Below are 57455 nucleotides of genomic sequence, written 5' to 3'. Positions count from 1 at the left end.
CGCCGCCAGTGGAGTGGCCGCGGCAGCGCTGGTCCTGCCTGGACCCGCGGCGCTGCCGGGGACGGGCTATGGCCGGATCCTGCTCGCCAAGACCGCGCTGCTGATTGTCCTCTTGGGGCTGGGCTGGCGGGCTCGCGCGAACTGGGTCGGAGCAGCACGCGCGCACCAGCACGAGGCCAGCAGGTCGTTGCGCCGATCGGTAATCGAGGCAGTCGTCATGGCTGTGGCCCTTGGAATCGCGGCGGCCCTCGCGGCCACACCGGTCCCCTTGATGGGCGATATGCCGTGAATCGCCGGCGTGAGGTGCTGCCTTGGCATCGCTGGACTGTTGCTGGCTGTTATCGTCGAGTTACCAGGCTCCACCTGGCCGGACCGGCGTGCCTTGGCCGCGCGGAAACCGGTCCAGCATTTCCGGGACGATGTAAGGACAGTTCATGGCATCAGCATCGCAAGGCTCGCGGCGCGTCACGGCGGTCGTGCTCGTGGGGCTCGGGACGCTCCTGCTCGTCACTGCCTTGCTGCTGCCGCTGTATGCCGTGCCAAAGCTGAAGAAGACACCGCTCGATCTGGAGATCACCACGATCTCGGAGGGAACGGCGTCGATCCTGAACTCGGCCCGGTTCCTCGGTGGCGATCCCGATGCCGTCGAGTCGGACGTCCCCGTGCGCGCGCAGCGCCACACGACGGTGGAGGAGCCGTCGGGCGAGGAACTCGTGACCCTGCAAGCTGGCTTCACCTTGTCGCGCACGGACGAGCAGGGAGCGCGTGGCTTGCTCAACGCCACCATCGACCGGGTGACTATCGACCGGGTCACCGCTATGCCCGTGGATGATCCGCCGGCGTCGTTGCAGGTCACCCGCGAGGGCCCGCCGATGGAACTGCCCCGTGATGGGCTGCAGTACAAGTTCCCGTTCGACGTGCAGCAGCAGTCCTACCCCTATTTCGACCTGACGGCACGCCAGACTTTCGATATCGACTTCGTCGAGGAAACGACCATCAATGGTCTCGATGTCTTCCATTTCCGGCACGAGATCGAGCCCGTGGATCTTTACCGCGCCACCCGCGATGCTTCCAATAGGCTCGGATTGCCCCGGTCCGCCTGGGGGCTCGCGGAAGAGGGCAGCGAGGGCGCCGACGAGGTCGTGTTCATGAACCGCTACTACACGAACATCCGGGACATCTTCGTCGAGCCCGTCACCGGCACGATCGTCGACGGGCAGGAGCAATTGCGCCAATACTACGGCACAGCCCCCGACGACCAGGCCCTCACGGTCCTGAGCTACGACGCCGAGCTCAATGACGCAACAGTGGAGAACCGCGTCGCCGACGCCTCCGCCAACAAGGACCTCGTGCAGCTCAAGACCGGGCCCCTGCCGTTGCCCTGGCTGCTCGGCGGGGCCGGGATCATCGCGCTGGTCGCGGGGATCGTGCTAGGAGTGCGGTCGGGCCGCGAGCCGGAACGCGCCGACGAGAACCTAGAGGATGGCAGTGAGCATGGCACTGACGATGGCACCGGGGAGCATGACGATGACTGGAATTCTCCCAGCCAATACTGATCGGCCAATCACGCATTGATCACGCGCTGGCGCCGGAATATCGCCGATCTGCTGGTACGGCGACGCTGAATACGCGATAGAGTCGAGTCACACCGGTACCCAACACAATGACGGACTGTACAACAGTCCCGTGAAGGAGCGACGCATGGCAGACCCCGAGAACACCACCAACAAGATCGCAGGCGCAGCGAAGGAAGCCACCGGATCCGTCGCCGGTGATGCTTCGCTCAAGGCAGAGGGCCAGACCCAGCAGGCTGCGGCGAACGCCAAGGAATCCGTGAAGAGCGCTGCCGAGGTCGCGCGCGCCAAGGCCAACGATGCTGCCGCACGAGCCAACGAGGTGTCCTCCTCGGTGAAGGAGAAGACTGGCGAGGCCGTCACCAGTGGCCGTGCTGCTGCTGCCGAAGCACGCACCTCGGTCGAGGACAAGGTGGCTGACCTGCGGCGCGCCACGTTCGATTCGCTCTCCGAGCTCGATGAGGCCGACACCCGCAAGGCAGGGGCCGCTGCCGCTGCCGTCGTTGCTGCGATCGTGCTGTTCTTCCTGGTGCGGGCGATCCGCAATCGCTGATCCACGCACTGCTGGCAGGCCACGTGCCCGCCCGGTGAACTGAACGACAATGGCCCCCTCCGCCTTGGCGGAGGGGGCCATTGTCCTGCTAGGGCGGGACTACCCGGCAGGCTCGCGCCGGTCCAGGAGGCCTGGCTCTAGCGTCCCGGGATGAACTTCATCGCCTTGACGCCGTAGGGCAGCGCCTGCGAGAAGTACTTCGAGTCCAGCCAGCTCGGGCCGCCGAGATCCAGGATGCGCTGGACGGCGACGGTCTGCGGCTCGGTGTACTTGAGCAGCCCCTCGGGTCCGTGGCGCCGTCCCATGCCCGAGACGCCCATGCCACCCATCGGTGCGCCCAGGCTGCCCCAGGCGGGGCCATAGCCCTCGTTGACGTTCGCGGTGCCGGAGTTGATGCGCTCCGCGATCTTCTCCCCCTCGCTATCGCTCGACGCCCACACGCTCGCATTCAGCCCGTACTCGGTGTCGTTGGCCATCTCGATGGCTTCCTCGACGTCCTTGACGGAATAGATCGAGACAAGCGGTCCGAAGGTCTCTGTGCGATACACATCCATCTCCGGGGTGACGCCCGCGAGCACCGTCGGCTCGAAGAACAGAGGTCCGAGATCCGGACGAGCCTTGCCACCAGCAACGACCGTCGCGCCCTTCGCGACCGCATCGTCCACGTGTGCCTGCACGTTCTGCACCTGGGACTCCGAGATCAGGCTGCCCATCGCCGAACTGATGGTGTAGTCATTGCTGAGCTCGAGGTTGCGGACCTTCTCGCCGAACGTCTTGACGAAGTCATCCGCCACGGCCTCCTCGACATAGATGCGCTCGATCGAGATGCACAACTGGCCCGAGTTGGAGAAGCACGCGCGCAGCGCCGCCTCGGTGACGTGGTTGATGTTCGCGCCCTTGGTCACGATCATCGGGTTCTTGCCACCCAGCTCGGCGGAGAATCCGATCAACCGGCGACCGCACTGCTCCGCGAGGAGACGGCCGGTGGCCGTGGAACCGGTGAACATGATGTAGTCCGTGGTCTCGACCAGCGCGGTGCCCACCACCGAGCCGGGCCCCGGGACGACCGCGAACAGGTCCTTGGGCAGGCCGGCCTCGTAGAGCAGCTCAGCGACGCCGAGCGCGCAGTAGGGGGTCTGGCTATCCGGCTTGATCACGACGGCGTTGCCAGCGATGATCGCCGGGATCGCGTCCGAGACGGCGAGAGTCATCGGATAGTTCCACGGCGTGATCATCCCCACCACGCCCTTGGGGCGATAGTTGACGGACGTCTTCGTCAATGCGGGGAAGAGTCCCTGAACGCTCTTCTTCTGGAGCAGCTTGGTGGCATTGCGCGCGTAGTAGCGAGCGGTCATCGCGATATCGAGGACCTCCTCGAGGGCCGCGGCGCGTGACTTGCCGGTCTCGGCCTGGGCGAGATCGAGCAGCGTGTCGCGACGGCTGAGCACGAGGTCGTGGTAGCGGTGGAAGATCTTGACCCGCTCGGCGACCGGGACCTTGGCCCATTCCTTCTGCGCGGCGCGGGCACGCTCGACGGCAGCGACAGCATCCTCGGCCGTGCCGACCGGGATCGTCGCGAGCTCGCGACCGGTGAACGTCTCGGTCACCGTACGGGTCTCCCGGTTGGCAGCATCGGGAATCGCCACGAGCTTCGCGAGGCGCGCGAAAGTCTCGGCTGACGGAGCAGGCATCTACTTTCTCCTTGGGTCGGAGATGGATTTGTCGGATCAACTCCAGGTTACTCCGCCCATGTCCGGAATCGGACCCCGCACGGCGCGCTCGACGCGATACGCACCGCTGCGCTGTACTACCGTTGAGGGAATAGTCCTGCCCCAACCGCGAAGGGATGCTCTTGTGAGCAGTGTGGAATTCTCCTCGACCGCCGATCTCGCCGATGAGATCGGCCCCGGCATTCGCAGCTGCGATACCCAGTTCATCCAGTTCGGTGGCCGCACGAAGTTCTCCGGCCCCGTGTCCACCGTCAAGTGCTTCCAGGACAACGCCCTGCTGAAGTCCGTGCTCGGCGAGCCGGGCAACGGTGGCGTTCTGGTGATCGATGGCGATGCGAGCGTGCATACCGCTCTCGTCGGCGATGTGATCGCGGAGCTAGGCCGTGGCAATGGCTGGGCGGGGATCATCATCAACGGCGCGGTCCGCGATTCGGCCATGCTGCGCACCATGGAGATCGGCGTCAAGGCGCTGGGCACGAACCCGCGGAAGTCCACCAAGACCAACGAGGGCGACCGGGATGTGCCGGTCACGATCGGTGGAGTGACCTTCAATCCGGGCGACGTGGTCTACAGCGACGACGATGGCGTGGTCGTCGTGACGCCGTGACACGCCATCATCACGGGCGGCGGGATCATCGCGGGCGGCGGGCACGGTTCGTCTCCCCTCCCCCGGGCGACCACCCTGCCCCTGTGGGCGACCCGGGAATCGTCACGCCGATGGCGCGGCCCACCGCGCGGGAGCGGATCGGCTACGCGTTCGGCCGTGTCCTTCCCCCTCATCTGCATGACTGGGTCGAGCATGACCTCACCGGCCCGGGGGCGACCCGCCGCTACCTCATCCGTGGCCTCCTGCCACTGCTCCCGCTGCTCGCGCTGTTCCTGCTCGTTCCAGGACCGCTATGGGTGATCGGCGCGATGATGATGCTGCTGCTCATCCCGTACGTCTACTTCCTCATCGCCTTGACCTACGTCTACCGGCGGCATCGCTTGATCAGCCATGACCTCGATCCCGGCCTGATGTCACGGCGGGAGCAGGAGCGCAAGGACAGGGAACGCGCCGACTACGAGCGTCGCTTCGGCCACTAGGCCAGGCGGATGCCTAGACTCGTGCTGTGACCAAGTCGGAGAGCCCGGACGCCATCAACGCGGGCCGGCAGCGCCAGGACCGGATCTATCGCGACGGGGTGAGCGGTCGCATGCCAGCCGTGCCGACCGATCCCGCGGGCCTCGAGGAAGCGGCGATGGCGGTCTTGCCGGACAAGGCAGCCGCATACCTGGCCGGGGGCGCGGGCTCCGAGGCCACGATGCGCGCAAATCGATCTGCTTTCGATCGGTGGGCGATCGTGCCGCGGGTGCTGCGCGACGTCTCGGAACGGGATCTCACGGTCGAGCTTTTCGGCAGGAAGCTCCCGGCACCCATCGCGCTCGCGCCGATCGGGGTGCTCGAGCTCGCCCACGAGGAAGCGGACCTTGCCGTGGCCCGCGCCGCCGCCGAGGCCGGTGTGCCCTTCATCTTCTCGAACCAGGCGTCGGTGCCGATGGAGGACTGTGCTGCCGCGATGGGCAGCGCGCCGCGCTGGTTCCAGCTGTACTGGAGCACCGAGGACGAGCTCGTGCACAGCTTCATCCGCCGCGCCGAGGATTGCGGAGCCGAGGCACTGGTCATCACGCTCGACACAACGATGCTGGGGTGGCGCCCCCGCGATCTGAACTGGGGATCGCTGCCCTTCAGCCAGGGCCAGGGAATCGCCCAGTACACCAGCGATCCCGTGTTCGCCCGGATCGTGCGCAACCGCATCCTCAACGAGCCCGTGGGCAAGCCAGACGTGCGGCTCACCCGCGACACCGTGCGCACGCTCGTCAGCATGACGCAGCACTATCCGGGACGGTTCCTGCCGAACCTGCTCTCGGCGCAGCCCCGCGCAGCGGTGGAGACGTTCCTGCGCATCTACTCCCGGCCGTCGCTGACATGGGATGACATCGCCGCGGCGCGGGAGCTGACGCGCCTGCCGATCGTGCTCAAAGGCATCCTCCACCCCGACGATGCGCGCCGTGCCGCTGACCTTGGCGTCGATGGCGTCGTAGTAAGCAACCACGGTGGCCGACAGATCGATGGCGGGATCGCGAGCCTCGACGCCTTGCCCGCGGTGAAGGCCGCAGCGGGAGACATGCGGGTCATGCTTGATAGCGGCGTGCGCACTGGCGCGGACATCCTCAAGGCGATCGCGCTCGGCGCCGACCTCGTGCTCATCGGTCGGCCATACGCCTGGGGCCTCGCCCTCGCCGGCAGCGATGGTGTTTCGGAGGTGATCGGAAACCTGCGGGCCGAGCTTGACCTGACCATGGGGCTGAGCGGCCTGCGGAGCATCAGCGAGATCACCCCCGAGGCTCTCTTTCCCCAGGCGTAGACACGCGAGCCGCTCGCTCCTCGGCCGCGAGCTCCCCGGCCGCAAGCTCCTCGGCCGCAAACGCGATAGAACCCGCGGCCGAACCCGTGTTTTTTCTATCGCGTTTGACGGTTTCCCGTGCTTTTGCCAGTGCGAGGGGCAGCGGAGGCTGACGCCGGCGCCGGCGCAGCGCCGCGGCACCCCAAGCGGCATGAACCAGCGAGGGCCCCGGGCATGATGTGCCCGGGGCCCTCTTTGTGCTGGAGATGTCAGCGCATCGGCATGGTGGTCGTCTTGACCGGTGCAGGGAGCGCGGTGCTGCCCTCGAGGTACTGGTCGACCGCGGAGGCGCAGGCTCGTCCTTCGGCGATGGCCCAGACGATGAGTGACTGGCCGCGGCCCATGTCGCCGGCGACGAACACGCCGGGAACAGTGGAGCCCCAGTTGGAGTCGCGGGACACATTGCCACGATCGGTGTAGTCGACGCCGAGCTTGTCGAGCAGACCCTCCTTCTCGGGACCGACGAAGCCCATCGCGAGGAAGACGAGGTCAGCCTCGAGCTCGAAGTCGCTGTCCTCGACCTTCTGGAAGCGACCGTCGACCATCTTCACCTCGTGCGCGCGCAGGCCGGTGAGCTTGCCGTCCTTGCCGAGGAACTCCTCGGTGTTGACGGAGTAGACGCGCTCGCCACCTTCCTCGTGCGCCGAGGAGACCCGGTAGATCATCGGGTAGGTCGGCCATGGGTTCGCGTCGGGACGCTCCTCCGGTGGCCGCGGCATGATCTCGAACTGGTGCACGATCTCGGCGCCCTGGCGGAGCGAGGTGCCGAGGCAGTCGGCACCGGTATCGCCACCACCGATGATGACGACCTTCTTGCCCTTCGCGGAGATCGTGGGCTCGTCGATGTCACCGAACTGCACGCGGTTGGAGATGGGGAGGTACTCCATCGCCTGGTAGACGCCTTCGTTCTCGCGCCCCGGGATGGGGAGGTCGCGCCACTGTGTGGCGCCTCCGGCGAGAACGACCGCGTCGAAGTCGCTATGCAGCTGCTCGACGGGCAGGTCCACGCCGACATTGACCCCGGTGCGGAAGATGGTGCCCTCGGCCTCCATCTGGGCGATGCGCCGGTCGATGTGGCGCTTCTCCATCTTGAACTCGGGGATGCCGTAGCGGAGCAGGCCACCGATGCGGTCAGCGCGCTCGTACACCGTCACCGCATGCCCCGCACGGGTGAGCTGCTGCGCCGCCGCGAGGCCAGCCGGCCCGGAGCCGACCACAGCGACATACTTGCCAGTGGTGTGGCGCGGATGAACCGGCTCGACCCAGCCCTGCTCGAAAGCGTGGTCGATGATCTCGACCTCGACCTGCTTGATGGTGACCGCTGGCTCGTTGATGCCGAGCACGCAGGCTGCCTCGCAGGGCGCGGGGCACAGGCGCCCGGTGAACTCCGGGAAGTTGTTGGTGGCGTGAAGCCGATCGATCGCTTCCTTCCACCGGTCCTTGTACACGAGGTCGTTCCACTCGGGAATGATGTTCCCGAGCGGGCAGCCCTCGTGGCAGAACGGGATGCCGCAGTCCATGCAGCGGCCGGCCTGTGTCTGCAGGAGGTTCTTGTCGAATGGCTCGTATACCTCATGCCAGTCCAGCAAGCGAAGCGCGACTGGCCGCCGGACGGGAAGTTCCCGGCCGTGCTTGAGGAAGCCTCTTGGATCACCCACGAGCGGCCTCCATGATTGCTTCGTTCACGTCGTGTCCCATCCTCTTGGCGGTCTCGATTGCCTGAAGGACCTTCTTGTAGTCGCGCGGCATCACCTTGACGAAGTGGGTGATCTCATGCGACCAGTTTTTCAGGATTCCCTCGGCAACCGTGGAGCCGGTGTATTCGTGGTGCCGCTCGATGGTGTCGTACAGCCACTTGTTGTCATCGGCGTCGAGATCCTCGACATCGACCATCTCGCGGTTGACGTCGTCCTCGAACACCTTGTTCGGGTTGTAGACGTAGGCGACGCCGCCGGACATGCCTGCTCCGAAGTTGCGCCCGGTCTTGCCGAGGATGACGGCATGGCCGCCGGTCATGTACTCGCAGGCGTGATCGCCGACGCCCTCGACAACAGCGGTGGCGCCGGAGTTACGGACGCAGAAGCGCTCGCCAACGATGCCACGCAGGAAAACCTCGCCCTTGGTGGCGCCGTAGAGGATGACGTTGCCGCCGATGATGTTCTCCTCGGCGACGAAGTCGCTGGGAGCCTGCGCGCTGGGCCGCACGATGATCTTGCCGCCCGACAAGCCCTTGCCGATGTAGTCGTTGGAGTCACCGTTCAGCTTCAGCGTGATGCCCTTGGGCACGTAGGCGCCGAAGCTGTTTCCGGCCGATCCGGTGAGGGTGATCGAGATGGTGTCGTCGGGCAGGCCCTCGCCGCCGTACCGCTTGGTGACCTCGTGGCCGAGCATCGTGCCCACGGTCCGGTTGACGTTGGTGATCTTGGTGTCGATCGTGACCGGAGTACCGTCCTCCAGCGCAGCCTTCGCCTGCTCGATCAGGGTGTTGTCGAGCGCCTTGTCGAGGCCATGATCCTGGACCTGGGTCTGGCGCAGGGCCTGGCCCTCGAAGAACGACTCGGCCTGCACGAGGATCGGGCTGAGGTCGAGCTTGTTGGCCTTCCAGTGGTCGATCGCTTGGGTGAGATCGAGCATCTGGACCTGGCCGACGGCCTCGTCGATGCTGCGGAACCCGAGCGCGGCGAGGTACTCGCGCACCTCCTCGGCGATGTAGCGGAAGAAGTTCTCGACGAACTCGGCCTTGCCGATGAACTTCTTGCGCAGGGCCGGGTTCTGGGTCGCGATGCCCACCGGGCAGGTGTCGAGGTGGCAGACACGCATCATGATGCAGCCGGACACAACGAGCGGAGCGGTGGCGAAGCCATACTCCTCGGCACCGAGGAGGGCGGCGATGATGACATCGCGGCCGGTCTTCATCTGGCCATCGACCTGGACGACGATGCGGTCGCGCAGGCCGTTCATGATCAGGGTCTGCTGGGTCTCGGCGAGGCCGAGCTCCCAGGGCGCCCCGGCATGCTTGAGGGAGGTCAGCGGCGAGGCGCCGGTGCCACCATCATGGCCGGAGATGAGCACGACATCGGCGTGCGCCTTGGAGACGCCGGCGGCGATGGTGCCCACACCGATCTCCGAGACGAGCTTGACGTGGATGCGAGCGCCAGGGTTGGCGTTCTTCAGATCGTGGATGAGCTGCGCGAGATCCTCGATCGAGTAGATGTCGTGGTGCGGGGGCGGCGAGATCAGTCCCACGCCCGGGGTGGAGTGGCGCACCTCGGCGACCCAGGGGTACACCTTGTGGCCGGGCAGCTGCCCGCCCTCTCCTGGCTTGGCGCCCTGGGCCATCTTGATCTGGATGTCGGTGCAGTTGGTCAGGTAGTGCGAGGTGACGCCGAAGCGGCCCGAGGCTACCTGCTTGATCGCCGAGCGGCGCCAGTCGCCGTTCTCGTCCGGGGTGAAGCGACTGACATCCTCGCCGCCCTCGCCGGAGTTGGAGCGGCCACCGAGGCGGTTCATGGCGATGGCCAGGGTCTCGTGAGCCTCGGCCGAGATGGAGCCGTAGCTCATGGCACCGGTGTTGAACCTCTTGACGATTTCCTCGACGGACTCGACCTCGTCGATCGGGACCGGCTCGCGGACGCCCTCGCGCATCTTGAACAGGCCACGCAGCGAGGCGAGCCGCGCGCTCTGGTCGTCAATGAGGTTGGTGTACTCCTTGAAGACCTTGTACTGGCCGGTCCGCGTGGCGTGCTGGAGCTTGAACACCGTTTCCGGGTTGAACAGGTGGTACTCGCCCTCGCGGCGCCACTGGTACTCGCCGCCGATCTCGAGCTCGCGGTGCGCGCGCTCCTCGGGCCGGTCGAGGTAGGCCATGGCGTGACGACGGCGCACGCTCTCGGCGATCTCGTCGAGCCCGATTCCCTCGATGGCGCACTTGGTGCCGGTGAAGTACTCGTCGAGAAGCTCCTGCGACATGCCGATGCAGTCAAAGAGCTGCGCGCCGGTGTAGGACGACAGCGTGGAGATGCCCATCTTGGACATGACCTTCAGCACGCCCTTGCCCGCGGCCTTCATGTAGTTCTTCACCGCGGACTCGAAGTCGAAGCCATTGAGCTGGCGGCGCTCGACAAGATCCTCGATGGTCTCGAAGGCCATGTACGGGTTGATCGCGGCTGCGCCATAGCCGATGAGCAGCGCCATGTGGTGCACCTCGCGGGCGTCACCGGTCTCGACGATCAGGCCGATCTTGGTGCGGGTCTTCTCCCGGACGAGGTGGTGGTGGATCGCCGAGGTCATCAGCAGCGCCGGGATGGGCGCGTAGTACTCGTTGGAGTTGCGATCCGACAGCACGATGATGCGCGCGCCGCCCTCGATGGCGTCGGATGCCTGCCGACGCATCTCCGCGAGCGCCTTGCGCAGCCCCTCGCCACCCTCGGAGACCTTGAACAAGCCAGAGATCACCACGGAGCGGAACTCGGGCAGGTTGCCGTCATCGTTGGCGTGGATGAGCTTGGCGAGATCATCGTTGTCGAGGATCGGCTGCGGCAGCAGGATGTGCCGGCAGGATGCCTCTGTGGGGTTGAGCACGTCGCCCTCGGGTCCGATGGTCCCGCCGAGGCTGGTGACGAGCTCCTCGCGGATCGCGTCGAGCGGCGGGTTGGTGACCTGGGCGAACAGTTGCTGGAAGTAGTCGTAGATCAACCGTGGCCGCGCCGAGAGAACGGCGATCGGAGTGTCGGTCCCCATGGAGCCGATGGCTTCGGCGCCGGTGCGCGCCATCGGCGAGAGGAGGATGTTCACTTCCTCCTGGGTGTACCCGAAGACACGCTGGCGCAGGAGCACCCGCTTGTGCGGCATGTGCACGTGCACCCGCTTGGGGAGCTTGTCGAGCGGCAGCAGGCCCTTGTCCAGCCATTCCTGGTAGGGCTGCAGCGCGGCCAGCTCGGACTTGATCTCGTCGTCGCTGACGATGCGACCCTCGTTGGTGTCGACGAGGAACATGCGGCCCGGCTGCAGGCGCATGCGCTTGACCACCTTGGCGGGGTCGATGTCGAGGACTCCGACCTCCGAGGCCATGACGACGAGGCCGTCGTCGGTGACCCAGATCCGGGAGGGGCGCAGGCCATTGCGGTCGAGCACCGCGCCCACGAGCGAGCCATCGGTGAAGCACACCGATGCCGGGCCGTCCCAGGGCTCCATGAGCGTGGAGTGGTATTGGTAGAACGCGCGGCGCGCGGGATCCATGGTCTCGTGGCGCTCCCACGCCTCGGGGATCATCATCAGCACGGCGTGCGGCAGTTCCCGTCCACCGAGGTGCAGCAGCTCGAGCACCTCGTCGAAGCGGGCAGTATCGGAGGCGCCACGAGTGGCGACGGGAAAGATCTTCTCGAGGGCGCCCTCGCCGAAGATGTCGGTCTTGATGAGCGCCTCGCGGGCACGCATCCAGTTCTCGTTGCCGTTGACGGTGTTGATCTCACCGTTGTGGGCGACGAGCCGGAACGGATGCGCGAGCGGCCACGAGGGGAACGTGTTCGTGGAGAAGCGGGAGTGCACGATGCCGAGCGCGCTCTCGACGCGATCATCCTGCAGATCGAGGTAGAGCTCCTTGAGCTGCGGGGTGGTGAGCATGCCCTTGTAGACGATGGTGCGCGGGGACAGGCTCGGGAAGTACACCGTCTCCTGGCCGGGGCCGTCCTCGCCGGGCCCCTCCTGGCCGAGCTCGTGCTCGGCGCGCTTGCGCAGCACGTACACGCGGCGCTCGAGATCGAGGCCGCTGAGGGAAGCGTCAGGGGAGCTGATGAACGGCTGCCAGAAGGATGGCATGGCGTCGCGCGCCATCCTGCCAAGGCCGGAGGCGTCCACGGGGACCTCGCGCCAGCCCAGGATCTCCAGGCCCTCGCTGGTGGCGAGCTTCTCGAACGCGGTGCGTGCCTTCTTGGCGGCCCAAGCGCCCTGCGGGAAGAACCCGACACCAGTGGCGTAGGCACCTTCCTCGGGCAGCGTGAAGTCAACTACCTCGCGGTAGAACCTGTCGGGAACCTGGATGAGGATGCCCGCTCCGTCGCCACTGTTGGGCTCGGAGCCAGCGGCACCGCGATGCTCGAGGTTGAGCAGGGCGGTGATCGCCTTGTCGACGATGTCGCGGCTGCGCCGACCGTGCATGTCGACGACGAACGCCACACCACACGAGTCGTGCTCATGAGCGGGGTCATATAGGCCGTTCCGGCCGGGCATCTTCTTCATAGGTCGCTTTCGCGGCTGGGATGACGGTCAATGTCTCGCGGTGCAGGATCCGGTGGGACCAAGTACCCGAGTGGGACGGACGCTCACACTACGGCGATTGTGGACCGAAGGCGTCAGGTGGCGATGATCCGCAGCCTGTGCTTGCGCGCTCGTCCGTCGAACTGGTTGCTCCGTTGCGCTCAGCTCAAGCCTCCACGATAGGGCAGGGGGCTATGGTCAGGGCAAGTTAGGTTAACTTAATTACTCGCCTGACCTGTGCATATTCGGATCTTGATCGGTTATGCTATGAGATGCGGCACAGGCAATCCGTGTCGCGGGCTCGCGCCATCCCACCGCTGTCCAGTATGCCGGAACCAGGGAGCATCGCACCACCCGCCCCGGGCATTCGCTGCCACACCACCTGGATGGCCAATCCCCGGGGCCGTGCCCCCGCATGGCGGCAGAACGCTAAACGGGGCACAAATAGATATTGGCCGCAGCGATGAGAATCAACTGCGGCCAACGATGTGGGCGAGGGGGGACTTGAACCCCCACGTCCTTTCGGACACTGGCACCTGAAGCCAGCGCGTCTGCCTATTCCGCCACTCGCCCGAGCGACCGCAACACAGTAGCACGATTCAACCCCAAAGGATAAACAGCAGATCACGATAGGGATTCCCTGTGTCACGGCTCGGCCAAGACCTGCATTCGCCGCCACGAGAAGCGGCTATTTCCCCCTACGATGTCAGCAGCACATGACTATGTCGCCGGGCACCCTCCCGTGCCTCCCGCACGACCTCGCCAGGGCCTCCCGGCCCGACGCGCCACCCTGACCACCACCGCCTCGAGAGGAGATCCGACGTGGGCATGCTCGACCGCTTCGAACGTCGGCTCGAGGAGGCAGTGGGTGATGCCTTCGCCCGGCTCTTCCGCAGCGCGGTCGTGCCGCAGGAGATTGAGGCGGCGCTGCGCCGGGCAGCCGAGGAAGGTGTCTCCCGGCTCGAGGGCGGCTACCTTCTTGCCCCCAACAGCTTCACCGTCACTATCGGCGCCTCGGACCATGAGCGGCTCATCGCGGACCGGGAGCTCACCGAGCGCGTCTTCGCCCGCCACCTCGGCGAGTTCATCACCGAGCAGGGATGGCAGACGTGCGCCGGCGTCCGGGTACGGTTCAGCCCTTCCGAGGAGATGCACACTGGGCAGTTCCGCGCAGCGGGCCACACGGACCCCGATATCGATTCGCCCGAGGCGCACGGCTCGGTATGGCCCATGCCAGCAGCACCAGAACCTACCCACGATGAGCAAGAACCAGGAGGGGAATCGATGTCACCCCAGAGCGACGTCATGCGCGGCCTCGGCCGCCATCTGTTCGGCACGCGGCGTGGCCGCCCGCACGAGGACACGGGCGTTCCCTCGTCCTATCGGCGGGTGCCCGACCAGGCCGCGAGCGAGATGTATCCCTCGGCACCCGGGAACGGGGCTTCCGGCTTCGACGACTCGGAGTACGACGACGCCGACTTCGCCGAGGAAACCTACTTCGACCAGACCGCTATCGCCCAGCCGCCACGCTCCCGGACGTCCTGGTCGCCCAGGACGCTGACCGCGGTGCTCGAGCTCAGCGATGGCAGCGGACGGAGCCTCACCCTGCGCCCCGGCGCCACGGTGATCGGCCGCGGCCAGGAAGCACAATTCCGCGTGCCCGACACGGGCGTCTCCCGGCGGCATGCGGAGATCCGCTGGGATGGCCAGCTCGCGCTCGTCTCGGACCTGCGCTCGACGAACGGGACCACTGTCAACGGATCCCCCATCACCGTGTGGCAGCTCGCCGATGGGGATGTGATCCGGGTGGGCCATTCCGAGATCATCGTGCGAATCGGGTGAGCCGCACGCGAGCGGGAGCCAGGTACCGTGTACGGCGAGCGTCCGGCCACGGATACCACCCATCCGCGCTACCGGTCGCCGGTAGAGTGTGCGGCATCGGCCCACCATGCGGGGACCGCGACGTCATGAGAGGAGGTGCGCGCTGATGCAGGGTCTCATCCTGCAGCTGACCCGGGCCGGCTTCCTCCTCCTTCTCGTGCTGTTCGTGCTAGCCGTGCTGCGGGTGCTGCGCACCGACATCTATGCGGAGTCAGGCCTGCGCGCGCCACGCCGCGACCGGGCGGGCGGCCGCTCCCTCGGCATGCGGGGGCTCGGCAGGACCGCCCGCACCCTTGTGGTGACGCAGGGGGCGCTCGCGGGAACACGCATCGCGCTGGATACCGCTCCGATCCTCATTGGTCGCGCGGATGATTCCACCCTGGTCCTCACCGATGACTATGCCTCGAACCGGCACGCGCGAATATCACCGCGCGGGAGCGACTGGTACCTCGAGGATCTCGGGTCTACCAACGGGACATTTCTCGACCGGGACAAAGTCACTACTGCTGTACGCGTTCCACTCAGGACGCCCATCCGCGTGGGCAAGACCGTAATCGAGCTGAGATCGTGACACTCGTTCTGAGATACGCCGCGCGAAGCGACCGCGGCCTGGTGCGCACCAATAATGAGGACTCGGTCTACGCCGGCGCCCGGTTGCTCGCGCTCGCCGACGGAATGGGCGGGCATGCCGCCGGTGAGATCGCCTCCCAGCTCGTTGTCTCCACCCTCTCGCACCTCGATGATGACGAGCCGGGAGGAAACCTCCTCGGAAAGCTCGAGGAAGCCACCTATGCCGGCAACCGGATCATTGCCGAGCAGGTCGAGGAGGAGCCCGCGCTCGAGGGCATGGGCACCACCCTCACCGCGATCCTGTTCGGCGGCTCGAAGCTCGGCCTCGTTCACGTCGGGGACTCGCGCGCCTACCTGATGCGCGACGGAACGCTGACGCAGATCACCCGCGACGATACCTACGTGCAGTCGCTCGTCGATGCCGGGAAGATCAGTGCCGAGGAAGCCCACAACCATCCCCAGCGCTCCTTGATCATGCGAGCCCTGACGGGCAACGATGTGGAACTCACCCTCACTGTGCGCGAGGTCCGCGTGGGCGACCGGTACATGCTGTGCTCCGATGGCCTGTCCGACGTGGTCAGCGACGAGACTATCGCCAACACGCTCAGCGAGGGCGACCATGACAAGGCAGCCGATCGACTGATCGAGCTCGCCCTGCGCAGTGGCGGCCCCGACAATGTCACCGTCATCGTCGCGGACGTCCTGGACGTCGATTTCGGGCAGAGCCGGCCCATCCTCGCGGGCGCGGTCTCGGGCAAGGTCGAGGACACCCCCCTGCCCAACACATCCGCGGGCCGCGCCGCAGCGATGCGACCGCCACGGGTGCAACCGAGCCGTCCGGTATCCACGGCCAGCACTTCCGCCGCTCCCGCCTCCCGGCGCCCGCGACGGCTCTGGACCTGGATCGCTATCGCGGCGGTCGTCGTGCTGCTCGTCACCAGCGCGCTCATCGCACGGACCGTCATCCGATCGAACTACTACGTTGGCGAGTCCGACGGGCAGATCGCGATCCTCCGTGGCCTCACCGGTTCGTTCCTCGGCGTGCCGCTGCAATCCGCGGACAGCGTCGGATGCGTGGCAGCCGGTGGCGCCGTGACGACCATCGATGCTGATAGCACCGCCGATAGCGCCGAATGCACGATCCTCGCCGTCGAGGACCTCGTGCCATCCGCTCGCGAGCAGGTCCGCCTCGGGCTTCCCGTCGGGTCGCGCGAGGACGCGGAGGAGCAGCTCATGCAACTGCTCACCAACGAGCTCCTGCCCGTGTGCGAGCCACTGGCGCCCGAGGCTTCCGACGCGGAACCGGAGGAGGCGAGCACCCCCGCGCTGCGGCAGCTGCAGATCCCCGGATCGACATGCCGGACAGGTCCATCATGAGCGTGCGCTACCCAGCACCCGCCCCTGGCGTCCCGCCGGAGGAAACATCCTCGCGGCTCGGCCGCACTGCGAGGAACGCCGAGCTCGGCCTGCTCGTCCTCGCTGCGGCTATCGTCGCCGTCGCGTTCGTACTGGTGATGGCCTCCAAGGAACAAGCACTCACGTCGGACTTCGCGAAGTATGGAATCGCCTACCTCGTGCTCGTCGCCATCGCGCACCTCGCTGTTCGCCTGTTCGTGCCCTTCGCTGATCCCGTGATCCTGCCTATCGTCGCGCTGCTCAATGGCCTGGGGCTCGTGCTCATTCACCGGCTCGATCTCGCGGACGAGGAGCTCGCTCGCACCGCCGGGCGCGCCATCCCCGCCCCGGACGCCGCCAAGCAGATCCTGTGGACCACGGTGAGCATCGCCGTGTTCATCACCGTGCTGTTCCTCCTGCGCGATCACCGCAGGCTCGCCCGCTACTCCTACACCGTCGGGCTCGCCGGGCTGGTGTTCCTGGCGCTCCCGGCCTTCCTGCCAGCAAGCGTCTCCGAGGTCAACGGGGCGAAGATCTGGATCCGCCTGCCCTTCATCAGCATCCAGCCCGCTGAGTTCTCCAAGATCCTTATCATCATCTTCATCTGCGGCCTGCTCGTCGCCAAGCGCGAGCTCTTCACTTCCGCGGGCAAGCATGTGCTGGGCATGGACTTCCCGCGCATGCGCGATCTAGCGCCCGTCCTTGCCGCCGCGGGCATCGCGCTCGCCATCCTCGTTTTCCAGACCGACCTAGGCATGTCGCTGCTGCTCTACTCCACCGTGCTCGTCCTGATGTACGTGGCGACCGCACGAGTCGGCTGGGTCGTCATTGGAGCGTCGATCTTCATGGTCGGCGCCACCGCCGCGTACTTCCTGTTCGGCCATGTCCGCATCCGGGTCAGCACCTGGCTCGACCCGTTCGATGACTACTACGGCACCGGGTACCAGATCTCGAACTCGCTGTTCGGCCTCGCGACCGGCGGAATCGGCGGCACCGGGCTCGGCAGCGGCAGGCCCAACGATGTGCCGTTCGCCAAGACCGATTTCATCATCTCCGCCATCGGCGAGGAGCTCGGACTGTTCGGGCTGACCATTGTCCTGCTGCTGTACTTGATCATCATGGTGCGTGGCGTGCGGACCGCGGTGGCGGTGCGCGATAGCTTCGGCAAGCTGCTCGCCGCAGGGCTGTCATTCATCCTGACGATCCAGGTCTTCGTCGTGGTCGGTGGCGTCACCAAGCTGATCCCCCTGACCGGCCTGACCACTCCGTTCCTGTCCTATGGTGGCTCCTCGCTGCTCGCGAACTACATCCTGGTGGCGATCCTGCTGCTGATCTCCCATGAGGCCCGGTCGCCCCACGATCCGAATCCGCGACGGACCCCGCCACCACCGATCTCGGATGCCCCGACCGCGATGGTGAGGCGCCCATGAACACTCCGCTGCGACGCGTCGCGATCGCGATGATGGCGATGATCGTCATCCTCATCGGCAACTCCGCGTACGTGCAGGTAATCCGTGCCGGAGAGCTGCGCTCCAACCCGCTGAACACCCGGGTCCTGCTCGACGAGTTCTCCCGCCACCGCGGCCAGATCTCGGCGGCCGGGCAGGTCCTGGCGTCCTCCGTGCCGACCGATACGCGCTTCCGCTACCAGCGCACGTATCCAGTCGATCCGGCCTACCCCAACAGCGCTGCGGCGTACGCGCCGATCACCGGTTTCTACTCGCTCAATCACAGCACCAGCGGGCTCGAGAACACCGAGGACGACATCCTCAACGGCTCCGATGATCGATTCTTCGCCAGGCGCCTCGTGGACATGATCACCGGGCGCGACCCACGTGGTGGCAACGTCGTGACGACGATCGATCCCTACGTCCAGCAGGTCGCCTACAACGAGCTCGCGCGCCGCGGCTACACCGGCTCGGTCGTGGCGATCGAGCCCGCGACCGGTGAGATCCTGGCAATGGCGAGCACGCCGTCCTACGACCCCAACCGCATCGCGGACCATGATCCGGCGGTGAGCAACGCCGCCTGGGACGAATTGTCACAGGATCCGGACCAGCCGATGCTCAACCGGGCCACCCAGAGCACCTATCCCCCGGGCTCGACGTTCAAGGTCATCACCACCGCGGCCGCGCTCGCGAATGGCGTGACACCAAGCGACACGTTCACCGCCGCGCCCCAGTACACGTTGCCGGGAACCACCACCACCCTGGAGAACTATGGTGGCTCCCGCTGTGGTGGCGGGGAAACCACGACGCTGCTCAACGCCTTCCGGTTGTCGTGCAACACGGCGTTCGTCCAGATGGGAATCGAGACCGGTGCCGAGGCGCTCCGTGATACCGCGCGCGCCTTTGGCATCGATAGCGGCCAGTGGAATGTCCCGCTCCCCGTCGCCGAGTCAACGGTCGGCGAGATCGCCGATGACGCGGCTCTCGGCCAGAGCAGCATCGGGCAGCGCGACGTGGCGCTCACCCCGTTGCAGAACGCGGTCATCGCCGCGACCATCGCCAATGATGGGACGCGCATGGAGCCACACCTGATCCACCAGTTGCAGGGACCAAACCTGTCGGTGCTGTCGTCCAGCGAGCCGCAGGCCGTCGAGCAGGCGATCCCGTCGAGCGTCGCGCAGACGCTCACCGAACTCATGATCGCCTCCGAGCAATCCACGAGCGGCAGCGGCGGCGTGCAGATCGCCTCGAAGACTGGCACTGCCGAGCATGGCGCGGACCCCTCGAACACTGCTCCCCACACGTGGTACATCGCGTTCGCTCCGGCACAGGCGCCACGGGTTGCCGTCGCGGTGATCGTGGAGGATGGTGGGAACGGATCGCTCTCGGCCACCGGTGGCTCGGTCGCGGCGCCAATCGGCCGTGCAGTCATCCAGGCCGCGCTGCAGGGGGGATAGCCGTGGTCTTGCACAGTGGCAGCATCATCGCCGACCGCTTCCGCCTGCAGCGATTCATCGCCAGCGGCGGCATGGGCGAGGTCTGGGAGGCACGCGATACCCGGCTCGACCGTCGCGTGGCCGTGAAGATCCTCAAGCCGGAACTGTCCTCCAGCGACGAGTTCCTCGCCCGGTTCCGCACCGAGGCACGGACCACCGCGCAACTGCATCACTCGAGCATCGCGAGCATCTTCGACTACGGCGAATCCACTGACGACGCCACGGGAGCGCCCCTGGCCTACCTCGTGATGGAATTCGTCAACGGGGAACCCTTGAACAAGGTCCTCTCGCGCATGGGCAACATCCCCCTGCCGCTAGCCCTCGACATGCTCGAGCAGACCGGTCGCGCGCTGCAAGTCGCCCACGATGCCGGGCTGGTCCACCGGGACGTCAAGCCCGGGAACATCCTGATCACCCCCGACGGCCAGGTCAAGATCACCGACTTTGGCATTGCCAAGGCCGTCGATGCCGCGCCCATCACCCGCACCGGGCATGTCATGGGCACAGCCCAGTACATCTCGCCGGAGCAAGCACAAGGGCAGCCAGCCACCGCGGCCAGCGATGTCTACTCGCTCGGCATCGTCGGCTACGAGGCGCTCACCGGCACGCGGCCCTTCACCGGCGAGGGTGCCCTCACCGTGGCGATGAAGCACATCCACGAGACTCCCCCGCCACTGCCCACGGACATCCCGCCCGAAGCACGCGTGGTGATCGAGGCAGCGCTCGCGAAGGACCCACGAGCCCGGTACCCCGATGGCGGATCGTTCGCGAAAGCCGTCGCCGCGGCACGCGCGGGCCGTGCTCCCGACGATCCGCGGCACGCGATCAGCGGGGACCTTCCCGTCGCCGCGCCCGCCGCGCACCGCCAGGCCGATGCGACAAGGATCATGGCCGCGCCCACCACCCGGCATGGCATCGCGGGCGGCGCGCCCATGACAGCCGCGCGCCAGGCCCCGTACTACGCGGCTCCCCGCGACGACGGCATGTCGAACAGCCAGAAGGCCCTCGCCTGGGGTGCTGCCGCGATGTTCATCCTCGTCGGCATCACCGCCGCGATCATGATGATCAGCGACATGCTCGATAGCCGCGTGCCCCCGCCAGCCCCGGTGCAGCCGACGCTCATCGAGCCGGAACCCACCGCGCCAGTGACCAGCGAGGCCCCGACCACCGAGCAGACGACCGAGCCGGAGCCGACGACGGAGGAAACGACTACCGAGCCGGAGACCAGCGAACCGAGCGAACCGAGCCAGCCGACGACCGAGCCAGAGCCAGGCACGGATCCTAGCGAGCCGACTGGAGATCCGACGCCATGATTGCTCCCCAGGAGTTGTCTGGCCGGTACGTGCTTGGCGAGACGATCGGCTTCGGCGGCATGTCCGAGGTGCATCGCGCGCGCGACCTGAGGCTCCAGCGTGATGTCGCGGTCAAGGTACTCCGGCAGGATCTCGCCCGCGACCCCACTTTCTACCTGCGCTTCCGGCGCGAGGCCCACAACGCAGCGGCGCTGAACAATCCCACCATCGTGGCGGTGTATGACACCGGGATCGCCGAGACCGATACCGGCCCGCTGCCCTACATCGTCATGGAGTACGTCGAGGGCGACACGCTGCGCGACATCCTCCACAACGAGGGCCCGATCCCTGCCGAGCGGGCGATGTCGATCACTGCGGATGTGTGCACCGCTCTCGAGTTCAGCCATGCCAGCGGCATCATCCATCGCGATGTGAAGCCCGCCAACATCATGGTGACCGGTGAGGGCGCGGTGAAGGTGATGGATTTTGGCATCTCCCGCACCATCGCTGATACCACGAACTCGGTCACCCAGACCGCGACCGTGATCGGTACCGCTCAGTACTTGTCGCCCGAGCAGGCACAGGGGCACAAGGTCGATGCTCGCTCGGATGTGTACTCGCTCGGCTGCGTGTTCTACGAGATCCTCACCGGGCAGCCCCCCTTCACTGGCGATAGCCCGGTCGCCGTCGCGTACCAGCAGGTGAAGGAGGATCCGATCCCGCCGTCGCGCATCGAGCCAACGGTGCCGCGCGTGCTGGACTCGATCGTGCTCAAGGCGATGAGCAAGAACCCCGCGAACCGGTACCAGACGGCTGCGGAGATGCGCGAGGACATCGTCGTGGCCCTCGGCGGGCAGAAGCCGAGCGCGCCCACCATCCTCACTGACGACGAGCTGACCACCATCATCGGAGCGCCCGAGGAGCGGCATCACGACGACGAGCCCGCGGTGCCACGTCGGCGAGGCCGCCCGCTGCGGTGGATCGCTGTGCTCGTGCTGCTGCTCATGCTGGGCTCGGCGGCGGCCCTATCCGTGTTCTCGGATCGTGAGCCGGTCGACGAGCTGGTCACTGTGCCCTCGGTGGTCAGCCAGTCCTCGGCGGAGGCGCAGCGCCAGCTGCGCGAGCTGGGCTTCGACATCTACATCGAGCCGCGATCCGATGCCACGGTGCCGGAGGGCGATGTGGTCGGCACCTCCCCCGAATCGGGAGCGCGGGTCGATCCGGGCAGCACCGTGGCGCTCTACGTGTCGAGCGGGCCTGGCCGTGTCGCTGTGCCCGACCTCGGCGGCCGCACCGTCGATGAGGCGCGCGAGCTGCTCGATGAGGCAGGGCTCGAGCTAGCCTCCACCGTGGAGGAGGCTAGCTCGACGCTCGAGGAGCGCGACCTCATCGTGCAGCAGAACCCGTCATCGGGAGTGAGCGTCACCGTCGGCACCACTGTGCGCGTGGCCGTGGGGACCGGGCCCGCCCTGATCCGGATTCCGGATGTGACCGGTCAGGAGATCGCGGTCGCGGAAGCGAACCTGAGCGCCTCGGGATTCGGGGTGCGCCGCGAGGATGTGGATTCCACGGAACCGGTCAACACCGTGGTCGGCCAGACACCACCGGGCGGGACGCAGGCCACGGCGGGCACGGATATCGCGCTGCGCGTATCCAACGGCGCGCGCATGGTGATGCCCAACCTCGTCGGGCTCCGGCCCCCCGACGCGCTGCAGACGCTGCGCTCGCTCGGCTGGTCCGGCAGCAATCTCCGCGAGTCCCGGCAACCAACCCTCAACCCTGCTGAAGTGGGGCGCATCATCTCGCAGCAGTTGCCCGCCGGCACCGAGATCGGTCGGCAGGACGCGATCGCGGTCGACGTCGGCGAGCTGGGCATCCCCCGCTAGCGCGGCTCGAGCGCCACTCCCAGCGCCGCTGACATCTCGTCCTCCAGCCGACTGATGATGGACTCCTCGGGGCGCTGCCCGCACATCTCCATCCAGTTGGCGAGCATGCGATGCCCGCCCTGGGTGAGCACGGATTCCGGATGGAACTGCACGCCATGGATCGGCAGCTCCCGGTGCTGCATCGCCATGATGATCCCGCTATCGGTGTGGCCGGTCGCCTCGAGCACCGGAGGCAGGCTGCTCGGCCGCACCGACAACGAGTGATAGCGCGTGGCGGTGAACGGATCAGGAAGGCCGGCGAGCACGCCGCGGGAATCATGGTGCACGATCGAGGTCTTGCCGTGCAGGAGCTCCGGGGCACGCTCCACGATGCCACCGAAGGCGGCCCCGATGGCCTGGTGCCCGAGGCAAACACCAAGCAGCGGCGTTCCTTCCTCGGCAGCGACCTCGACGAAAGGCATGGTGGCACCGGCGCGCTGCGGCGTGCCCGGCCCCGGGCTGAGCAGGATCCCATCGTAGTCGCGGGCATGCTCGCGCAGGAGCTCGCGGCTGCCGAAGCGGGGGTCATCATTGCGCCAGACATCCGCGTCGGCTCCGAGCTGCCCGAGGTACTGGACAAGGTTGAACACGAAGCTGTCATAGTTGTCGACGACGAGGATCCGCATGGATCCAGGTTAGCCCCTGGCGATCACTCCAGTGGTGTCGCGTGCCGGAGCCTCGGCGCATCGTCGGCGGCCACCACAGCGATCTCCTCATGCTCGACCACCTCGAAGCCAAGGCCATAGCGCGCCGCGTACTGCTGGTACAGGCGCACGCCGGGAGCGTCGTCGAGCTCATCGACGAGGTCATCCGGGGGGCCTATCGCGGTGATCACGTAGGGCGGGCTGTAGGCGCGGCCGTGCAGCAGCAAGGTATTGCCGATGCAGCGGGGCGCGCTGAGCGTAGTGATGCGCTGGTCCTGCACCTGGAGGGCGCGGGCGCCCCCGGCCCACAGCGCATTCATGACGCTCTGCAGGTCCTGCTGGTGCACGACGAGGTCATCCGGGGCCGCCCCGCTCGGATAGTTGCCCTGCTGGTCGCGGGAGGCGTCCGTGAGCGTGACAGTCACGCCTTCCCCCTCGAGCGGGCCCCGGTCGCTCGCTGCTACGAGGCCGGAGAGCGATTCGAGGGTCGTGGCGACACGGTCGTCGGTCGATCCGATGGTGGCCTGGCGGCCAGCTATCTCGGCGGCAAGGCTCGCGGCGCGCTGGCCACTCTCGGCGCTGCTGCTCTCGGCCGCTCGCACCAGGCTGGACAACCGGGACGGCCCCGTGTCCCGTGTCTCCTCCCCCAGGGAGGACTGATGCGTGACGGCGAGCATGAGGCCCGCGAGGAGGCACACCAGGGGGACGCCCCAGCGCCACGGAACACTCTGGTGGAGTTCTCGGGTGCGGGTGCCGCGCATGGTGTCCCTCGGGGGCTAGATGGTTGGCGGGTCGTTGACTGCCTGTTCGATGATGCTGCGGGAGGTAAAGCTAGGTTAGCGTGTAGGGGAAGCACGCGGCAGTGGCCGCGGAGGCGCTATGGGCCGGTCCGGACGCGGAGTGGTCGAGGAAACCGAGAGGCGAGGTTGGAATGCCGAAGTCACGTGTTCGCAAGCACCACGGGGGCACTGGTTCCCCGGCGGGCGGTCCGTCGGGCTCGGTCAGCCGTACTCCAGTGAAGGTGAAAGGCCCTTCGAGCACGTGGTATGTGGTCCTCATGCTGGGGTTCATGCTGGCCGGACTGGTGTGGCTGGTGGTGTACTACCTCGCTGGGCCGCAGATCGCGTGGCTCGATGGGCTCGGCGCGTGGAACTTCCTGATCGGCTTCGGGTTGTGGATCGTCGGGCTGCTGATGACGCTGCGCTGGCGATGACCGGCACGGGCGCGCCACGAAGAGCTCGGGATGAGCCAGATCACATGCGTATCATTTTCCCCACCTGTGGATAAGTTGTGTGGATAACATGCCTGGTCATCGCCACGAACCGGTGATTGCCCGTTGGTCCGCCGCGCCAGGCACGGTCATCGCGCTCGCCGTGGGCACCGTGGTTCTCGTGCTCGCCGCGTTCCTGGCCCGGCGTGACCCGGTCGCGGTCGTCCTCGCCTGCCTGGCCGCGGCCGTGCTGCTCGGCACCACCGCATGGCTCGCCCGTTCCGCGATCGTGCTGGCCGAGGCCGATGGGCAGCCGCAGCTGCACGTACGTGGACTGCTCCGCACGGCTCACAAGCTCCACGCCGAGGATGTCGTGGCGGTCACCGTGCAGCGGCGGCACCGCTCGCGCAGTTCCTGGTTGCTCGGTATCGAGCCCCGCCATCCCGCGGACCGGCTCATCCTGCGAGGCCGTTGGGAGCTTGACGAGGACCCCCGTCGCGTGGCCGAGCAGCTCTGGATCCACGGCTTCCCACGCTGAACCGTCGGTTCAGGGCTGCTCTTCTCAGGCACCCAGGATGATCGAGCGCAGCTCCACGACCCGGATCAGCACGGCCACCATGAGCGTGGCAGCCAGCGCCGCGAGCGCGATGAGCCCCATGCGACGCCCCGGCGCTTTTCCCTGCCCGGGACGCGCGAGCAGCATCGGCACGTAGAGCAGCATGGCCGCCGCTACCGCGCCCGCCACGAGCCCGCCAAGATGACCCCACAGCGAGATCCCCGGGATCGTGATGCTGATGACCACATTGATGCCGATGATCACGAAGATGCCGGTCGCGTTCTGGCGCAGGCGCAGCAGGATCACCGCCATCGCGCCGAACAAGCCATACACGGCCCCCGACGCGCCCACAGTGGCGGCCAGGACGTTCTCGAGCCACATCACCGACACGGAGCCACCGAGCAGCGACACCGCATACACAGCGAGATACCGGCCGCGGCCGAGCACGGCCTCCACCTCGCGGCCCACGATGTAGAGGACGAACATGTTCACGAGCAGGTGCAACGGGCCGTAGTGCAGGAACCCCGATCCGATGAGGCGCTCGTACTCCCCCACCGCGACATAGAACGGCACCAGCGCCCATGCTTCGAAGAGCGCCGAGGCGCGGAAGTTCGAGACCAGGCTCGCCGACTGCGCGGCCGTCAGCAGGTACACCAGCGTGTTGAGCGCGATGAGCGACAGCGTGACCACTGGTCGGCCGGTCATCGTGCGCAGCGGAGCCCCGGCGACATTGCGAGCGGGCCGAATGGTGCGCGCGCCCTCGGAAACGCAGGAAACGCACTGGTAGCCCACTGCCGCCTCGCGCAGGCACTCGGGGCAGTAGGGCCGGCCGCACCGGTTGCAGCGCAGGCCAGTGGGACGATCCGGGTGGCGGGTGCACCCCGGCAACGAAGGCTGCTCGGGGGGCACCCCGCCAGGATGGGACATGCGGGCGCGGCCTACTGCTCGTCGATGGTGATGCTGGAGATCACCACATCGTCGACGGGACGGTCGGAGCGGTCCGTGCGCGTGTTGGCGATGGAATCGACCACCGCGCGGCTATCAGCGTCCACGACCTCGCCGAAGATGGTGTGGCGCATGTTCAGGTGCGGCGTGCGGGTGACCGTGATGAAGAACTGCGAGCCATTCGTGCCGGGCCCGGCGTTGGCCATGGCGAGGAGGTACGGGCGATCAAAGCTGAGCTCGGGGTGGAACTCGTCGCCGAACTGGTAGCCGGGGCCGCCCCGGCCCGTGCCGGTGGGGTCGCCGCCCTGGATCATGAAGCCGTCGATGATGCGGTGGAAGATGGAGCCGTCGTAGAACGGGCCCTCGGAGCCTCCCGATGCGTTCTCGCGCGAGTAGTGGGCGGTACCAGTGGCGAGGCCAACGAAGTTCACGACCGTCTTCGGGGCATGATTGCCAAACAGGGAGATCTTGATGTCGCCGTGGTTGGTGTGGAGCGTGGCAACGGCGGTCTGCTGAGGTGAGTTCACGCTCCCATGGTGCCATCCCTGGACCCGTGGCGGGCGATGGACCCGTGAGGTATCCACGAACCGTGCCCGCGCACTAGGGTTGGAGCAACGGATCCCGGTAGGGCTCCGCGAACACTGTCCTCGATCCCAAGGAGGGTCCATGGCTGCCGCCAAGAAGTCGCGCAACCGGGTGTTGTTCCAGGCCATCGCAGGTACGGCCATCCTCGCTGGCGTTGCCAGCGGTGTACGGATGTTCATGGCGCGTGGCGAGATGGTCGACGAGCCGGCCGCCCGGCCTCCGCGGATCGCCGACTACGACGACGCGGGGTTCCCCGGGGCGGTGTCGTGAAATGACACGGATCATGCCGCGGTTCCCGCTCGAGGAGATCGATCTCGGGTTCTTTGATACTGCTCCCGTGCAAGCCTCCTTCACCACCGACATCCCCGTCGACATCGATGAGATGTGGGCCGCTCTCAACGGCGACGCGCCCCTGTCCTGGTGCACGCTCGTCAAGGACGGCGCGTATCTCACCGAGCGACCATTCGGCCTCGGCACGCGACGCCGCATCACCCTCATGCCGGGGCTCGTCACGGTCGAGGAACGCTACTTCCACTGGGAGGAGGAGCCCGGCAAGCGCTATGAGAACGCTTTCTCCGTGGTTTCCTCCACGGCCCCTGGGCTGCGCAAGTTCGGCGAGTACACCAGGCTCGAGGCCATCCCGTCCGGGACGCGCTTCACGTGGCGCTTCGCGATCGAGGGGCAACTGCTGCTCGCTCCGGGCCTCAAGCTGGCCGGGCCAGCTCTCAAGGCCGCGTTCGGCTCGCTCGTCAAGGACACCGAGAAGTACTTCCGCCGCTAGCCAGCTCCTGCCCCAGCTAGCTGCGGAGGACCTGATCGAGCGCCACCCGGATCCGCCGGGGCCGCGGGTCATCGAGCATGGCGACACCGAGCTGGTTCATCACATAGCCGAAGCCGATACCGGCGGTGGGGTCGGCGTAGCCGAACGAGCCCCCGATCCCGGTCGTCCCGAACGCGCGGCCGTCGCCATCTCCTGCGCCGGGATGACGCCCGAACGGGAACGTCGGGTGCGGCTTGCGGAAGCCCAGGTGGTACCGGCTCGGTACGTTCAGCACCAGGTCATGATCGGGTACTGCCCCTGGCTCCGATGGCGAGGCCAGCCTGGCCCGCAGTTCGTCAGAGATCATCTCGCTGCTCCCCGGTGTTGCTGCGTCGGAGTACAGCGCCGCGATCGCGCGGGCCGTGGCGACCGCGTTCGAGGACGGCATCTCCGGGGCGATGAAGCTCTCGCGGCTCGCGTGCTGCGGCAGGCCGACGCGCGGGTTCGACAATGCCTCGACCGAGATGCGCTGCTGCTTGAGCGCCGTGTGCCGCGCGATATCGAGCACCATGCGCCACGGAATGTCGCGCGCGTTGTCCACCAGGACCCCACGGGTCGCGGCCCGGAGCAGCGCGAGCTCGTCCGCGCCGACGGTGCGCTCGCCGGAGGCTCCCGCGCCATTGACCGCGGTTCCGATGCTCACCTGCAGGCCACGCGGCCCCGCGATCTCCTCGGCAAGGTACTGCCCGATCGTGCGCTGCCGAGGATCGGCCCGGCGGAATAGCTCGTTGAGGTAGAAGCCCAGCGACACCGGATGGTAGCCGTGGGCCGTGCCCGGCTCCCACCGTGGCTGCTCCGCCGCGAGGATCCCCGCGAGCGCGTCGAGATCATGCAGGTCCGCAGTGCGCAAGGGGGTACTGATCACGGGTAGCCCAGCCTGGTGATCAAGAAGCTGCCGGACCGTCACTGCTTCCTTGCCATGCTGGCCGAACTCGGGCCACCAGTCCGTCACCGCGGAGTCATAGTCAAGGATCCCGCGGCTGACCGCGCTGGCGATCACGAGCGCGGTGATGCCCTTGGTGGTCGAGAACACCGGGGCGCGCGTATCCCGCTGCCAGGGCAGCCCGCGGCCAAGATCCCGGTAGCCCGCCCACACATCCACGACGGGCTTGCCATGCTGGTAAATAGCCAGCGCCGCGCCGATCTCGTGGTGATGGGTGAAGTTCCGGGTGAATGCCTCAACGACAGGAGCGAACCGCTCATCGGCATGCCCGTGGACGCTGAGTTCCTCGCCTGTTCTGCTCGACAACACGTCAACACGCTACCGCGCCGCGCCAGGCGTACCGGCCATTCGCTGCGCGCACCGGGGCTAGTTCAGGTACGAGTCCCCGATATTGGGCGTGTAGATCGTGCGCGCGATCACCCAGGGCGCGGCGAAGGCCTCGCTGAGGAAGCTCACGATCGCGGGCGAGACCATGCGGACGTTGCCGCGAAGCGTGGTGGGCGACCCCATCTCGTGCAGCTGGGTATCGGGGATGTCCGCGGCGAGGCGGTCGGAGTCCGCCGACGAATGAGAGGGGTCCCGCCGTGATCTCAGGACAAGGACGGGCACCGATATGCGGCTCCGCTCCCGGCGGGGTGGCGCGATGCGGCCCAGCATGAGGCCCTGCATCATCGCTGCCTGCTCGGTCCGCGAGGCGGACAGGAAATCCCACCACAACCGGGTCGCTAGCGACTCGGCAGGGAGGAGGCCCGCGAAGCGCCGTGCCAGCCAGAAGAAGGCGTGGCCGCGCGCGAGGACCTCGTGAGCGATGGTCAGCATTGGTGCGAGGCGCAGCGCGCCACGATCAAGCAGGGGGGCTTCCACTATCACCCCGACGGTGCGGTTCGGCTCGAGAACGGCCGCCTCGAGCGCGGCGCTCGCTCCGATGGAGGTTCCGCCAAACACAGCGACCTCGCCGCCGATCGCATCGAGCAGGCCGACCATCCTGCGGCCGAGCGCCTCCGCGCTGTAGTCCTCCGGATCGCCCGGTCCACGCTTGGCGGCCAGCACGTTGTTGACGCACACGACGTGGAAGCCCCGGCGCGCGAGCTCCTGCGCGAGCGGCTCATGCATGCGCCGGGAGAGCATCAGGGAGGGCGCGAGGATGACCAGGCGGCCCCCTGCGCCGAACTCGGTGATGCCCACGCGTTTTCCGTCGATGACGACATAGCCCTCGCGGCGCCGCGCATGACTGCGCTGCACCGGGCTTGCCAACTGAGGCATTCGTTCCGCGCTCACCGGACCTCACCCCCTTGCTCGGACGGACGTGGCACGCACGATGATCACACCGCTCACGGTCACGCTGTAGCTGCTCAGCTCGATCCCCGCGCGCATTCCGTTCACGAGGCAAGCACTTCCGTGATCCGCATCACATTACCGCACGGGGTGATCCAGCCTGCCGGAATGCAGCATACCGCCGCGGGCAGGCATCCGGTCATCATGGCTGTCCACGCTTGGGAATGAGGCTGCTTGCAGGGAAGATTCCGTGACATCCGCGTGAAGTTCCGCGCCAGCGGGCGTGTCCGGTTACCGCGCGGGCAGGCAACCGGGCATCATAGCGGGCATGACCGATCAAGCAACGACGTCCACTCGGCCACGATGGTCAGCAGCCGAGGCAGCTCGACGCTGCAACGTGGGGCGTGCCACGATCCAGCGCGCGCTAGACGGTGGCAAGCTGCCCGGAGCGGTCAAGACCGAGGACGGCTGGCAGATCCCCCTCGAGGACCTGCTCGCCGCGGGGTTCAAGCCAGACCGCCCGGCGCCGCCCGAGGATGCCCCTGGCAAGGCCGAGGCCGTGCGCGGCCTGGAGAAGGCCGAGGTCCCCGAGCTGTCGAAGCTCGAGGGCCGCGTCAAGGAGCTCGAGACCGAGCTCCTCTCGATCAAGACCCGGGCAGAGAGCGAGGCGGCCCTGCGCGCGGCCGCGGAAACCCTTGCCCAGGAGCGACTCGACCGGGTCTCCGACCTGCGGACCGCGCTACGCATGCTTGAGGCGGCCAAGCCGGCGAGCGCCACGTCCACCAGCGAGACAACCAGCACGTCCACCTCGTCCGTGGCAGCAGCGCAGCACCGCCGCCGTCCCCCACGGCGCCGGACCCTCCGCGAATGGTGGGACGATCGGCGCCACGAGCCCCTCGCCGAGAACGGCACCACGAATGCCGGAATCGTGATCGAGGACCAGTCCTGAGCCTTCTCGTCCCGCATACATTGTGAGCCAACGCACTCCATTGCTCGATCCGCCCCTGCGCGATCGGCTCGCGAGCCGGCTACACTCTGCTTCAGAAGCTGGGAACGGACTGGCAGTCCTCCCGGCTCGCGTCGTAGACGGCTTCCTCTCTCCCCCCTGCCCCGCGAGCACGCGGAATCCCAGCGGGTCGAAGATTCTTCATACGGCGAACGGATGCGCCTAGTTGGCGTGTTCGCCAATAGCACCCTGCCCGCCCCTGCGGCTAGCCATCGAATGATGGTGGCCGTGGCCTGGAGCGAGGCCGGGGCCCGATGCCGGAAAGGCACCATGAGCACTACCACATTCACTGATCTTGGCGTGCCCGCGAACATTTGCAAGGCGCTGGCCACCGACGGCAAGACCTCTGCGTTCCCGATCCAGATCGATACGCTCACCGATTCGCTCGGCGGGCGCGACATCCTCGGGCGCGGCCGCACGGGGTCCGGCAAGACCCTCGCGTTTGCTATCCCCCTGGTCGCACGGATCGCCGATGCGCCCCAGATCCGCCCCTCCATGCCGCGCGGCCTGGTGCTCGCCCCCACTCGCGAGCTCGCCACGCAGATCGCCGCCGTCATCACTCCGCTCGCCGCCGCCAGCGGCATGCGGGTCACCACCGTCTTCGGTGGCGTTCCGCAGTCCAAGCAGGTCAACGCACTGAAGCGCGGCGCGCACATCGTCGTCGCATGCCCGGGCCGGCTCGAGGACCTCATGAAGCAACGCCTCATCTCGCTCGACGAGGTCAAGGTCACCGTCCTCGACGAGGCTGATCACATGGCCGACCTCGGGTTCCTGCCTGGCGTGCGCCGGATCCTCTCCGCCACCCCTCGCAACGGGCAGCGGTTGTTCTTCTCGGCCACTCTCGACAATGGCATCGACAGCCTCGCCAAGCAGTTCCTCAATAGCCCCATGATGCACTCCGTCGACGAGGAGCACTCCCCCGTCGCCGCGATGACGCACCACATCTTCGAGGTTGATAACGCGAGCTCCAAGCGCGACCTCATCTCCGAGCTCGCCAGTGGCACCGGCAGGCGAATCCTGTTCATGCGCACCAAGCATCATGCGAAGCGACTGGCGCGCCAGCTGAGCGAGAACGGCATCCCCGCGGTCGATCTCCACGGCAACCTCTCCCAGGCCCAGCGCGACCGGAACCTCGCTGCGTTCGGCAAGGGCAACGTTCGGGTCCTCGTGGCCACGGATGTCGCGGCGCGCGGCGTCCACGTCGACGATGTCGAGCTTGTCGTCCATGTTGATCCGCCGGTCGAGCACAAGGCCTACCTGCACCGGTCAGGCCGTACCGCTCGCGCCGGCAAGCAGGGCGATGTCGTGACCATCGTGCTGCCCGAGCAGCGCTCGGACCTTCGCAAGCTGCTCCGCAAGGCGGAGATCGCAGCCAAGCCGATCCGTGTCACCCCCGGTGATGCGTCGGTCAACGCGCTCGTCGGTGACAAGGCGGCCATCGTACCGATGGTGATCCGCACCGAGCCAGAGCGCGCTCCGCGCCAGGCCCACGGCCGACCGAGCCATGGCCCCGCGCGCCAGGGTGGCTCCGGCCGTGGCGGAGCGGGCCGTGGCAGGTCCGCCAGCACCGCGCATAGCCATGGCGGCAACCCCCGCCGTGGCGGATCCGGGCACCGGAGCCCGGTCGGTGCTGCTCCGCGGCGCGACAGCCGCTAGCCAGCAGCTATGAGCTAGGGCTCGAGGATGGATGGCCGCGATTCGTGGCCTCCATCCTCGAGCTGTTTTTTCATGCGCTTGAGCGAGCTCTCGATGTTGCGGGCGTTGAAGTCCGCGAACGAGCGCTGGCCCGTGAGCATGGGATCAACGATGCGGCACAGGGAATCGGGCCACGCTCGACGATCATCCGTCCAGGTCTCGGTGATCCGCGTGCCGCCATCGGTGGGCTCGAGCTCGAAGTCCCAGGTCGCTACCGGAACCCTGAGCAATGGCAGCCCCACTCCCCAGCGGCGGACCTTGAAACGGAATCGTTTACCCGGAACGGCATGGGTGACGGTGCATCGGGTGATCCAGCGAAATGGTCCCCGCTTGTTCGTGCCGTCGAACTCATCGCCCTCGCGCAACGATCCCTGGGCACTTTCCCGCAAGCTCGCGCCCGTGTTCTCCGGGCTCCACTCCCCTGTTCGCGTGGGGTCGCTGATCAGTGAGTATGCCTGCTCTGGCGCGACCTTGACAGTGGTGGATCGAGAGACGGACCATTGGCGGCTTTGTTCCATGCGTCCAGCATGGCAGGGGATGGTTTCACGTGAAACCGCAGGGACCTGCTAGCGGGCTGGCCTGCCTCGCGGGCGAGCCGCTGAGATCGCGCGGAGGCTCGGCCTCAACAGCTCGACCAGTCGTTCGGGGGTTGCCGACCGGAGCGGTTCCACCCCGATCACGTAGCGGCCAAAGATGATGCCGATGACGATCGTGATGGTGACGCCCGCGCGCTCGGTCGCCTCAGTGCCGCCAAAATATTCAACGAGCCGACTAACAAGCTCCCTCTCGATGTACTCCCGGAAGGCTTGCAGCACTTCAGGATGCTGCATGCCCGTCGCGACGAGCTGCATCAGCGAACGTTGCACGTCGGGTGCCTCCCAGGCGCGGACGACCAACGCCGCGAGCCGCTCGGGAGCTGTGGCGGGGTCGCCTTCGAGGGCCTTCTCCAGCACCAGCGAAGGACCAAGCGAGAGCGCCATCGAGCGAGCGAACAGCTCCTTCTTCGACCCGAAGTGGTAGGCGATCAAGGCGGGATCGCAGCCGGCTTGCCCCGCGATCATGCGTAGTGTCGCGCCGTTGTACCCACGCGCCGCGAACAGGTCACGAGCTGCTGACAGGAGCCGGTCCCGGCCATCGTCGGCACCGGCCCGGGGCCGCCCCCGCGATTTATTCATCACTGTTGAGCCTAGCAGTGGGCCTCGGTCAGGCTTCTGGTAACCGGCACGGACCAGAGGAGGCATTGTGAGTGAAACGCAGGCGGCGGTAGAAGCGACAGGGGTGACCGTGGAGTTCGCTCGCGGTCGCAAGCAGCCCCCATTCCGCGCATTGGATGGTGTCGACCTCGATGCGCGTCCCGGCGACGTGACGTGCTTGCTCGGGCCCAACGGATCCGGCAAGACGACGTTGATGAACGTCCTGACCGGCCTGCTCGCACCAAGCGCTGGCCACTTGCGTGTGCTGGGCCTCGACCCCGCGACCCAGCGGCGCGAGCTCCTGCGCCGGATCGCACTAGTGCCACAAGAGACTTCGCTGTACCCGGAGCTGACCGCGCGCGAGAACCTCGCGTTCCACGCCAGCTACTACGGGATGCCCGCTCGCGAGCAGCGCGCGCGCATCGACGAGACGCTCGAGCTCGTGCAGCTCGGCAGCCGCGCCAGCGATCGGGCCGGCACCTTCTCCGGCGGCATGCAGCGCAGGCTCGCGCTCGGCAAGGCACTGATGATGAAGCCCGAGCTCCTCCTGCTCGACGAGCCCACGCTCGGTGTGGACGTGCAGTCCCGCGAGGCCATCTGGACACGCATCGAGGAGGTGGCGCACGAGGGACGCGCGGTCCTGCTGACCACGAACTACATGGAGGAGGCTCAGCGGCTCGGTGATCACATCACGATCATCGACCGGGGCGCGAACGTCGTCCGGGGCAGCCTCGCCGAGCTGACCGCGCAGGTCCCGAAGACCAAGCGGGCCGAGGTGCCACCGGTCAGCCTGCAGGACGTCTTCCTGCACTTCACCGGCAGCGGACTACGGAACTGAGGCGCCCATCATGAATGCGGCACTAGCTCTTGCCAGGAAAGACCTGCTCGTCACGCGCCGCGCACCGCTTCTCGCTGTCATCAGCATCCTTGTGCCGGTCGCGTTCACCTTTCTCTACGCCATCGTCATCCATGTCTCGACCACCGCCACGATCGCTGTCGCCGATGAGGACGGCACGCCGCGCTCGGCAGAGTTCATCCAGGTAATGGAAGAGATGCGCAACAGCGACGGCAACTACTACGAGATCCTCACCACCGACCCTGGCCAGGCCAGTGAGATGTACCGCGACAGTGACGTCGGCGCGATGCTGACGATCCCCGAGGGGTTCGCGCGAGCCGTGGAGGCTGGCGATAGCCCGGCCGTGACGCTATCGCTGATCAACATCGACGCGGACGGCACGAAGAACCAGCACCTGCGCATCGAGGAAGCACTCCGGCAGTTCCAGCAAGAGCTGCCCACCACTCCCCCGGACCGCCTGAGCATCACCGAGACGACAGTGCTCGATCACGACATCCCCGTGACGCTCTACCTCGGCTCAGCGTTGATCATCTTCGCCGCGCTCTACGCCGGCATCGTCAATATCGGTGTCGGTATCGCCAGGGAATGGGAGGAACGCACCGCCAAGGGCCTCGTGCTCTCGCCGACTAGTCGGCTCTCGCTCATCGCGGGCAAGTGGGCCGCCGGGGCGGTGACATCGCTGGTCACGTTAGCGGTGACGCTGGCCGGAATCGGCTGGGTGCTGGACTACCCGTTGGCGCAACTCGGCTGGAGATCCGCGGGCGTGCTCGCCATCGTCTGGATATACGGTGCCGCCCTCGGCACGCTCCTCGGGGTCGCGCTGCGGAGATCGCTGCCCCTTGTCCCGATAGCCGTCATCATCGCTGTCGCGCATTTCCTCGTCAGCGGGTACGAGTCCTATATCCGTGGATTCGCGCACGGCGGAATCGTCGAACCTCTCTGGGCGGCGACCCAGTGGATTCCGCTCGCACCACTATTCGACATCCTTCGCTTCGAGGTTGCCTCGCTCCCCCAGCCCGAGAACGCGGCGCTCGGCGTCGCCGGAAGCCTTCTCATCGCGGCCGTGGTCGTCTCCCTGGCCGCGTGGCGCCTGACCCGAGCACTCCGCTTCACCCAAGGACAGTGATGATGACTTCCCTTCGCGCGCTCACCGCCATGATCACCCGTAACCTGCGCATCGCCCTGCGCCGGCCCGAGCTGCTCGTGCAGACGATGGCAGTCCCCGTCGTTGTCGTCGCGCTCGCTTCCGTCATCTTCGGAGCAAGCAACTCGTGGCCGATCGCCGTCCTCGACCAGGCTCAAAGCTCGGAATCCCGCCAGTTCGCCCAGGCCATCGCCGATACCCAGGGCCCGACCGGCCCCTACTTCGACATCATCGAGACCGACTCGACCGCAGCAGCCGAACAACTCCAGGACGGCAGGTTGCACCTGGCGATCACGATCCCTGCCGACTTCGATGACACCAGGGCCGTTGAGATCGCGACCTACAACATCAATACGGATGCCATGAAGAACGTCCGGCTGCGCGTGTCCACCACCGCGAACCTCTACGACACCGCTACCAACGCGGACCAGATCGTCGCGCTCATCGACAAGGAGAGGGCCGAGGATGTGCCACGCACGGCATTCATGGGTGGATCAGCCATCATCCTCGCCCTGCTCCTGGGCGCTGCATTGATCTCGGCGAACCTCTACGCCGTGGATAGCGAGCACCGTACGGAGAAGGAGATCGCGCTCACTCCCCTGGGGAGCTACATCGCGGGACTGGGCGCGGCCGCGGCGGGGTGGCTACTCGCCTTCGTGGCCGCGGTCCCCACAGTGCTGGTGGCGCTCGCCTTCGGTACACGGGCTGGGCCGGACGAGATACTGCGGACGGCGATGATCGTCCTGCCCTCCCTCGCCGCTGCGGCCGGAGCGGGCGTGCTGATCGCGGTGGGCCTGCGAACCCATCGCGTGATCCAGCCGACGCTGATCCTGCTGGCGCTCGGTAGCTACTTCGCGAGCGGTGGATTCATCTCGGTATCGGCTCTGCCACCGCTCGCTCGAGGCATCAACACCTGGTGGCCGCCGTCATATGTCTTCGAGTGGTCGAATCCGCTGCTGCATGGCTTCGAGAGCCGGCCGGCCCTCGCTGCGGTCGCTTCGGTGTCGGCGGCGGCGGTGCTCGGGCTGGCGCTCGCGGCGATCGCCGCACAGCGGGCAAGCAGGCGCAATGTCGCGCATGGCCAGTGAGAGTGGCGCCGTGAGCTAGAACTGGAACGCTGGAACAAGAAAAAATCCCGAGCCCTTGCCAACAGTTCGTTGGTCAAGGGCTCGGGCGTTGTTCGTGTGGTGGAGCCAAGGGGAATCGAACCCCTAACCCCCGCCTTGCAAAGGCGGTGCTCTACCAATTGAGCTATGGCCCCGGAGATCTAGCATCTGTGAGGTTTCATTCCAGATTGTGCCACACCTCGGCTGGGTAGCCGGAGTCACGGGTCTCGAGATGCCGCTTGGCTGCGACCCCGAGAGCGATTCCCAATCCGGCTGCGGCAAGGATCTTCAGCAACTTCATGCTGGACGACCTTACCGGAGTGGGCCTAGGAGGACTTGAACCTCCGACCTCTTCCTTATCAGGGAAGCGCTCTAACCGCCTGAGCTATAGGCCCGTGAACCGAGAAGCGACATTACCCTACCAATGAGTCTTGGTGCAAAACAGCAGGTAGCGGCGTTCTCGGTAGCATACTAGTCGCGATCGGCCAGCGTCACTTCCACCCCGCCCACGAGATCGGCGGTGAGGTTGTAGATGAACGACGCGAGCGTGAGCAACGCGGTGAGCAGGATCATATTGATGAACCCGATCGCCGCGGCCCATCCGAAGATCTGGCTCGCGCTGATGATCTCCCCGGTCGCACCTTCATTGAGCATGTCCGTGAACGCGCTGTTCAGCCGCTCCCACACGTTCATGAAGTCCAGCACGAGGTAGAGCATCCCCACCGCCGTCATCCAGACGAGGAAGAGCACGAGCGAGATGATCGACGACAGCTTCAACGTGGACCAGGGATCGATCTCCCGGATCTGCACGCTGGCCCGCAGACCTGCTTGTGCCTGCTTCGCCGTCATAGTGACCGGCGACCGGCGCGTGGGCGGCGCCGGGGTAGTTCCCGCCTTCTTGGCCGGATCGGGACTCGCCGTTTTATTCGCCGTCCCGGCGCTTCCTGCATCGGGGCTCTTGCCTGAGGCTGCCACCTAGGACTCCTCTGTCTTGGTCTCGATCTCTTCTGGCTCGTCCGCGTACCGGGCGATGGCTAGGAGGCTCTCGCCTTCTCCGAGGTTCATCAGCCGCACGCCCTTGGTCTGGCGGCCGGCCTTGCGCACCTGGCTCGCCGCGGTACGAATGACTCCTCCACCGGAGGTTATCGCATACAGCTCGTCCTTCATGTCCACGATCACCGCGCCCACCAGATTGCCGCGGCGAGGATCGTACTGAAGGGTCAGAACACCCTTGCCGCCGCGGTTCTGCACGGCGTACTCGGCGAGCGGGGTCCGCTTCGCGTATCCACCGGAAGTCCCGACCAGCAGGAACATGTCGTCCTGCACGACGTTGAGCGAAAGCAGCTCATCCTCGGAATTGAACCGCATCCCCTGCACGCCGGAGGTCGCCCGGCCCATGGGTCGCAGCGCGTCGTTGGTAGCGGAGAACCTGATTGCCTGGCCCAGCTTGGACACGAGGATCAGGTCTTCCTCGGCGGAGCACAGCACCGCGCCCACGAGCTCGTCGCTCTCGCGCAGGTTGACCGCGACAATGCCTCCACTGCGGTTGGAATCGAAATCCTCCAGGCGGGACTTCTTGACCAAACCGTTCCGGGTCGCGAGCACGAGGTACGGGGCATCCTGGTAGCCCTTGATCGCGATGACCTGGGCGATCTTCTCGCCCGGCTGGAACGCGAGGAGGTTGGCAACGTGCTGGCCCCGGGCTGTCCTGCTCATCTCGGGAAGCTCATAGGCCTTGACCCGGTAGACGCGGCCGAGGTTGGTGAAGAACAGGATCCAGTCATGGGTCGAGGTGACGAAGAAGTGGCGGACCATGTCGTCCTGCTTCAGGTCCGCTCCCTTGACCCCCTTGCCGCCGCGCCGCTGGCTCCGGTAGAGATCGGTCTTGGTGCGCTTGGCGTACCCGGTCTCGGTGATGGTGACCACGACGAACTCGCGAGCGATGAGGTCCTCGTCGGATACATCCCCGCTACCGGCGATGATCTTGGTTCGTCGCTCGTCGCCGAACTTCTCGACGACCTCAGCGAGCTCATCCTTGACGATCTGCCGCTGCCGATCGGGCCGCGCGAGAATGTCCTTGAGGTCCGCGATCTCGATCTCGATCTCGGCGAGCTCGTCGACGATCTTCTGCCGCTCGAGAGCAGCTAGGCGCCGGAGCTGCATGGCGAGGATCGCATCGGCCTGGATCTCGTCGACGTCGAGGAGATCCATCAGCCCCTCGCGGGCGATGTCCACGGTCGGCGAGCGCCGGATGAGAGCAATCACCTCGTCAAGGGCATCGAGCGCCTTGACCAGGCCACGCAGGATGTGCGCGCGCTCCTCGGCCTTCTGGAGCAGGTACTCGGTCCTGCGCCGGATGACGATGATCTGGTGGTCGACATAGAAGCGCACCATCTGGTCGAGACGGAGGGTGCGGGGCACGCCGTCGACGATGGAGAGCATGTTCGCGCCGAAGCTGGTCTGCAGCTGGGTGTGCTTGTAGAGGTTGTTGAGCACCACCTTGGCCACCGCGTCCCGCTTGACGGTGACAACGATGCGAAGGCCGACGCGGTCGGATGACTCGTCGTGGATGTCCGCTACTCCACCGATCCTGCCGTCCCTGACCTGGTCGGCGATCCCGTTGATGAAGTTGTCCGTGTTGACCTGGTAGGGCAGCTCGGTGATGACGATGGTGGTGCGGCCGCGGTTGTCCTCCTCGATCTCGGTGACACCGCGCATCTTGATCGAGCCCCGGCCCGTTGTATAGGCATCGTGGATGCCCTGGGTCCCGACGATCAATCCCGAGGTGGGGAAATCAGGGCCCTTGATGCGTTCCATGACCGCTTCGAGGGTGGCTTCCTCGTCCGCCTCATAGTTGTCGAGGCACCAGACGATGGCCTCCGCCACCTCGCGGAGGTTGTGCGGCGGGATGTTGGTAGCCATGCCGACCGCGATGCCGCCCGAGCCGTTCATGAGCAGGTTGGGCACCCGAGCGGGCAGGACGACGGGCTCCTGCGACTTGCCGTCGTAGTTCGGGATGAAATCGACTGTGTTCTTCTCGATGTCCCGGAGCATCTCCATCGCGAGCGGCGTGAGCTTGCACTCGGTGTAGCGCATCGCGGCAGCACCATCGTTGCCGCGGCTGCCAAAGTTGCCCTGGCCATCGACCAGCGGATAGCGCATCGACCAGGGCTGCGCCATGCGGACCAGCGTGTCGTAGATCGCCGAGTCGCCGTGGGGGTGGAAGTTTCCCATCGTGTCCGACACCGGCCGGGCGGACTTCACGTAGCTTCGCTCGGGGCGATAGCCGTTGTCGTGCATGGCATAGAGGATGCGGCGATGCACGGGCTTGAGCCCATCCCGGACCTCGGGTAGCGCGCGTCCCACGATCACGCTCATCGCGTAGTCGATATAGCTGCGCTGCATTTCCTGCTGAATATCAACAGGCTCGATGCGATCGCCGGCGCCACCCTCGGGCGGCAACGTGGTGTCCGTCATCAGATCCTTCTTCGTTTCCGTGCACTAGGTGGCAGCCGATGTTCGGCCTGGCACCCGGCCTATGGTGTCTTACCCTATCGATGCGTTCCGCGCGATCACGGGAGGCGCTGCGGCCTCATCGCGCTAGACGTCAAGGAACCGGACATCCTTCGCGTTGCGCGTGATGAAGCTACGCCTGGCGGCGACATCCTCGCCCATGAGGATCGAGAACAGCTCGTCGGCTGCCGCCGCGTCGTCGAGGGTGACCTGGCGCAGGACCCGCACCGAAGGATCCATCGTGGTTTCCCACAGCTCCTTTGGGTTCATCTCGCCAAGGCCCTTGTAGCGTTGGATGCCGTCATCCTTGTTGATCTTCTTGCCCGCCGCGAGCCCGGCCTCGAGCAATCCATCGCGCTCCCGGTCGGAGTAGGCGAAATCAGGCTCGGTGCGCTGCCACTTCAGCTTGTACAGCGGTGGCTGCGCGAGATACACGTGCCCATGCTCGACGAGGGGCCGCATGAACCGGAAGAGCAAGGTGAGCAGCAACGTCGCGATGTGCTGCCCATCGACGTCGGCATCGGCCATCAGAACGATCTTGTGGTAGCGCAGCTTCGCGATGTCGAACTCATCGTGGATGCCCGTGCCGAATGCCGTGATGATCGACTGGACCTCATTGTTCTTGAGGACCCTGTCGATGCGGGCCTTCTCCACATTGATGATCTTGCCGCGGATCGGCAGGATCGCCTGGTACATGGAGTCGCGACCCGACTTCGCTGACCCACCGGCCGAGTCGCCCTCCACGATGTAGATCTCGGACTTCGCGGGCTCCTTCGAGCGACAGTCCGCGAGCTTTCCGGGCAGGCCACCGAGATCAGTGGCGCTCTTGCGCCGAACGAGCTCGCGAGCCTTGCGTGCCGCCATGCGGGCCTGGGCGGAGGAGACCGCCTTGCTGACGATGATCTTGGACTCGGCCGGGTTCGACTCGAACCAATGCGCCAGGTGCTCGTTGCAGGTCTTCTGGACGAACGACCGGACCTCGGTATTGCCCAGCTTCGTCTTGGTCTGGCCCTCGAACTGTGGCTCCCCGACCTTCACGCTGACGATGGCGGCAAGCCCCTCGCGGATATCGTCTCCGGTGAGGTTGCCTTCCTTCTCCTTCAGGAGCTTCTTATCGCGCGCGTACCTGTTGACCACTCCGGTCAGCGCGGCACGGAAGCCTTCCTCGTGAGTACCGCCCTCGTGGGTATTGATCGTATTGGCGAAGGTGTGGACGGACTCCGAGTACCCGTTGTTCCACTGCATCGCTATCTCGAGCTCATGACCCGAGCCCTGCGCGCTGAATCCGACAACACTGTTGTGCATCGGCTGCTTCGTGCGGTTGAGGTGCTTGACGAAATCCTCGAGGCCACCGGGATAGTGGTAGACGCGCTTCTTGACCTTGTGCTCGACAGCGGGCTTGCTAGCGTCGTCCTCGTGGTGCCGGACCGGCTCCGCGGTGTCGCTGACAACCTCGTCAACGACCTCCGCGTCGGTGACCCTCTCGTCCGCGAGGCTGATCGTGAGCCCCTTGTTGAGGAAAGCCATCTCCTGCAGCCGCCGGGAGACGGTCTCGAAGTTGTACTCCGTGGTCTCGAAGATCCCAGGATCAGCCCAGAACGTCACAACCGTGCCCCGGCGGTCGGTGGGCTCCCCCTTCACCAGCTCGCCGGGCACCGAGTAGTTGTACTGCTGGGTCCAGTGATACCCGTCCCTGTCGATCTCGACCTCGACCCGCGTCGACAGTGCGTTGACCACCGAGATGCCCACGCCGTGAAGTCCGCCGGACACCGCGTAGGAGTCCGAATCAAACTTTCCGCCGGCATGCAGCTGCGTCATGACGACCTCTACGGTGGGCCGCCCCATCGCATGCATCTGAACAGGAATGCCACGGCCATCGTCACGCACCTCGACCCCACCGTCCGCGAGCAGGCGCACGCTCACCTCGCTGGCGTAGCCTGCCATCGCCTCATCGACGGAGTTATCGACAACCTCCCAGATCAGATGATGCAGGCCGCGCTCACCGGTCGAGCCGATGTACATGCCTGGGCGCTTGCGAACGGCCTCGAGGCCTTCGAGCACCGTGATCGAGGAAGCGTCGTAGTTTCCCTCTGTGCCGGGTGTCTTTCCTGATTTTTGAGCAGCCACGGTCAGGTAGCTCTCCTTCTACAGAGTCAGCACCGTCCCGCAAGCGGGCCGGTCGGGGAATAGCGGGTGGTCAGTCCTTCATCTTAGTCGCCGCCAGGGCGTTGTTGCTGCATCGTGGCCCGGCGCGGTGCGGTGCGGGCCGTCTAGCCAAACGTGTCCCGTGGGCCGCGGCCACGCACATGCCTGTTTCCCTTGCGCCAGTCCGCGACTTTCGGCCCATGGATCCGCAACGTTGTCACCACGCCATGACCAACTGATGCCGCGATCCGCGCCAGCACCTGCGACTGCATGTACCGAAGCTGTGTGGCCCATGCCGTGGAGACCGTCTCGATACTGAGCAAGCCCGCCTCCAGGCGCACGGGAGTCGCATGCTCGGCGATATCGGGGCCGACGATCCGCTCCCAGTGACTGATCACCGAGCCGCCCGAGATCTGCCCCGACCATCCACGCTGCTTCGCGATCTGGTTCGCCAGGGAACCGAGCGCCTGGGGGTCGCGAGAGTCCGGCTTCGGAGAGGACCACCCGCCTCTGCGCACTGGGCGAGCGGAGCGGGCCGGGATGGGGCGCACAGGGGCAGGAGGGCCCTCAGGCTGGGCAGTGCGCCCGCGCACCCGGGCCAGCGCCTTGCCCACCATGTCCATGCCCGTGGATGGAACCTCGCGGTCACTACCAGTGCCGTTGGCTGGCATCTGCTACACCCCCTCGCTCTCTGCGCGCCCTGGCGATCGAATGATCTCTGACACTCGCTGGCCCAGGCTATCGGGCAGGTCGGACAATATTGCCTGCACTCCAACAAGGCGCCCGCTGAGGGCCTCGGGAACATCCTCCCGCACCGCGGCGGTGACGAGCACCTGCTCGCTGTCGAGCGCGATCGCAACGAGGGCCTCGCGCCGTTTTCGATCTAGCTCGGCAAAGACATCGTCGAGCAGCAGGATGGGCTCCCAGCCCTCATCGCGGAGGAGCGCGAGCGAAGCGAGCCGGAGGGCCAGCGCGGTGGACCAGCTCTCGCCATGGCTGGCGAATCCCTTCACAGGCTGATCGCCCAGCATCAGGTCGAGATCATCGCGATGCGGTCCAACAAGGCAAACGCCCCGCTCGATCTCCTTATCGCGTATTGCCGGCAATTGCTCGAGGAACTTATTCTCGAGCGATTCCACGGAAACCGGCGAAGCATCCTCGGGAACATCGGCGAGGGAGCAGCGGTACTGCATTCGCGCCGGCCTGGAATCCGGTGCAATGCCGGCATAGGCGCGCGTGAAGAAGGGATCGAGCCGCTTCACCATGCGGAAACGCTCCTGGAGATATTCCGCGCCGGCTCTGGCGAGGTGCCTATCCCAGGTCTCCAGCGTCATTGCGGCCGCATCGTCGATTTTTCGCGCCCGCACGGTATGGCTGATCGACTTCAGCAGTGCTGAGCGCTGCCGGACCACTTTCTCGTAATCCGATCGCACTACGGAGTATCTCGGTCTGACCGCGACCATGAGTTCATCAATGTATCGTCGGCGCTCCGCGGGGTCACCCTTGACAATTGCAAGGTCCTCGGGCGCGAACATCACAGTATGAACAATTCCAAGCGTCTCCGAGGGCCGGCGCGCCGGCGAACGGTTGATCCAGGCCTTATTGGTCTTTCCCGGACGCAATCCAATATCAATCGCGAGCTCGCGGCCGGCATTGACGGCAATTCCGGAGATATGAGCCTCGTTTGTTCCCTGCCGGACCAGTGCCTGATCGGTGGACGCACGATGTGATCCAAGAATCGAGAGATAGCGCACGGCCTCCAGGATATTGGTCTTCCCTTGGCCGTTCCTCCCGACGAAGACCGTGCATCCCGGGGTGAGAGCGATATCAAGCTCGCGCCAGGACCTGAAGTCTCGCAGAGCGAGCTGGCGGAGGAACACGATGCCTAGCCAGGCAGCCGGACGGGCATCAGCAGATAGGTGTATTCACTATCGATGGCTGGAAATGCATTGCCGTCTGGCTCCGGGAGGACAACGTCAGCCGGCGCGGGTTGCAATACTGCCGGCCGGCTTGGCAGCGTGAATCCGAATATGACCTTGTCGGTATGGAGGGCATTAAGGCCGTCGATCAGGTAGCCAGGGTTGAACGCGATAACGAGTGGTTCCCCACTGAAATCCGCGTTCAAGGATTCTTCGGCCTGGCCGGCATCATCGCCGCCGGCTGTTATTTGAAGGCCTTCCTGAGAAAAATCCATTCGTACTTGCGCCCCACGCTCCGCGAGGAGCGCGACACGCTTGATCGCCTCGATCAATGGTGCGACCTCAAGTGCTGCTACTGCTGTATGGCTCTTTGGAAGCAGTTGCCGGAACTTGGGGAACTCGGCGTCAAGAAGTCGTGACGTGGTGCGCCGGCTTGAGCTTGTGACGCCAAGTATTCCTTCCGTTCCGAGCGTCGAGCCGGCACCAAGCGCGATCTTGACAACGGAGTTTTGTGCCCCGCCAATAGTTTTGCCGGCCTCGGATAGGGTTTTGGCCGGCACAAGAACCGCTGCATGGGGCTCAGTGTCCTCGGGAGCCCAGTCAATTCTACGGACTGCGAGGCGAAATCGATCGGTTGCTGCAAGAACGACAACCTGCTCGTCGATCTCCATGCGGATTCCCGTAAGCATTGGCAAGGTATCGTCCTTGCCGGCTGCGACCGCGACCTGGGAGATGGCTTCGGTGAATACATCACCACCGACGGAACCCGTGACCTGGGGAATTGCCGGCAACTGTGGGTAATCCTCGACTGGCATGGTGGGAAGGCTGAATCGGGCGTTCCCGCATACGATTCGCATCTTGGTGCCATCTAGCGCGACATCCACTGGGCGCGCCGGAAGTGACTTGGTGATATCCGCGAGCAGTCTTCCCGAGACAAGCACCCGCCCTGGATTCCCGACTTCCGCAGCGATGGTGATTTGTGCCGAGGTCTCGTAGTCGAACCCCGAGATCACTAGTCCCGCATCGGATGCCTCGAGAAGAACTCCACCAAGGACTGGAACCGCGGGACGACCAGGCAGGTTGCGCGCTACCCAGGTGACCCCATCGGCGAAATCGTCGCGCAGGACGCGGAAGGTGAGGTTGCCAGGTTCCATGGTGCGGACGTGTCCTCTCGACGCCCCGGCTGGTGCTCGGGTGTGGGGGTGGTCTCGGCGGTGCTCCATCACCCTAGTGCATCGAGCGGGCGGAGCGTGACGGAGTCGATGTGCGCGCCGTGGTGCCTTCGCGAGTGACCGTTCTCGAGCTCTAGCAGAGGCTCCGGGCGCCAGGTTTTGCACACTGCCTACTTTTATCTTTTTCTTCTAGTAAAAAACTAGTAGTAGTAATAGGTCCTGTGGATTGTGTGGATAAGGTGCCGGCTGCGCTGGTCAGCCATCGTTTCTGGATGGGGACAAGGGTGTGAATAGATGGGGGCCTAGATGTGGACGAATGTGTACAACTTCGTGGCCTGTGGGTAACCAGCCAAGTTGTGCACAGCTTATCCACAGCTTATCCCCAAGTTGTGCACAAGGGTCGAGCGGTGTTATCCACAGGTTGTCCACAAGATCCGACCTCCTGTGGACAACCTGTGGAGGCATGCTCAACCGGTTGGCAGTGTCGAGGCCTAGATCTTCGACCGCTGCCGGATCCGGGCCGTGAGCTCCTGGACCTGCTCGTAGACGCTGCGATTGCTATTCATGCCCGAGCGGACCTTCCGGTCGGCATGCATCACGGTCGTATGGTCGCGGCCGAATGCCTGGCCGATCTTGGGCAGTGAAAGGTCGGTCAGCTCCCGGCAGAGGTACATCGCGATCTGGCGGGCCTGCGCGACCGCCCGGGTGCGTCCTGGCCCGCACATCTCGTCCATCGTGATGCCGAAGTACTCGGCGACCGTGGTCATGATCGTGGCCGCGGTGATCTCCAGGCTGCGTGAATCAGGCGCGAGATCCCGCAGGACGATCTCCGCGAGGCGCAGGTCGATCAGTTGCTGGTTGAGCGAGGCGTAGGCAGTGACCCGGATCAGCGCCCCCTCGAGCTCGCGGATGTTGCGCTCGACCCGGCTAGCGATGAACGCGAGCACGTCGTCCGGGACCCGCAGCCGGTCCATCTGCGCCTTCTTGCTCAGGATAGCGATGCGGGTCTCGAGCTCCGGCGGCTGGACATCGGTGATCAGGCCCCACTCGAATCGGGTGCGCAGCCTCTCCTCGAGAGTGGCGAGCTGCTTGGGCGGACGATCGGATGAGATGAGGATCTGCTTGTTGGCGTTGTGCAGCGTATTGAACGTATGGAAGAACTCCTCCTGGATCCCCTCCTTGTTCTCGATGAACTGGATGTCATCGATGAGGAGGAGATCAACATCCCGATAGCGCCGCTTGAACGCAACCCGGCGGTCGTCCCTCAAGCTGTTGATGAAATCGTTCGTGAATTCCTCCGTGGACACATACTTGACGCGCATTCCAGGAAAGAGCTTCTGCGCGTAATGCCCAGTGGCGTGCAGGAGGTGAGTTTTACCCAGGCCTGACTCGCCCCAGACGAACAGGGGGTTGTAGGCCCTGGCCGGTGCCTCGGCGATCGCCACCGCCGCGGCGTGCGCGAACCGGTTGGACGCGCCGATGACAAAGGTGTCGAAGGTGTACTTCGGGTTCAGGCTCGATCGTGGCGATACTGGGCGGGGCGGCCTTGGCCCACCTGTCGTGTATGCAGCGGACCACGCGGACTCCTCGTGCCCGAACCCGCCGGGCTCGTCGCGGAGCGTGGAATCCTCCCGCTGCAGGAACGTCTCGCCGGACATCGGTGGCTCGTCGTCAACGTCTCCCAGCGCATATTCCGGCTCCGGCGCTGCCGAGCGCGGTGCTTCCTCGTCGCTCTCGTCCAGGGTCTCGGTCAAGGCGGCTGGGTCGACGCTGGTCGCATCGATGCGGACAGCCAGCTCGATCGGCTCCCCCAGGTGCCGGCTCAGCGTCTCGGTGATGATGTGCCGCAGGTTGCTCTCGATCGCCTTCTTGGCGAATGCGGTCGGTGCGGCGAGCAGCGCGAATCCATTGGAGATGTCCAGCGGTTTCACCAGCGGCAGGAGCGCGCGATCCTTCCTGCCGAGCATCGTGGGCCGGGCGCCGGGGCCGGTGCCCTCGATGAGCTCCTCGACCACGCTCATCCAGATCTCGGTGAGGTTCCGTGGATCATCCACCACGCTCAAGTCCTTCCGCTGCTCGTCCTGCACGATGGTCCTCAGGTGATGCGCACAAGGCATGCAGACCTGGGGTACCGCGGAGCACATTGCATGATCCGAGAGTGAGAACTAGCTGATCAGAGTGGTGCTTGCGCGCGATACCGATTTATCCACACAATTATCCACAGGTGTGGAGAACTGCGTGGAAGCCACGACGGTACACCGTCGGGGACGTTTCGCCGGCCAAGCCTGGCTGCCGAGCAGCACCAGGAGAGCCTCATGATCAACTTGTGGGCGCGGAAGAAGCGCTGAGTGACGCTAGCAAGCCATCGGGGCGCGTTGCAACGTTTTGGACAAGGTCGCAGGTCAGGTGACCCAGGTCACGCTCGGGAGCTAGGATCGCGGGAGATGTCGAGCAGGCCGGGCGGAGGCGCTCCACCCTGGTTTGACCACGCTCGCGAACCTGAGTAGTCTCGTGCAGTCACCAATGAATGCACGGCATTCGCATCCACGCAGGGGTGCGTCGATTATCTGAGGAGTGTTGACCGTGGCGAAGGGCAAGCGGACTTTCCAGCCTAACAATCGCCGCCGGGCGCGTGTTCACGGCTTTCGGCTCCGTATGCGCACCCGTGCCGGACGGAGCATCATCTCCGCTCGTCGTAGCAAGGGTCGCAGCGAGCTTTCCGCCTAGCAGCAACGCGCAGGGCGGGTTGATCAAGAGTGCTGCCCCAGCGGTATCGTCTTCGCAATTCCCACGACTTCTCGGTTGTGGTGCGTCGCGGTATCAAAGCCAAGCAGCGTGACCTCGTTCTCTACGTTCACCCCCGCGAGAGTGAGACGACCATGATTCATGGTCCTCGTGTGGGATTGATCGTCAGCAAGTCCGTGGGAAATGCTGTGGGCAGGCATCGCGTGTCGCGCATGTTGCGGCACGCTTTTCTCTTTGAATCCACGAATTTTGATCTCGACGCCGACATCGTCATCCGGGCCCTGCCCAGTGCCGGCTCAGCCACTACGGTCGCCCTCGCCGACCAGGTTCGCGCGGGGATCGCGATGACGAGCCGCCGAGGAAACAAGCGATGACCAGCGGAATAGGCACTAGCTTGCGAGCGATGCCGGCGCGGGTAGTGCTGGTGCTGGTCAATTTCTACCGGACCTGGATCTCGCCCTATCGGCTGCCGACCTGCCGCTTCACGCCCACGTGCAGCGAGTACGCGACGGAGGCGGTGCAGGAGCACGGCGCGGCCAAGGGTGTGGCTCTCGCACTGATCAGGCTGGCCAAGTGCGGGCCATGGCACCCCGGCGGCTGGGATCCGGTGCCGGAACGTCGGCATCGGCATGACGTAGCGTGCGAGAATGCTTCGACGGCGAGTGACAATGTGAACAGGAGTTCGTAGAGCAGTGCTCAACTTCATCTACTACCCGGTCTCTGGAATCTTGTGGTTCTGGCACAAGGTCTTCGGGCTTCTGCCGTTCCTCGGGCCAGATCACGGCGTTACCTGGGCACTGTCCGTAGTATTCCTCGTCTTTACCATCCGTGCGCTGCTCTACAAGCCATTCGTCAAGCAGGTCCGCACGACCCGGAAGATGCAAGAGCTGCAGCCGCAGATCAAGGCATTGCGCAAGAAGTACTCCAAAGACCGGCAGCGCATGGCGCTCGAGATGCAGAAGCTGCAGCGCGAGCATGGGTTCAACCCCCTGCTTGGCTGCCTACCGATCTTCGCGCAGGTCCCGGTCTTCATTGGCCTCTACCACGTGCTGATGTCCTTCAATAGGACGGGTGGCATCGGTCCGGGACGTCTCAGCATGACGCCTGAGCAGAACGTCAACGAGCCCAACTATGTGTTCAGTGTTCAAGACGTCCAGTCGTTCCTCGATGCTCGCCTGTTTGGCGCTCCCCTCTCGGCCGCGATCGCTCACGCGGAGGAGCTGTACCTGGCCTTCGATGTGCCAGAGTTGCAGAACGGCATTCCTAGCCGGACCGCTGTCGCTCTGATATCGGTTCCGCTGATGATCATCGCTTCGATCGCGACGCATCTGAATGCCCGGCATTCCATCTCGCGCCAGACCGCAGAGGTCGCGGACCAGCCACAAACGGCCGTGATGAACCGTCTTGCCCTCTATATCTTCCCCTTCGGCGTGCTTGTTGGTGGCCCGTTCCTACCGGTCGCAGTCCTGCTGTACTGGGTGAGCAACAACGCCTGGACACTCTTCCAGCAGAAGGTCGTCTATACCCAGATCGACAAGGAGGAAGAGGCCAAGCGGCTCGAGGCCATCGAGCGCCGCGACAGCTACGCTCCTCGTCCAGGGGCCCGGCCCGCTGTGGACAAGCGCTCCGGGACACCTCAGGAGCAGCCAGGCAACAGCCCGGAAGCCGGGGGCACCCCCGCTCCCCCGCGCGTCACCTCTCCCCAGCCGGGGGCCCGCCCAGCACGGCGGAACCCCAAGGCAAAGAAGCGGAAGCAGCGGCGACGCTGAAGGCTCCCTCGATGACTTTTTCGCTGTCCAATTGCTAGGAGAGTATTCACGTGACCGTGGCCAATCCGACTGGTAACCAGTCGACTGACGATCTCGAAGAGCGCCTCGTCGAAGAGGGCGAGCATGCTGCCGACTATCTGGAGCAACTGCTCGACATCCTCGACTATGACGGGGATATTGATCTTGATGTAGAGGGTGATCGCGCGATCGTGGCTATCGATGGTGGCGACGATCTCAATAAGCTCGTGGGCAAGCACGGCGAGGTCCTAGACGCGTTGCAGGAGCTGACGCGTCTTGCGGTCCAGCAATCCACGGGCTCCCGCAGCCGCCTCATGCTCGACATCGCGAGCTGGCGCGCCGGCCGGCGCAGTGAGCTAGCAGCGCTCGGCAGCAAGGTAGGCCAGCGCGTCAAGAACACCGGCGTGTCCGAGGCCTTGAGGCCCATGACGCCGTTCGAGCGAAAGATCGTTCACGATGCTGTCGCTGAGGTCGAGGGTGTGCATAGCGAGAGCGAGGGCCAGGAGCCCAACCGTCACGTCGTGGTACTCCCCGACTGAGGGATTGCTCCGCGGTCGACCCGATATCGTTCCTGAAAGCAGCGGGAGCGCAGGCCTATAGCCCCGGCTATTGTTTCGTCACATGACGCTACGGTGGTCGGGGCTTGGTGCTTTCTGCTCCGGGGTCAATTCTGGAACATTCGATCTGTTGCCCCGGCTCTCGCAGTGTCGTCCGTCAGCGCCCCAGCGTGTTTGTCATACTGGTGACTAGCCCTGGCGCGCCCCGTGAGTGCCGCTTCGTGGCAAGCCTTGCCCAATCCCTGAAGAACTGGATGTTTCACGTGAAACAAGTCCCGGATGAATTCCGCGACGCTGTTGAATCACTGTTCGCCGCTCGCTTGCCCCTGGCGCAGCAATACCATGATTTTCTTGCAGGACCCGGAGTGGAGCGCGGCGTCATCGGACCGCGCGAGGTCGACAGGCTCTGGGAGCGCCACATTCTCAACAGCGCTGCCATCGAGGCCGCGATCGAGCAATCGGCGAGCGTGGTGGATGTGGGAAGCGGTGGCGGGTTGCCAGGGATCCCCCTTGCCATCGCGCGCCCGGATCTTACAGTGACCCTCGTCGAGCCGATGATGAGGCGGACTGACTTCCTGGAAGAGTTCCAGCAGGAATCGGGACTCTCTATCAAGATCGTGAGGGGTCGCGCGGACGACGCCAATGTGCTCAAGGATGCCGGAGGTGCAGATATAGCCACTTCGCGAGCCGTCGCCCCGTTGCTGAAGCTGCTGAGGTGGTCGCTGCCGCTGGTCCGTCCGGGCGGTGAGGTCATAGCGATCAAGGGAAGCAGTGTCCATGATGAGATCGCCCGCGATGCCAAGGGATTCAAGAAGCTGGGCGTCGTGGACGTCACCGTCGAGCAATGCGGCGCCGACATCCTCGAAACCCCGACCACAGTAGTGCGCATCCGCAAGGCCAGTCGACAAAGGCGCCGAACCGAGCAGAACAGGAACTGATCATGTCGGACGACCTAAGAACCAGTGTTTCACGTGAAACATCGCGCGACACCACGCCAGCGTCCGTCGCCGATGCCGAAATGGATGGCCTCATCGGGAGCATCCTCGCGGACTCCCCCATCGCCGCCGCTGCACAGCGCGCGACAAGCTTTCATCACCGCACAGCGGAGCCCCTCCCTAAACCGTCTCAGTCGCGGGTGTTCACGGTAGCGAACCAAAAGGGCGGAGTCGGCAAGACGACAACGACGGTCAACCTTGCCGTAGCCCTCGCGATCCACGGTTTGAACGTGCTCGTTATCGACCTCGACCCACAAGGAAACGCCAGCACCGCCCTCGGTGCGGAGCACGGTTCTGGAACACCGTCGAGCTATGAGATGCTCCTCGGGGACATCGAGCCAGGTGAAGCCATCCAGCAATCGACGGCGAGCGAGAACCTTCACGTCATACCGGCGACCATCGACCTCGCCGGGGCCGAGATCGAGCTAGTCACGCTCGAAGGCCGAGAGCACAAGCTGAAGCGAGTGCTCGGTTCGCCAGAGATCCAGCGGCGGGGATTCGACTACATCCTGATCGACTGCCCACCGTCGCTCGGCCTCCTGACGCTCAATGCGATGGTGGCCGCCACCGAAGTGCTGATCCCGATCCAGTGCGAGTACTACGCCCTCGAAGGCGTCGGCCAGTTGCTCAACAACATCGAGCTTGTTCGAGCACACCTGAATCCACGGTTGAGCATCTCTACCATCCTGCTCACGATGTACGACGCGCGAACCAAGCTTGCAGAGCAGGTGGCGAGCGAGGTTCGCGAGCACTTCGGCGATGTCGTGCTGCGAACCGTCATCCCGCGCAGCGTGAAGGTATCGGAAGCACCGGGATACGGCATGAGTGTTATCGAATACGATGCAGGATCGCGAGGCGCCATGAGCTACCTTGATGCAGGGCGCGAGATCGCGAACCGAGCAAGGGATACGGTGAGGAGTTCGCGTGGATAGAGCAACGCAGATGAACCAGAACAAGCGGGGCGGACTCGGGCGTGGGCTCGCGGCACTCATCCCCACCGGCCCCACCAACGCCCCGCAGCTCGGATCCGCAGCCGCGGATGTTGTGATCGGCCGAGATCCGTCGGTCGATCACGAGCCAGTGCATAGCATGGGGCAGACCAGGCCCGCGTCGATAGGAATCGATGAGCGTCAGCCAGCCGCGGACGAGGCTGCTGCCGTATACCGCGAGATCGATCCCAGCCTGATCGACCCGAACCCGCGGCAGCCGCGGCAGGTCTTCGACGATGAGTCGCTCGATGAGCTCGTTCACTCGATCCGCGAGTTCGGCATGATGCAGCCCATCGTCGTGCGCGAGGTCAACGAGCGCTTCCAGCTAGTCATGGGCGAGCGCCGGTGGCGCGCAGCGCTAGTGCTGGGAATGACGGCGATCCCGGTGATCGTCCGGCAGACTGCCGATGAGGCGATGCTGCGCGATGCTCTGCTGGAGAACATCCACCGCGTCCAGCTCAATCCGCTCGAGGAAGCCGCGGCCTACCAGCAGCTCCTCGAGGAGTTCGGGGTGACCCACGACGAGCTTGCTGCCCGCATCGGACGATCACGGCCGATGGTGACCAACATGATCAGGCTGCTCAAGCTTCCTATCGCGGTCCAGCGCCGAGTGGCCGCCGGTGTCCTCTCCGCAGGGCACGCACGAGCACTCCTCGCGATAAACGTGGGCGCAGCCGCGCAGGAGCAATTGGCCGCGCGCATCGTTGCCGAGGGACTGTCCGTCCGGGCGACCGAGGAAGCCGTAACGATGCTCAACCGGTCCGGTCCCGCGGCCCAGGACAGCAAGCCCCGGCGCACCACCACTCCCCCGCCGCCGGAGATGACCGAACTCGCCAACAAGCTCAGTGACAATTTCGACACCAAGGTCACTGTTACCCTCGGCAAGCGGAAGGGCAAGCTCGTTGTCGAGTTCGGCTCTGCCGAGGACCTCGAGCGCATCGTTGGAATGATGCAGGCATCATCCTGAGCCGCCAGGCAACCGGTATCCTGATCCTGACCAACGAGGAAGCACCCCCTATTCACCGCTTGCGGTCAAGCGCAAGTTCCGGCATGGAGGACGGCCAGCAACGTGATGACACGGGTCCATCCCCTCACTCTGGGATCTCTGGCGGATCTCCCCGATCACGCCCGCCGATGCCTGTTCTGGGAGATGGAGCCGGGCGATACCACCACGCCGCACGCGCAATGCGACCTTGAGTTCGAGAAGGAAGCGTGGATCTCCTCGGTCACACTGAGCTGGGGATCCTGCGGGCAGTTGCTCTACCACTCGAAGGGCGACTCCTCGGAGGAGATCGTGGCAGGCTGCGCGCTCTATGCGCCGCCAAGCAGTGTGCCGCGGGCGGCATCTTTCCCCACGTCACCAGTCAGTGCGGATGCGGTCCTTCTCACCACGCTGCGGGTCAACGAGTTCGCGCTCTCCCAGGGTTACCAGGAGATCCTGCTGCAGGCAGTCATCAGCGACCTCGTGCGACGCGGCGTGCGCGCCATCGAGGCATTTGGCCATGAGCATGACGCCGTTATCAGCTGGTACGAGCAACACTTGGTGCACAACCGGCCGGGTGATTGCCTCCCGAGCACGTGCATGATCCCTGCCTCGCTCCTGCGTGACTCTCGATTCGTCGAGGTTGCTCCGCATCCGGATTACCCACGCTTCCGCTACGAGCTGGACACCGACCACGGCTGGAAGGCTGACGTCGAGTCAGCTCTCATGCGCCTCGTCGAGACATCCACCATCACGCTGCCCTCCCCCGCGCCCGTCTCGTAGGACAAAGTCCGCTGGGAGTGATCCTGGACGAAAGAGGGCGGGTTGTTCCCTTGGGAACAACCCGCCCTCTTTCGTGGCTCGAGCAATAGGCCCGACTACTCGCTGCGACCCTCGACAGCGAGCTCGTGCGCGAGAAGCTCGGCAAAAGTGAATGTCCCGGTCGGCTGATCGTCCTTGCCGAGCAGGTACAGCCGCTTCACCGCGACCACCACGCCCTCGGCAATGACATCGCGCATCCGGGGGTCGGCCAGCATCGCGAGGTCCTCGGGACTAGTGACATATCCAACGTCGATCTGTACGGCCGGCATGCGCGTCAGGCGCAGGATGTCCCAGCTGCGCCCATGCGAGCGGCAATCGAGCATCCCCGTCCGCGCCACGATCTCACGCTGCAGGAAGCCCGCGAGCACCGCGCCGATCGTTGACTCCGAGCCATTGGGAACACCGTAGTGAAATGTTGCTACGCCCTTCGCCGTGGCGGAATCACTGCGCGCGCATTGCAGCGAGATGATCAGGTCAGCGTTCAAGCTGTTCGCCATCTCCGCCCGGTCCATCACGGAGGGGCACTTGCCACGCGGGCGGCTGAGAAAGGTCTCCATGCCGGTCGCGCCCATGCGACCCTCGATCCGGTTGGCGAGATCCCACAGGATCTCGGCCTCGGTCAGTGGACCACGCGGCCCGTCGACGGTGATGCCTGTCGTATCGCCGCCGAGGCCTGGGTCAATGATGATGCGCTTGTTGCGGAGCTTCGGGCCTGATTGCCGCACGACTTCCTCAGCCAGGATCGCGTGGGGCGATCCACCCGTCACCCGTGCGCCCAGCATCTCGAGAGAGCGCAGCGTCTCGGGCCCGCAGATGCCATCGACAACGAGGCCGAACTCGCGCTGGTACGAGCTCAAGGCACTGTGTGTTCCTGGACCGAAGTACCCGTCGATCATGTCGGTGTAGAAGCCGAGATCCTGCAGGCGCGTCTGCAGCGCGGCGACGTCATCGCCGAACTGAGGGGCAGAGACGTGGTAGGCGAGGATCCGGGCGCCAAGCCGATAGCCAGCTTCCTGGAGAGCTCGCGAGGTCGCTTTGCCGACGATGCCGTCGACGAGAAGGCCGCGCTGCTGCTGAAACGCGCGGACCGCGGTATCGAGCACGGAGTCGAAGATGGACCGTGCTTCTTCCAGATCACCATCGTCGTGCAGGAAACCGAGGCTCACGAGGCGCAATCGAGCCTCGGCCACAGCTGGGCCAGAATCTCCTAGCCGAAGATTGTGCATACCGCGGGCCTCTTTCTCGGGAGCGCGCTGGTCCGCGACGCGAAGCCCGGCACCACGGCCAGTGGCAATGCACGGGAGTCCTCGCGTCGGCAGCCCAGCACACGGTCAGCAGCGATTCGTGGAGGCACAGCCGCGCCCCCACGAATCATCCTACTTGGTCGGTGCTCCCGGCAGAGAAACTACAGGTGGTTTTCGATCTCCTTGAGCAGGGCAGCCTTTGACTTCGCGCCCACGATCGTGGAAACCGGCTTTCCGCCCTTGAAAAGGATCATGGTCGGGATCGAGAGGATCTGGAAGTCGCGCGCAATCGCCTGGTTGGCATCGATATCGACCTTAGCGATCGTGAGCTGCTCCGCCTTCTCCCGGGAGATCTCCTCGAGCACGGGGGCGACCATTCGGCAGGGTCCGCACCAGGTCGCCCAGAAATCCACGAGCACGGGCTTGTCGCTCTTGAGGACGTCATCAGCGAATGATGAGTCGGTGACGGTGATGGTGGACATGAATGACCTTTCCTGTTCCTACGTTGCGGCGACAGCGGAGGCGGTGACGGGGGTGGATGGAGCATGCTCGGCAAGCCAGCGCTCCGCATCGATCGCGGCGGCGCATCCAGTGCCCGCGGCTGTGATCGCTTGCCGATAGGTGTGGTCCACGAGGTCGCCGGCGGCGAAGACTCCTGGTAGCGAGGTGGCCGTGGACGGGGACGAGACTGCAACATAGCCGGCGTCATCGAGCGCGACCTGCCCGCGCACGAGCTCACTGCGCGGATCATGCCCGATCGCCACGAAAACGCCCGTGACCGGCAGGTCACGCTGCTCGCCGGTGACGGTGTCGGTGATGCGTAGACCGCTGACGCTCTTGTCGCCAAGCATCTCGTCCACGCGGGCATTGGTGACGAAGCTGATCTTCTCGTTGTCGCGGGCGCGCTCGAGCATGATCCGGGAGGCACGGAACTCCTCGCGACGGTGCACGACGGTCACGCTCCGTGCGAAGCGGGTGAGGAAGGTAGCCTCCTCCATCGCGGAATCGCCGCCGCCGATGACAGCGATGTCCTGGTCGCGGAAGAAGAACCCGTCGCAGGTGGCGCAGGAGCTGACGCCGCGCCCGAGAAGGCGCTCCTCCCCGGGAACACCGAGGTAGCGGGCGGCCGCGCCCATGGCAAGGATGACAGCGCGGGCCTTGTGCTCCACTCCCCCGGCGGTGACGGTCTTGATCTCGCCCTCGAGGTTGATCTCGGATACATCCTCGGTGCGGATGTCGGTGCCGAATCGCTTGGCCTGCTCGCGCATCTCGTCCATCAGGCTTGGCCCCATGATTCCTTCCTGGAATCCGGGGAAGTTCTCCACCTCGGTAGTCGTCATCAGGGCCCCACCGAACTGCGTTCCCTCGAACTGCAGGGGCGCTAGCTGCGCCCGCGCGGTGTAGACGGCCGCGGTGTATCCGGCCGGTCCGGATCCGACGATGATGACATCATGGACATCGGTTTCCGTGCTCTGTGCGCTGGCTTCGGCTGTAGTCATTCGGGCCTTCCCTGATCGCGTCCACCGCGGCGTGCCCGTGGTGAACCCCTTCTGCTGTGTGACAACACAAGGCTAATCGGGGTTGTTCCCGGATGCAGGCACCAATCGGTGCCTTTGTCCGTGTCAGCGCGGCGCGAGCTCGGCAGCAATGCCAGAGAGGGCGATCCGCAGCTTGCGATCGAACCAGTCGCGCGGGCGCTGCGCGATTGCCTGCTGCCCCGCATCAAGGGTGTCTTGCATGGATTCCTCGTGCTCCGGCTCCACCCGCGGCCAGGATTGGGCAAGCTCGGAGCGCGACGGCATGGAGGCCGAGGGTACGCGACCGTCCATCTGCTCGGCCCGGCGGCAATGATCGATGACCAGCCCTGTCACGAGGTCCAGGGCGAGGACGGCGTCGGTGGGGCTGAACGCCATCCTGGTGAGGCACGCCATCAGGGTGGCGCCACGCTGCAGGATCATCGGCGAGTAGGTGCCGGCGGCTAGCTCGGTGGCGATGCCCGGGTAGGCGTCACACATGTCGAAGAGGGCGTGCGCTGTCTCGC

54 protein-coding genes and 3 tRNA genes (2 of these 57 cut by a window edge) are annotated in these 57455 nt (G+C 65.6%); 31 read left to right on the top strand and 26 right to left on the bottom strand.

Going from position 1 to position 57455, the window contains the following annotated elements; genetic code table 11:
- The 3 genes from QC765_RS08465 to QC765_RS08455 all read left to right on the top strand — a co-directional run.
- Positions 1-289 carry the 3' portion of a CopD family protein gene (locus QC765_RS08465; RefSeq protein WP_278314001.1) on the top strand. 704 nt of this gene lie to the left of the window's left edge, so the window shows 289 of its 993 coding nt (coding positions 705-993); the start codon falls outside the window, past its left edge; the stop codon is at positions 287-289.
- A 145-nt stretch (positions 290-434) separates the two neighbouring features.
- Positions 435-1556 carry a cell envelope lipid trafficking protein PgfA gene (pgfA, locus tag QC765_RS08460; protein ID WP_278314000.1) on the top strand — a complete coding sequence of 374 codons (1122 nt, stop codon included), beginning with the start codon at positions 435-437 and terminating at the stop codon, positions 1554-1556.
- A 145-nt stretch (positions 1557-1701) separates the two neighbouring features.
- Positions 1702-2127 carry a CsbD family protein gene (locus QC765_RS08455; RefSeq protein ID WP_278313999.1) on the top strand — a complete coding sequence of 142 codons (426 nt, stop codon included), beginning with the start codon at positions 1702-1704 and terminating at the stop codon, positions 2125-2127.
- A gap of 137 nt (positions 2128-2264) precedes the next feature.
- On the opposite strand, the gene QC765_RS08450 is transcribed toward QC765_RS08455, so the two are convergent.
- Entirely contained in the window at positions 2265-3818 is a 1554-nt protein-coding gene (locus tag QC765_RS08450; RefSeq protein ID WP_278313998.1) for a succinic semialdehyde dehydrogenase, read from the bottom strand.
- Positions 3819-3981: 163 nt separating this feature from the next.
- On the opposite strand from QC765_RS08450, the gene rraA reads away from it, so the two are divergent.
- The 3 genes from rraA (at position 3982) to QC765_RS08435 (ending at position 6265) form a co-directional block, all read left to right on the top strand.
- Positions 3982-4464, top strand: coding sequence for a ribonuclease E activity regulator RraA (gene rraA, locus QC765_RS08445; protein ID WP_278313997.1), 483 nt, complete (start codon positions 3982-3984; stop codon positions 4462-4464).
- A 110-nt stretch (positions 4465-4574) separates the two neighbouring features.
- Positions 4575-4943 (top strand): DUF5313 family protein, encoded by a 369-nt coding sequence (locus QC765_RS08440; RefSeq protein ID WP_278314058.1) that lies wholly within the window; start codon positions 4575-4577, stop codon positions 4941-4943.
- Positions 4944-4969: 26 nt separating this feature from the next.
- Complete coding sequence (locus QC765_RS08435) at positions 4970-6265, top strand: alpha-hydroxy-acid oxidizing protein (protein WP_278313996.1); 1296 nt, start codon at positions 4970-4972, stop codon at positions 6263-6265.
- A 248-nt stretch (positions 6266-6513) separates the two neighbouring features.
- Here QC765_RS08435 and QC765_RS08430 read toward each other — a convergent pair whose 3' ends face one another.
- From QC765_RS08430 to QC765_RS08420, 3 genes are all read right to left on the bottom strand, one after another.
- Positions 6514-7962, bottom strand: a complete 1449-nt coding sequence (locus QC765_RS08430) for a glutamate synthase subunit beta (RefSeq protein WP_278313995.1) — start codon at positions 7960-7962, stop codon at positions 6514-6516.
- On the bottom strand, positions 7955-12541 hold the full coding sequence (gene gltB / locus QC765_RS08425; RefSeq protein WP_278313994.1) for a glutamate synthase large subunit: 4587 nt from the start codon (positions 12539-12541) through the stop codon (positions 7955-7957). Before gltB ends, QC765_RS08430 begins: the two co-directional genes overlap by 8 nt.
- 507 nt (positions 12542-13048) lie before the next feature.
- Positions 13049-13132: transfer RNA gene (locus QC765_RS08420), tRNA-Leu, on the bottom strand.
- Between the two features lie 255 nt (positions 13133-13387).
- Here QC765_RS08420 and QC765_RS08415 point away from each other — a divergent pair.
- The 7 genes from QC765_RS08415 to pknB all read left to right on the top strand — a co-directional run bounded on the left by QC765_RS08415 (position 13388) and on the right by pknB (position 22527).
- Positions 13388-14401, top strand: a complete 1014-nt coding sequence (locus QC765_RS08415) for an FHA domain-containing protein (RefSeq protein ID WP_278314057.1) — start codon at positions 13388-13390, stop codon at positions 14399-14401.
- A gap of 145 nt (positions 14402-14546) precedes the next feature.
- Positions 14547-15011 (top strand): FHA domain-containing protein FhaB/FipA, encoded by a 465-nt coding sequence (locus QC765_RS08410; RefSeq protein ID WP_278313993.1) that lies wholly within the window; start codon positions 14547-14549, stop codon positions 15009-15011.
- Positions 15008-16387 carry a PP2C family protein-serine/threonine phosphatase gene (locus QC765_RS08405; RefSeq protein ID WP_278313992.1) on the top strand — a complete coding sequence of 460 codons (1380 nt, stop codon included), beginning with the start codon at positions 15008-15010 and terminating at the stop codon, positions 16385-16387. Before QC765_RS08410 ends, QC765_RS08405 begins: the two co-directional genes overlap by 4 nt.
- Positions 16384-17835, top strand: coding sequence for an FtsW/RodA/SpoVE family cell cycle protein (locus QC765_RS08400; RefSeq protein WP_278313991.1), 1452 nt, complete (start codon positions 16384-16386; stop codon positions 17833-17835). Before QC765_RS08405 ends, QC765_RS08400 begins: the two co-directional genes overlap by 4 nt.
- Entirely contained in the window at positions 17832-19310 is a 1479-nt protein-coding gene (locus tag QC765_RS08395; protein WP_278313990.1) for a peptidoglycan D,D-transpeptidase FtsI family protein, read from the top strand. Before QC765_RS08400 ends, QC765_RS08395 begins: the two co-directional genes overlap by 4 nt.
- Before the next feature lie 2 nt (positions 19311-19312).
- Positions 19313-20662 (top strand): protein kinase domain-containing protein, encoded by a 1350-nt coding sequence (locus QC765_RS08390; protein WP_278313989.1) that lies wholly within the window; start codon positions 19313-19315, stop codon positions 20660-20662.
- A complete protein-coding gene (gene pknB, locus QC765_RS08385; RefSeq protein WP_278313988.1) occupies positions 20659-22527 on the top strand; it encodes a Stk1 family PASTA domain-containing Ser/Thr kinase in 1869 nt (622 codons plus the stop codon). The genes QC765_RS08390 and pknB overlap by 4 nt, the downstream gene beginning before the upstream one ends.
- Here pknB and QC765_RS08380 read toward each other — a convergent pair.
- Both QC765_RS08380 and QC765_RS08375 read right to left on the bottom strand, forming a co-directional pair.
- Positions 22524-23192, bottom strand: coding sequence for an aminodeoxychorismate/anthranilate synthase component II (locus QC765_RS08380; protein ID WP_278313987.1), 669 nt, complete (start codon positions 23190-23192; stop codon positions 22524-22526). The genes pknB and QC765_RS08380 overlap by 4 nt on opposite strands.
- A 23-nt stretch (positions 23193-23215) precedes the next feature.
- Complete coding sequence (locus QC765_RS08375) at positions 23216-23971, bottom strand: DUF881 domain-containing protein (protein WP_278313986.1); 756 nt, start codon at positions 23969-23971, stop codon at positions 23216-23218.
- Between the two features lie 170 nt (positions 23972-24141).
- Here QC765_RS08375 and crgA point away from each other — a divergent pair, with 170 nt between their 5' ends.
- Together crgA and QC765_RS08365 are read left to right on the top strand one after the other, a co-directional pair.
- Positions 24142-24423, top strand: a complete 282-nt coding sequence (gene crgA / locus QC765_RS08370; protein ID WP_278313985.1) for a cell division protein CrgA — start codon at positions 24142-24144, stop codon at positions 24421-24423.
- A gap of 88 nt (positions 24424-24511) precedes the next feature.
- Positions 24512-24958 carry a hypothetical protein gene (locus tag QC765_RS08365; protein ID WP_278313984.1) on the top strand — a complete coding sequence of 149 codons (447 nt, stop codon included), beginning with the start codon at positions 24512-24514 and terminating at the stop codon, positions 24956-24958.
- A gap of 24 nt (positions 24959-24982) precedes the next feature.
- On the opposite strand, the gene QC765_RS08360 is transcribed toward QC765_RS08365, so the two are convergent.
- On the bottom strand, positions 24983-25903 hold the full coding sequence (locus QC765_RS08360) for a rhomboid family intramembrane serine protease (RefSeq protein ID WP_278313983.1): 921 nt from the start codon (positions 25901-25903) through the stop codon (positions 24983-24985).
- Between the two features lie 11 nt (positions 25904-25914).
- Positions 25915-26448: a peptidylprolyl isomerase gene (locus QC765_RS08355; RefSeq protein WP_278313982.1), complete on the bottom strand. Its 534-nt coding sequence runs from the start codon at positions 26446-26448 to the stop codon at positions 25915-25917.
- Positions 26449-26587: 139 nt separating this feature from the next.
- Between QC765_RS08355 and QC765_RS08350 the strand changes: the two genes are divergently transcribed.
- Both QC765_RS08350 and QC765_RS08345 read left to right on the top strand, forming a co-directional pair.
- Complete coding sequence (locus tag QC765_RS08350; RefSeq protein ID WP_278313981.1) at positions 26588-26776, top strand: hypothetical protein; 189 nt, start codon at positions 26588-26590, stop codon at positions 26774-26776.
- A gap of 1 nt (position 26777) precedes the next feature.
- Complete coding sequence (locus QC765_RS08345; RefSeq protein WP_278313980.1) at positions 26778-27287, top strand: SRPBCC family protein; 510 nt, start codon at positions 26778-26780, stop codon at positions 27285-27287.
- Between the two features lie 16 nt (positions 27288-27303).
- Here QC765_RS08345 and QC765_RS08340 read toward each other — a convergent pair whose 3' ends face one another.
- Complete coding sequence (locus tag QC765_RS08340; protein ID WP_278313979.1) at positions 27304-28578, bottom strand: serine hydrolase domain-containing protein; 1275 nt, start codon at positions 28576-28578, stop codon at positions 27304-27306.
- A 57-nt stretch (positions 28579-28635) separates the two neighbouring features.
- Positions 28636-29532, bottom strand: coding sequence for an alpha/beta fold hydrolase (locus QC765_RS08335; protein ID WP_278313978.1), 897 nt, complete (start codon positions 29530-29532; stop codon positions 28636-28638).
- A 340-nt stretch (positions 29533-29872) separates the two neighbouring features.
- On the opposite strand from QC765_RS08335, the gene QC765_RS08330 reads away from it, so the two are divergent.
- Both QC765_RS08330 and QC765_RS08325 read left to right on the top strand, forming a co-directional pair.
- Positions 29873-30493 (top strand): helix-turn-helix domain-containing protein, encoded by a 621-nt coding sequence (locus QC765_RS08330; RefSeq protein ID WP_278313977.1) that lies wholly within the window; start codon positions 29873-29875, stop codon positions 30491-30493.
- 327 nt (positions 30494-30820) lie between these two features.
- Positions 30821-32206, top strand: a complete 1386-nt coding sequence (locus tag QC765_RS08325) for a DEAD/DEAH box helicase (protein ID WP_278313976.1) — start codon at positions 30821-30823, stop codon at positions 32204-32206.
- Positions 32207-32220: 14 nt separating this feature from the next.
- On the opposite strand, the gene QC765_RS08320 is transcribed toward QC765_RS08325, so the two are convergent.
- Positions 32221-32763 (bottom strand): SRPBCC family protein, encoded by a 543-nt coding sequence (locus QC765_RS08320; protein WP_278313975.1) that lies wholly within the window; start codon positions 32761-32763, stop codon positions 32221-32223.
- A gap of 48 nt (positions 32764-32811) precedes the next feature.
- Positions 32812-33420, bottom strand: coding sequence for a TetR/AcrR family transcriptional regulator (locus tag QC765_RS08315; RefSeq protein WP_278313974.1), 609 nt, complete (start codon positions 33418-33420; stop codon positions 32812-32814).
- Positions 33421-33487: 67 nt separating this feature from the next.
- Here QC765_RS08315 and QC765_RS08310 point away from each other — a divergent pair, with 67 nt between their 5' ends.
- From QC765_RS08310 to QC765_RS08300, 3 genes are read left to right on the top strand one after another with little or no spacing between them, the layout of a single operon-like run.
- On the top strand, positions 33488-34276 hold the full coding sequence (locus tag QC765_RS08310) for an ABC transporter ATP-binding protein (protein ID WP_278313973.1): 789 nt from the start codon (positions 33488-33490) through the stop codon (positions 34274-34276).
- A 10-nt stretch (positions 34277-34286) separates the two neighbouring features.
- Positions 34287-35420: an ABC transporter permease gene (locus tag QC765_RS08305; RefSeq protein ID WP_278313972.1), complete on the top strand. Its 1134-nt coding sequence runs from the start codon at positions 34287-34289 to the stop codon at positions 35418-35420.
- Positions 35420-36526, top strand: coding sequence for an ABC transporter permease (locus QC765_RS08300; protein WP_278313971.1), 1107 nt, complete (start codon positions 35420-35422; stop codon positions 36524-36526). Before QC765_RS08305 ends, QC765_RS08300 begins: the two co-directional genes overlap by 1 nt.
- Before the next feature lie 97 nt (positions 36527-36623).
- On the opposite strand, the gene QC765_RS08295 is transcribed toward QC765_RS08300, so the two are convergent.
- The 10 genes from QC765_RS08295 to dnaA all read right to left on the bottom strand — a co-directional run bounded on the left by QC765_RS08295 (position 36624) and on the right by dnaA (position 47314).
- Positions 36624-36699 (bottom strand) — tRNA-Ala (locus tag QC765_RS08295).
- 23 nt (positions 36700-36722) lie between these two features.
- The gene (locus QC765_RS08290; protein ID WP_278313970.1) at positions 36723-36845 is read right to left on the bottom strand and encodes a hypothetical protein; all 123 of its coding nucleotides are present in this window, start codon (positions 36843-36845) and stop codon (positions 36723-36725) included.
- A 20-nt stretch (positions 36846-36865) separates the two neighbouring features.
- Positions 36866-36939 (bottom strand) — tRNA-Ile (locus QC765_RS08285).
- 76 nt (positions 36940-37015) lie between these two features.
- On the bottom strand, positions 37016-37519 hold the full coding sequence (locus tag QC765_RS08280) for a DUF3566 domain-containing protein (RefSeq protein ID WP_278313969.1): 504 nt from the start codon (positions 37517-37519) through the stop codon (positions 37016-37018).
- Positions 37520-40021 carry a DNA gyrase subunit A gene (gyrA, locus tag QC765_RS08275; RefSeq protein ID WP_278313968.1) on the bottom strand — a complete coding sequence of 834 codons (2502 nt, stop codon included), beginning with the start codon at positions 40019-40021 and terminating at the stop codon, positions 37520-37522. It abuts the gene before it with no gap.
- Between the two features lie 123 nt (positions 40022-40144).
- Positions 40145-42184: a DNA topoisomerase (ATP-hydrolyzing) subunit B gene (gyrB, locus tag QC765_RS08270; RefSeq protein WP_278313967.1), complete on the bottom strand. Its 2040-nt coding sequence runs from the start codon at positions 42182-42184 to the stop codon at positions 40145-40147.
- Between the two features lie 143 nt (positions 42185-42327).
- On the bottom strand, positions 42328-42873 hold the full coding sequence (locus tag QC765_RS08265) for a DciA family protein (RefSeq protein WP_278313966.1): 546 nt from the start codon (positions 42871-42873) through the stop codon (positions 42328-42330).
- A 3-nt stretch (positions 42874-42876) separates the two neighbouring features.
- Positions 42877-44082 carry a DNA replication/repair protein RecF gene (recF, locus tag QC765_RS08260; RefSeq protein WP_278313965.1) on the bottom strand — a complete coding sequence of 402 codons (1206 nt, stop codon included), beginning with the start codon at positions 44080-44082 and terminating at the stop codon, positions 42877-42879.
- A 5-nt stretch (positions 44083-44087) separates the two neighbouring features.
- A complete protein-coding gene (gene dnaN, locus QC765_RS08255) occupies positions 44088-45275 on the bottom strand; it encodes a DNA polymerase III subunit beta (RefSeq protein ID WP_278313964.1) in 1188 nt (395 codons plus the stop codon).
- A gap of 509 nt (positions 45276-45784) precedes the next feature.
- Positions 45785-47314, bottom strand: a complete 1530-nt coding sequence (gene dnaA / locus QC765_RS08250) for a chromosomal replication initiator protein DnaA (protein ID WP_373876714.1) — start codon at positions 47312-47314, stop codon at positions 45785-45787.
- 562 nt (positions 47315-47876) lie between these two features.
- Here dnaA and rpmH point away from each other — a divergent pair.
- The 9 genes from rpmH (at position 47877) to QC765_RS08205 (ending at position 54131) form a co-directional block, all read left to right on the top strand.
- Positions 47877-48020, top strand: a complete 144-nt coding sequence (gene rpmH, locus QC765_RS08245; protein ID WP_149360249.1) for a 50S ribosomal protein L34 — start codon at positions 47877-47879, stop codon at positions 48018-48020.
- Between the two features lie 29 nt (positions 48021-48049).
- A complete protein-coding gene (gene rnpA / locus QC765_RS08240; protein WP_278313962.1) occupies positions 48050-48412 on the top strand; it encodes a ribonuclease P protein component in 363 nt (120 codons plus the stop codon).
- Complete coding sequence (gene yidD / locus QC765_RS08235; RefSeq protein ID WP_278313961.1) at positions 48409-48726, top strand: membrane protein insertion efficiency factor YidD; 318 nt, start codon at positions 48409-48411, stop codon at positions 48724-48726. Before rnpA ends, yidD begins: the two co-directional genes overlap by 4 nt.
- 4 nt (positions 48727-48730) lie before the next feature.
- Complete coding sequence (yidC, locus tag QC765_RS08230; protein ID WP_278313960.1) at positions 48731-49807, top strand: membrane protein insertase YidC; 1077 nt, start codon at positions 48731-48733, stop codon at positions 49805-49807.
- 44 nt (positions 49808-49851) lie between these two features.
- On the top strand, positions 49852-50364 hold the full coding sequence (locus QC765_RS08225) for a Jag family protein (RefSeq protein ID WP_373876713.1): 513 nt from the start codon (positions 49852-49854) through the stop codon (positions 50362-50364).
- Between the two features lie 272 nt (positions 50365-50636).
- Entirely contained in the window at positions 50637-51320 is a 684-nt protein-coding gene (gene rsmG, locus QC765_RS08220; protein WP_278314056.1) for a 16S rRNA (guanine(527)-N(7))-methyltransferase RsmG, read from the top strand.
- Between the two features lie 2 nt (positions 51321-51322).
- On the top strand, positions 51323-52309 hold the full coding sequence (locus QC765_RS08215) for a ParA family protein (RefSeq protein WP_278313958.1): 987 nt from the start codon (positions 51323-51325) through the stop codon (positions 52307-52309).
- A gap of 10 nt (positions 52310-52319) precedes the next feature.
- Positions 52320-53333: a ParB/RepB/Spo0J family partition protein gene (locus QC765_RS08210; protein ID WP_278314055.1), complete on the top strand. Its 1014-nt coding sequence runs from the start codon at positions 52320-52322 to the stop codon at positions 53331-53333.
- 102 nt (positions 53334-53435) lie between these two features.
- Positions 53436-54131 carry a GNAT family N-acetyltransferase gene (locus tag QC765_RS08205; RefSeq protein ID WP_373876708.1) on the top strand — a complete coding sequence of 232 codons (696 nt, stop codon included), beginning with the start codon at positions 53436-53438 and terminating at the stop codon, positions 54129-54131.
- A 95-nt stretch (positions 54132-54226) separates the two neighbouring features.
- Here QC765_RS08205 and QC765_RS08200 read toward each other — a convergent pair whose 3' ends face one another.
- The 4 genes from QC765_RS08200 to QC765_RS08185 all read right to left on the bottom strand — a co-directional run.
- A complete protein-coding gene (locus QC765_RS08200; protein ID WP_278313957.1) occupies positions 54227-55396 on the bottom strand; it encodes an N-acetylmuramoyl-L-alanine amidase in 1170 nt (389 codons plus the stop codon).
- Positions 55397-55575: 179 nt separating this feature from the next.
- The gene (trxA, locus tag QC765_RS08195) at positions 55576-55896 is read right to left on the bottom strand and encodes a thioredoxin (RefSeq protein ID WP_278313956.1); all 321 of its coding nucleotides are present in this window, start codon (positions 55894-55896) and stop codon (positions 55576-55578) included.
- 18 nt (positions 55897-55914) lie between these two features.
- Complete coding sequence (trxB, locus tag QC765_RS08190; protein WP_278313955.1) at positions 55915-56913, bottom strand: thioredoxin-disulfide reductase; 999 nt, start codon at positions 56911-56913, stop codon at positions 55915-55917.
- A gap of 123 nt (positions 56914-57036) precedes the next feature.
- Positions 57037-57455, bottom strand: partial view of a TetR/AcrR family transcriptional regulator gene (locus tag QC765_RS08185; protein ID WP_278313954.1) — the 3' portion only. Its footprint extends 319 nt past the window's final position; only the last 419 of its 738 coding nucleotides appear in the window; its start codon lies off the right edge, out of view; its stop codon occupies positions 57037-57039.

This window comes from Hoyosella levis (assembly GCF_026008515.1).
GTDB classification, from domain to species: Bacteria; Actinomycetota; Actinomycetes; order Mycobacteriales; family Mycobacteriaceae; genus Lolliginicoccus; species Lolliginicoccus levis.
Note: the sequence above shows the minus strand (reverse complement) of the source record. Positions and strands in the feature narration are given on the sequence as shown.

Excerpts from the sequence above, each read along its gene's own strand:
- trxA (WP_278313956.1), bottom strand. The coding sequence starts at position 55,896 with ATGTCCACCATCACCGTCACCGACTCATCATTCGCTGATGACGTCCTC.
- QC765_RS08215 (WP_278313958.1), top strand. The coding sequence starts at position 51,323 with ATGTCGGACGACCTAAGAACCAGTGTTTCACGTGAAACATCGCGCGAC.
- QC765_RS08305 (WP_278313972.1), top strand. The coding sequence starts at position 34,287 with ATGAATGCGGCACTAGCTCTTGCCAGGAAAGACCTGCTCGTCACGCGC.
- QC765_RS08300 (WP_278313971.1), top strand. The coding sequence starts at position 35,420 with ATGATGACTTCCCTTCGCGCGCTCACCGCCATGATCACCCGTAACCTG.
- QC765_RS08200 (WP_278313957.1), bottom strand. The coding sequence starts at position 55,396 with ATGCACAATCTTCGGCTAGGAGATTCTGGCCCAGCTGTGGCCGAGGCT.
- pknB (WP_278313988.1), top strand. The coding sequence starts at position 20,659 with ATGATTGCTCCCCAGGAGTTGTCTGGCCGGTACGTGCTTGGCGAGACG.
- gltB (WP_278313994.1), bottom strand. The coding sequence starts at position 12,541 with ATGAAGAAGATGCCCGGCCGGAACGGCCTATATGACCCCGCTCATGAG.
- QC765_RS08415 (WP_278314057.1), top strand. The coding sequence starts at position 13,388 with ATGCTCGACCGCTTCGAACGTCGGCTCGAGGAGGCAGTGGGTGATGCC.
- QC765_RS08315 (WP_278313974.1), bottom strand. The coding sequence starts at position 33,420 with ATGAATAAATCGCGGGGGCGGCCCCGGGCCGGTGCCGACGATGGCCGG.
- QC765_RS08375 (WP_278313986.1), bottom strand. The coding sequence starts at position 23,971 with ATGCGCGGCACCCGCACCCGAGAACTCCACCAGAGTGTTCCGTGGCGC.
- dnaA (WP_373876714.1), bottom strand. The coding sequence starts at position 47,314 with ATGAGCGTGGTCGAGGAGCTCATCGAGGGCACCGGCCCCGGCGCCCGG.
- QC765_RS08360 (WP_278313983.1), bottom strand. The coding sequence starts at position 25,903 with ATGTCCCATCCTGGCGGGGTGCCCCCCGAGCAGCCTTCGTTGCCGGGG.
- QC765_RS08410 (WP_278313993.1), top strand. The coding sequence starts at position 14,547 with ATGCAGGGTCTCATCCTGCAGCTGACCCGGGCCGGCTTCCTCCTCCTT.
- rsmG (WP_278314056.1), top strand. The coding sequence starts at position 50,637 with ATGTTTCACGTGAAACAAGTCCCGGATGAATTCCGCGACGCTGTTGAA.
- QC765_RS08395 (WP_278313990.1), top strand. The coding sequence starts at position 17,832 with ATGAACACTCCGCTGCGACGCGTCGCGATCGCGATGATGGCGATGATC.
- QC765_RS08380 (WP_278313987.1), bottom strand. The coding sequence starts at position 23,192 with ATGCGGATCCTCGTCGTCGACAACTATGACAGCTTCGTGTTCAACCTT.
- QC765_RS08210 (WP_278314055.1), top strand. The coding sequence starts at position 52,320 with ATGAACCAGAACAAGCGGGGCGGACTCGGGCGTGGGCTCGCGGCACTC.
- QC765_RS08440 (WP_278314058.1), top strand. The coding sequence starts at position 4,575 with ATGGCGCGGCCCACCGCGCGGGAGCGGATCGGCTACGCGTTCGGCCGT.
- QC765_RS08330 (WP_278313977.1), top strand. The coding sequence starts at position 29,873 with ATGACCGATCAAGCAACGACGTCCACTCGGCCACGATGGTCAGCAGCC.
- gyrA (WP_278313968.1), bottom strand. The coding sequence starts at position 40,021 with ATGACGGACACCACGTTGCCGCCCGAGGGTGGCGCCGGCGATCGCATC.
- QC765_RS08345 (WP_278313980.1), top strand. The coding sequence starts at position 26,778 with ATGACACGGATCATGCCGCGGTTCCCGCTCGAGGAGATCGATCTCGGG.
- yidD (WP_278313961.1), top strand. The coding sequence starts at position 48,409 with ATGACCAGCGGAATAGGCACTAGCTTGCGAGCGATGCCGGCGCGGGTA.
- QC765_RS08365 (WP_278313984.1), top strand. The coding sequence starts at position 24,512 with ATGCCTGGTCATCGCCACGAACCGGTGATTGCCCGTTGGTCCGCCGCG.
- QC765_RS08400 (WP_278313991.1), top strand. The coding sequence starts at position 16,384 with ATGAGCGTGCGCTACCCAGCACCCGCCCCTGGCGTCCCGCCGGAGGAA.
- QC765_RS08265 (WP_278313966.1), bottom strand. The coding sequence starts at position 42,873 with ATGCCAGCCAACGGCACTGGTAGTGACCGCGAGGTTCCATCCACGGGC.
- QC765_RS08335 (WP_278313978.1), bottom strand. The coding sequence starts at position 29,532 with ATGCCTCAGTTGGCAAGCCCGGTGCAGCGCAGTCATGCGCGGCGCCGC.
- QC765_RS08350 (WP_278313981.1), top strand. The coding sequence starts at position 26,588 with ATGGCTGCCGCCAAGAAGTCGCGCAACCGGGTGTTGTTCCAGGCCATC.
- QC765_RS08325 (WP_278313976.1), top strand. The coding sequence starts at position 30,821 with ATGAGCACTACCACATTCACTGATCTTGGCGTGCCCGCGAACATTTGC.
- trxB (WP_278313955.1), bottom strand. The coding sequence starts at position 56,913 with ATGACTACAGCCGAAGCCAGCGCACAGAGCACGGAAACCGATGTCCAT.
- pgfA (WP_278314000.1), top strand. The coding sequence starts at position 435 with ATGGCATCAGCATCGCAAGGCTCGCGGCGCGTCACGGCGGTCGTGCTC.
- QC765_RS08290 (WP_278313970.1), bottom strand. The coding sequence starts at position 36,845 with ATGAAGTTGCTGAAGATCCTTGCCGCAGCCGGATTGGGAATCGCTCTC.
- QC765_RS08455 (WP_278313999.1), top strand. The coding sequence starts at position 1,702 with ATGGCAGACCCCGAGAACACCACCAACAAGATCGCAGGCGCAGCGAAG.
- dnaN (WP_278313964.1), bottom strand. The coding sequence starts at position 45,275 with ATGGAACCTGGCAACCTCACCTTCCGCGTCCTGCGCGACGATTTCGCC.
- QC765_RS08450 (WP_278313998.1), bottom strand. The coding sequence starts at position 3,818 with ATGCCTGCTCCGTCAGCCGAGACTTTCGCGCGCCTCGCGAAGCTCGTG.
- QC765_RS08320 (WP_278313975.1), bottom strand. The coding sequence starts at position 32,763 with ATGGAACAAAGCCGCCAATGGTCCGTCTCTCGATCCACCACTGTCAAG.
- crgA (WP_278313985.1), top strand. The coding sequence starts at position 24,142 with ATGCCGAAGTCACGTGTTCGCAAGCACCACGGGGGCACTGGTTCCCCG.